Origin of the sequence: Paraburkholderia sp. (genome assembly GCF_036488795.1) — a bacterium.
Taxonomy (GTDB): Bacteria; Pseudomonadota; Gammaproteobacteria; order Burkholderiales; family Burkholderiaceae; genus Paraburkholderia.
In genome coordinates, this window is sequence record NZ_DASXHA010000013.1 from 57,074 (window position 1) to 103,126 (window position 46,053).

At 63.9% G+C, this 46,053-nt stretch carries 42 protein-coding genes (1 of these 42 running past the window's edge); 27 read left to right on the forward strand and 15 right to left on the reverse strand.

The annotated features are described in order from the left end of the window. From VGH41_RS01850 to cobM, 5 genes are all read left to right on the forward strand, one after another. On the forward strand, positions 1 to 975 hold the 3' portion of the coding sequence (locus VGH41_RS01850) for a cobalt-precorrin-5B (C(1))-methyltransferase (protein ID WP_331595633.1). 114 nt of this gene lie to the left of the window's left edge; the window shows 975 of its 1,089 coding nt (coding positions 115–1,089); the start codon falls outside the window, past its left edge; its stop codon occupies positions 973 to 975. 119 nt (positions 976 to 1,094) lie between these two features. After that, positions 1,095 to 1,331, forward strand: a complete 237-nt coding sequence (locus tag VGH41_RS01855) for a type II toxin-antitoxin system Phd/YefM family antitoxin (RefSeq protein WP_331595634.1) — start codon at positions 1,095 to 1,097, stop codon at positions 1,329 to 1,331. Then, positions 1,328 to 1,723 carry a type II toxin-antitoxin system VapC family toxin gene (locus VGH41_RS01860; RefSeq protein ID WP_331595635.1) on the forward strand — a complete coding sequence of 132 codons (396 nt, stop codon included), beginning with the start codon at positions 1,328 to 1,330 and terminating at the stop codon, positions 1,721 to 1,723. The genes VGH41_RS01855 and VGH41_RS01860 overlap by 4 nt, the downstream gene beginning before the upstream one ends. A 144-nt stretch (positions 1,724 to 1,867) precedes the next feature. After that, positions 1,868 to 2,590: a cobalt-precorrin-6A reductase gene (locus tag VGH41_RS01865; RefSeq protein ID WP_331595677.1), complete on the forward strand. Its 723-nt coding sequence runs from the start codon at positions 1,868 to 1,870 to the stop codon at positions 2,588 to 2,590. A gap of 61 nt (positions 2,591 to 2,651) precedes the next feature. After that, entirely contained in the window at positions 2,652 to 3,383 is a 732-nt protein-coding gene (gene cobM / locus VGH41_RS01870; protein WP_331595636.1) for a precorrin-4 C(11)-methyltransferase, read from the forward strand. Between the two features lie 124 nt (positions 3,384 to 3,507). Here cobM and VGH41_RS01875 read toward each other — a convergent pair whose 3' ends face one another. Both VGH41_RS01875 and VGH41_RS01880 read right to left on the reverse strand, forming a co-directional pair. Continuing rightward, positions 3,508 to 4,983 (reverse strand): sodium:solute symporter, encoded by a 1,476-nt coding sequence (locus VGH41_RS01875; RefSeq protein ID WP_331595637.1) that lies wholly within the window; start codon positions 4,981 to 4,983, stop codon positions 3,508 to 3,510. Further along, complete coding sequence (locus tag VGH41_RS01880; RefSeq protein WP_331595638.1) at positions 4,980 to 5,195, reverse strand: DUF3311 domain-containing protein; 216 nt, start codon at positions 5,193 to 5,195, stop codon at positions 4,980 to 4,982. The genes VGH41_RS01875 and VGH41_RS01880 overlap by 4 nt, the downstream gene beginning before the upstream one ends. A 372-nt stretch (positions 5,196 to 5,567) precedes the next feature. On the opposite strand from VGH41_RS01880, the gene VGH41_RS01885 reads away from it, so the two are divergent. Next, a complete protein-coding gene (locus tag VGH41_RS01885) occupies positions 5,568 to 6,239 on the forward strand; it encodes a MarC family protein (RefSeq protein ID WP_331595639.1) in 672 nt (223 codons plus the stop codon). Positions 6,240 to 6,379: 140 nt separating this feature from the next. Continuing rightward, entirely contained in the window at positions 6,380 to 7,213 is an 834-nt protein-coding gene (locus VGH41_RS01890; protein ID WP_331595640.1) for a class II glutamine amidotransferase, read from the forward strand. Between the two features lie 8 nt (positions 7,214 to 7,221). On the opposite strand, the gene VGH41_RS01895 is transcribed toward VGH41_RS01890, so the two are convergent. Further along, the gene (locus tag VGH41_RS01895) at positions 7,222 to 8,976 is read right to left on the reverse strand and encodes a cobaltochelatase CobT-related protein (protein ID WP_331595641.1); all 1,755 of its coding nucleotides are present in this window, start codon (positions 8,974 to 8,976) and stop codon (positions 7,222 to 7,224) included. Beyond that, complete coding sequence (locus VGH41_RS01900; protein ID WP_331595642.1) at positions 8,973 to 10,205, reverse strand: AAA family ATPase; 1,233 nt, start codon at positions 10,203 to 10,205, stop codon at positions 8,973 to 8,975. The genes VGH41_RS01895 and VGH41_RS01900 overlap by 4 nt, the downstream gene beginning before the upstream one ends. Positions 10,206 to 10,452: 247 nt before the next feature. Between VGH41_RS01900 and VGH41_RS01905 the strand changes: the two genes are divergently transcribed. The 10 genes from VGH41_RS01905 (at position 10,453) to VGH41_RS01950 (ending at position 21,449) form a co-directional block, all read left to right on the forward strand. Next, a complete protein-coding gene (locus VGH41_RS01905) occupies positions 10,453 to 11,553 on the forward strand; it encodes an NAD(P)/FAD-dependent oxidoreductase (protein ID WP_331595643.1) in 1,101 nt (366 codons plus the stop codon). A 278-nt stretch (positions 11,554 to 11,831) separates the two neighbouring features. Further along, positions 11,832 to 13,715: an allophanate hydrolase gene (atzF, locus tag VGH41_RS01910; protein ID WP_331595644.1), complete on the forward strand. Its 1,884-nt coding sequence runs from the start codon at positions 11,832 to 11,834 to the stop codon at positions 13,713 to 13,715. A gap of 28 nt (positions 13,716 to 13,743) precedes the next feature. Then, positions 13,744 to 14,841 carry a BMP family ABC transporter substrate-binding protein gene (locus VGH41_RS01915; protein WP_331595645.1) on the forward strand — a complete coding sequence of 366 codons (1,098 nt, stop codon included), beginning with the start codon at positions 13,744 to 13,746 and terminating at the stop codon, positions 14,839 to 14,841. A gap of 60 nt (positions 14,842 to 14,901) precedes the next feature. Continuing rightward, positions 14,902 to 16,020 carry an ABC transporter permease gene (locus VGH41_RS01920; protein WP_331595646.1) on the forward strand — a complete coding sequence of 373 codons (1,119 nt, stop codon included), beginning with the start codon at positions 14,902 to 14,904 and terminating at the stop codon, positions 16,018 to 16,020. Further along, positions 16,013 to 16,942, forward strand: a complete 930-nt coding sequence (locus VGH41_RS01925) for an ABC transporter permease (RefSeq protein WP_331595647.1) — start codon at positions 16,013 to 16,015, stop codon at positions 16,940 to 16,942. Before VGH41_RS01920 ends, VGH41_RS01925 begins: the two co-directional genes overlap by 8 nt. A gap of 67 nt (positions 16,943 to 17,009) precedes the next feature. After that, positions 17,010 to 17,702, forward strand: coding sequence for an isochorismatase family cysteine hydrolase (locus tag VGH41_RS01930; RefSeq protein WP_331595648.1), 693 nt, complete (start codon positions 17,010 to 17,012; stop codon positions 17,700 to 17,702). A 5-nt stretch (positions 17,703 to 17,707) separates the two neighbouring features. Continuing rightward, the gene (locus VGH41_RS01935; RefSeq protein ID WP_331595649.1) at positions 17,708 to 19,339 is read left to right on the forward strand and encodes an ABC transporter ATP-binding protein; all 1,632 of its coding nucleotides are present in this window, start codon (positions 17,708 to 17,710) and stop codon (positions 19,337 to 19,339) included. Between the two features lie 167 nt (positions 19,340 to 19,506). Continuing rightward, a complete protein-coding gene (locus VGH41_RS01940) occupies positions 19,507 to 20,196 on the forward strand; it encodes an isochorismatase family cysteine hydrolase (RefSeq protein ID WP_331595650.1) in 690 nt (229 codons plus the stop codon). A gap of 23 nt (positions 20,197 to 20,219) precedes the next feature. Then, entirely contained in the window at positions 20,220 to 20,618 is a 399-nt protein-coding gene (gene hpxZ / locus VGH41_RS01945) for an oxalurate catabolism protein HpxZ (RefSeq protein WP_331595651.1), read from the forward strand. Between the two features lie 39 nt (positions 20,619 to 20,657). Further along, on the forward strand, positions 20,658 to 21,449 hold the full coding sequence (locus VGH41_RS01950; protein ID WP_331595652.1) for a GntR family transcriptional regulator: 792 nt from the start codon (positions 20,658 to 20,660) through the stop codon (positions 21,447 to 21,449). Here VGH41_RS01950 and VGH41_RS01955 read toward each other — a convergent pair. The 3 genes from VGH41_RS01955 to VGH41_RS01965 form a co-directional block, all read right to left on the reverse strand. Further along, positions 21,394 to 22,596, reverse strand: a complete 1,203-nt coding sequence (locus VGH41_RS01955) for a lipocalin-like domain-containing protein (RefSeq protein WP_414696578.1) — start codon at positions 22,594 to 22,596, stop codon at positions 21,394 to 21,396. The two genes, VGH41_RS01950 and VGH41_RS01955, sit on opposite strands and share 56 nt — an antisense overlap. 86 nt (positions 22,597 to 22,682) lie before the next feature. Further along, positions 22,683 to 25,337, reverse strand: a complete 2,655-nt coding sequence (locus VGH41_RS01960) for an FtsX-like permease family protein (protein ID WP_331595654.1) — start codon at positions 25,335 to 25,337, stop codon at positions 22,683 to 22,685. Then, positions 25,330 to 26,046 (reverse strand): ABC transporter ATP-binding protein, encoded by a 717-nt coding sequence (locus VGH41_RS01965; RefSeq protein WP_331595655.1) that lies wholly within the window; start codon positions 26,044 to 26,046, stop codon positions 25,330 to 25,332. Before VGH41_RS01965 ends, VGH41_RS01960 begins: the two co-directional genes overlap by 8 nt. Before the next feature lie 416 nt (positions 26,047 to 26,462). On the opposite strand from VGH41_RS01965, the gene VGH41_RS01970 reads away from it, so the two are divergent. The 3 genes from VGH41_RS01970 to VGH41_RS01980 all read left to right on the forward strand — a co-directional run bounded on the left by VGH41_RS01970 (position 26,463) and on the right by VGH41_RS01980 (position 28,191). Further along, entirely contained in the window at positions 26,463 to 27,398 is a 936-nt protein-coding gene (locus tag VGH41_RS01970) for a carboxypeptidase-like regulatory domain-containing protein (protein ID WP_331595656.1), read from the forward strand. Positions 27,399 to 27,536: 138 nt separating this feature from the next. After that, entirely contained in the window at positions 27,537 to 27,755 is a 219-nt protein-coding gene (locus tag VGH41_RS01975; RefSeq protein ID WP_331595657.1) for a hypothetical protein, read from the forward strand. 139 nt (positions 27,756 to 27,894) lie between these two features. Further along, positions 27,895 to 28,191 (forward strand): hypothetical protein, encoded by a 297-nt coding sequence (locus tag VGH41_RS01980; RefSeq protein ID WP_331595658.1) that lies wholly within the window; start codon positions 27,895 to 27,897, stop codon positions 28,189 to 28,191. Positions 28,192 to 28,255: 64 nt separating this feature from the next. On the opposite strand, the gene glgA is transcribed toward VGH41_RS01980, so the two are convergent. The 3 genes from glgA to VGH41_RS01995 all read right to left on the reverse strand — a co-directional run bounded on the left by glgA (position 28,256) and on the right by VGH41_RS01995 (position 34,316). Further along, a complete protein-coding gene (gene glgA / locus VGH41_RS01985) occupies positions 28,256 to 29,851 on the reverse strand; it encodes a glycogen synthase GlgA (protein ID WP_331595659.1) in 1,596 nt (531 codons plus the stop codon). Between the two features lie 481 nt (positions 29,852 to 30,332). Continuing rightward, entirely contained in the window at positions 30,333 to 32,294 is a 1,962-nt protein-coding gene (locus VGH41_RS01990; RefSeq protein ID WP_331595660.1) for a putative bifunctional diguanylate cyclase/phosphodiesterase, read from the reverse strand. A 189-nt stretch (positions 32,295 to 32,483) separates the two neighbouring features. Next, positions 32,484 to 34,316, reverse strand: a complete 1,833-nt coding sequence (locus VGH41_RS01995) for an ABC transporter ATP-binding protein (protein ID WP_331595661.1) — start codon at positions 34,314 to 34,316, stop codon at positions 32,484 to 32,486. Between the two features lie 141 nt (positions 34,317 to 34,457). Between VGH41_RS01995 and VGH41_RS02000 the strand changes: the two genes are divergently transcribed. Then, positions 34,458 to 34,586, forward strand: a complete 129-nt coding sequence (locus VGH41_RS02000) for a hypothetical protein (RefSeq protein WP_331595662.1) — start codon at positions 34,458 to 34,460, stop codon at positions 34,584 to 34,586. 49 nt (positions 34,587 to 34,635) lie between these two features. Further along, positions 34,636 to 36,594, forward strand: coding sequence for a PAS domain S-box protein (locus tag VGH41_RS02005; protein ID WP_331595663.1), 1,959 nt, complete (start codon positions 34,636 to 34,638; stop codon positions 36,592 to 36,594). Positions 36,595 to 36,859: 265 nt separating this feature from the next. Here VGH41_RS02005 and hutC read toward each other — a convergent pair whose 3' ends face one another. Beyond that, positions 36,860 to 37,621, reverse strand: a complete 762-nt coding sequence (gene hutC / locus VGH41_RS02010) for a histidine utilization repressor (RefSeq protein WP_331595664.1) — start codon at positions 37,619 to 37,621, stop codon at positions 36,860 to 36,862. Between the two features lie 183 nt (positions 37,622 to 37,804). Here hutC and VGH41_RS02015 point away from each other — a divergent pair, with 183 nt between their 5' ends. Genes VGH41_RS02015 through VGH41_RS02030 form a run of 4 tightly spaced genes read left to right on the forward strand, consistent with a single transcriptional unit; the run spans position 37,805 to position 41,378 of the window. Beyond that, positions 37,805 to 38,668, forward strand: coding sequence for an ABC transporter substrate-binding protein (locus VGH41_RS02015; protein ID WP_331595665.1), 864 nt, complete (start codon positions 37,805 to 37,807; stop codon positions 38,666 to 38,668). A 15-nt stretch (positions 38,669 to 38,683) separates the two neighbouring features. Continuing rightward, positions 38,684 to 39,796 carry an amino acid ABC transporter permease gene (locus tag VGH41_RS02020; RefSeq protein ID WP_331595666.1) on the forward strand — a complete coding sequence of 371 codons (1,113 nt, stop codon included), beginning with the start codon at positions 38,684 to 38,686 and terminating at the stop codon, positions 39,794 to 39,796. Between the two features lie 13 nt (positions 39,797 to 39,809). Continuing rightward, the gene (locus VGH41_RS02025; protein ID WP_331595678.1) at positions 39,810 to 40,547 is read left to right on the forward strand and encodes an amino acid ABC transporter ATP-binding protein; all 738 of its coding nucleotides are present in this window, start codon (positions 39,810 to 39,812) and stop codon (positions 40,545 to 40,547) included. 24 nt (positions 40,548 to 40,571) lie between these two features. Then, complete coding sequence (locus tag VGH41_RS02030) at positions 40,572 to 41,378, forward strand: TauD/TfdA dioxygenase family protein (protein WP_331595667.1); 807 nt, start codon at positions 40,572 to 40,574, stop codon at positions 41,376 to 41,378. Between the two features lie 257 nt (positions 41,379 to 41,635). Here the strand turns inward: VGH41_RS02030 and VGH41_RS02035 are convergent, their stop codons facing one another. Next, the gene (locus VGH41_RS02035) at positions 41,636 to 41,773 is read right to left on the reverse strand and encodes a DUF3563 family protein (RefSeq protein ID WP_331595668.1); all 138 of its coding nucleotides are present in this window, start codon (positions 41,771 to 41,773) and stop codon (positions 41,636 to 41,638) included. A 114-nt stretch (positions 41,774 to 41,887) separates the two neighbouring features. On the opposite strand from VGH41_RS02035, the gene VGH41_RS02040 reads away from it, so the two are divergent. After that, a complete protein-coding gene (locus VGH41_RS02040) occupies positions 41,888 to 42,874 on the forward strand; it encodes a LysR family transcriptional regulator (protein WP_331595669.1) in 987 nt (328 codons plus the stop codon). Between the two features lie 197 nt (positions 42,875 to 43,071). On the opposite strand, the gene VGH41_RS02045 is transcribed toward VGH41_RS02040, so the two are convergent. From VGH41_RS02045 to VGH41_RS02055, 3 genes are all read right to left on the reverse strand, one after another. Next, the gene (locus tag VGH41_RS02045) at positions 43,072 to 44,001 is read right to left on the reverse strand and encodes a LysR substrate-binding domain-containing protein (RefSeq protein WP_331595670.1); all 930 of its coding nucleotides are present in this window, start codon (positions 43,999 to 44,001) and stop codon (positions 43,072 to 43,074) included. 228 nt (positions 44,002 to 44,229) lie between these two features. Then, positions 44,230 to 45,393 (reverse strand): TDT family transporter, encoded by a 1,164-nt coding sequence (locus tag VGH41_RS02050; protein ID WP_331595671.1) that lies wholly within the window; start codon positions 45,391 to 45,393, stop codon positions 44,230 to 44,232. A 161-nt stretch (positions 45,394 to 45,554) separates the two neighbouring features. Continuing rightward, positions 45,555 to 46,053: DUF934 domain-containing protein (locus VGH41_RS02055; RefSeq protein ID WP_331595672.1), on the reverse strand; the 499-nt coding region annotated here is incomplete at its 5' end.

Consider the following 46,053-nt stretch of genomic DNA (forward strand, 5'->3'; position numbering starts at 1 on the left):
AGCGAGGTGGCGGAGATCGTTTTGCCCAAGGGCCAGCATGTGCCGCTGCGGCTGGTGTTCTGCCGTCTCACGGACGATGGCGCGGAAGCCGGCACCATCAAGGATGCCGGCGACGACCCCGACGTCACGCACGGCGCCGTCGTGTTTGCCCGCGTGCGCCTGCGAGCAGAGCCAGGCGTGGCTTTCCATGCGGGGCCGGGCGTGGGCACGGTCACGCGGGTCGGGCTGACGCTCGCCGTCGGTGAACCGGCGATCAACCCGGTGCCGCGCCGCATGATGACCGGGCATCTCACGGAGCTCGCCGCCGAATATGGCTATGCGGGGGGCTTCGATGTGACGATCGGCGTCGAAGGCGGAGCGGAACTCGCGCTCAAGACGATGAATCCGCGCCTGGGAATTCTCGGCGGCCTGTCGATTCTCGGCACGACCGGCATCGTCCGGCCGTTTTCGTGCTCGGCATATATCGCCTCGATTCATCAGGGTATCGACGTGGCGCGCGCGAACGGCTACATGCATATCGCGGCATGTACCGGCAATGCCAGTGAAGACGCGATGCGCGCGCACTATGGCCTGCCGGAAATCGCGCTGATCGAGATGGGCGACTTCGTCGGCGCGGTGCTCAAGCATATGCGGCGCGCGCCGGTCGAGCGGCTCAGCGTGTGCGGCGGCTTCGGCAAGCTCAGCAAGCTCGCCGCCGGGCACCTGGATCTGCATAGCCGGAATTCGAGTATCGATTTGCCGCAACTGGCAACGTGGGCGCTCGCGCATGGTGCGGACCCCGAATTGGCCGATGCGATCCGCGCGGCCAATACCAGCCAGCAGGCGATGGCGCTCGCACGCGAGCAGGGTGTGCCGCTGGGCGATATCGTCTGCCGGCGCGCGCTGCAGGTGGCGCGCGATATCGTGCCGGCCGAGGTGACGGTGGAGATGTTTGCAATCGACCGCCAGGGGACGATTGTTGGGGCGGCGGCATAGAGACGCGAGGCGCGTCTTCCAGAACCTCCGTACGGCCGACTCGGCTTCGTCGAAAATGACCCCGGTGTCTAGTCATTTTTGTTGCAATTATGACCAGGGGCAGTGACTATGGAGGAATCATGGAAGGCAATCACGTATCGAAGTCTCAATTCAAGGCAAAGGCGCTCGAGTTTTTTCGTCAGATAGAAGCGTCGGGCGAAAGCGTGATCGTGACGGATCACGGCAAACCGGCACTTGAAGTCCGGCCTTACCGGAGCCCGGAACGCAATCCGCTCGACGTATTGCGCGGCTCGGTGGTGCGGTATGAAAATCCCACGGACCCGGTAGCAGAGGGCGACTGGGAGGCCTGGCAGTGATCGTTCTGGACACGCATGCGCTGGTTTGGTGGGTGTCAGGAGATCCGACACTGAGCAAAAAGGCAAAGTCCGCAATCGAACGTGAGCTGGACGGCGGAGACATCATCATTTCGGCAATTTCCGCGTGGGAGGTTGCCATGCTGGTCGAACGCGAGAAGCTTGTCCTGTCGATGGACGTCAGTAGCTGGCTCGATACCATTGCGGCCATCGATGCTGTGCGCTTCGTGCCCGTCGACGTGGAAATCGCAACGAAGTCAGTCGACCTTCCGGGCGAATTTCACAAGGACCCTGCTCACAGGATGATCGTGGCAACGGCACGCAAGTTCGCGGTAGCCCTCGTAACAAAGGACGAAAAAATTCGCGCCTACGCTCACGTAAAAACGATCTGGTAATCGCGAAAGCAAGGCGCCTTCGCCCAGTTCCCGCGGCCACCAACGACTGGATGGGTACCTCTTGGGTGTCCGTCAGTGTCCGGCAGTGGCCTGATTCCTGCACAGGCCGACGAAGATGGACACTCTGTAGCATTGACCGAACTCATGACCCGCATCCTTCTCCTCGGCGGCACCGGCGACGCCTTGCAAATCGCCCGTCAACTCGGCCCTGAACACGTCTACAGCCTGGCGGGCCTGGGCAAGGTGCCCACCGAGCTTTGCTGTGCGGTCCGGGTGGGCGGCTTCGGCGGGGCGGATGGCCTCGCGCGTTACCTCAAGGAAGCACACATCACTTTGCTGATCGACGCGACGCATCCGTACGCCGCGCAAATCAGCTCCCATGCATCGAGCGCCAGCCGCGCGGCCGGCATACCGTGCTGGGCCTTGCGCCGCCCGGCCTGGCAGGCTCAGCCCGACGACGACTGGCGCATGGTCGACAGCTGGGCCGAACTGAGCACAGTACTCAACCCATTCGCGCGACCGCTCTTTACGCTGGGCCGTGAACCCTTGGCGCATCTGGATGAGATCCCCGCGCATCAGTACTGGACCATTCGTTGTCTCGATGCCCACCCGGGCAACGCCCATGCGCGCATCATCGATGCGCGCGGCCCATTCACTCTCGACGGCGAGCGCGATCTGGTCGCGACGAGCCGGATCGACGTCATCGTCAGCAAAAACAGCGGCGGTGCCGCAACGGAAGCAAAGCTCGACGTGGCGCGCGAACACGGCCTGCCGGTGATCATGTTGCGGCGCCCCTCATTGCCACAGGTCGAACGCGAATTCGCCTGTTCCGCCGACCTGCTGGCCGCGCTACGCCAGTTGCCGTAATGACGCACACGCCGGACGCAAGGCGCGCGAGGCAAACCACCATCGAATCACGGAGTCTTGCATGACGGTGTTTTTTATTGGCGCGGGCCCGGGCGATCCGGAGCTCATCACAGTCAAAGGCCAGCGTCTCGTGCGCAGTTGCCCGGTCATCCTGTATGCCGGCTCGCTGGTCCCGGCGGCCGTGCTGGAAGGGCACGCCGCCACCCAGGTCGTGAATACCGCCGAGCTCGACCTGGACCAGATCGTCGCGTTGCTCAAAGCCGCGCATCAAAGCGGCCACGACGTGGCGCGTGTGCATTCCGGCGACCCATCCTTGTACGGCGCGATCGGCGAGCAGATCCGCCGGCTGCGCGAGCTGGAGATTCCCTATGAGATCGTCCCGGGCGTCACCGCGACGGCCGCCTGTGCCGCCACGCTCGGTTGCGAGCTCACGCTGCCGGATGTTTCGCAGACGCTGATACTGACGCGTTTCGCCACCCGCACCCGCATGCCGGAAGGCGAGCAATTGGGCGACCTCGCGCGGCATCGGGCGACCATGGCCATTCATCTGGGCGTGCGGCATCTGGCGCGCATCGTCGAAGAACTCAGGCCGCACTATGGCGATGACTGCCCCATCGCAGTGATCTACCGCGCCAGCTGGCCGGATGAAGAGAAAGTGACAGGGACGCTGGCGGATATCGCAAGCAAGGTGCAGGCGACGCACATCGAAAGAACCGCGCTGATTCTGGTGGGACGGGTGCTGTCGGCAGAAGGGTTCGCCGACTCCACGCTGTACGCGAAGGACAACCGCTAGTCACGCAAACTGCGGCCTGCGCTCACACGCACACACGCTCACACGCACACACGCACACACGCTCACACGCACACACGCACACACGCACACACGCATGAGCGCATGAGCGCGGGCCCGCTGCACGTCAATGCACCTGAGCGTGTGATTGCTTGCTCGAACGTGGCTGGGTCACCGCGCTCACCGCGACAAACACCAGAATGTTCAATGCCAGCGCCACAAAGCCGATGTTCACGTCCTTGGCGCTATCCGGCAGGAAGGGGAACAACTGGCCGACGCCGATATGCAGCAGGGTGGTCGCCGCCACCACCAGCACGCCCACCAGAATCCCGCAGAACGCGCCTTGCCGGGTGGCCCGGTTGTGCGGTGCGAGGCTGCATAGCATGGCCGGGAACAGTTGCGTAACAAAGCTGTAGCCCATCAACAGCAGCGCAACAATGGTCTCGCCGCCATGCAGCGTGAAGCCGACCGCCACCAGCGCGACCACCGGCACGAGCATGCGCGCGAGCTTCGTGACCGTCGCGTCGGCGGCATTGCGTTGCAGCATGCCGCGGTAGACATCGTTGGCAAGCAGCGTCGAGGCGGTGTTCAGAATCATCGAACCGGGCACTAATGCCGTCAGCACACCCGCCGCGCCAATCACGCCGACGAACCACGGATCGAAAGTCTGCAGCGACAGCCGGAACAGCGACAGGTCGATATCACCGCCTTTCAGACCCGGCACTTTGAGCACCGCAGCAAAACCGACGAAGAACACGAACAGCAGGATCAGCTGATAGAGCGGCAACACCATTGCGTTGCGGCGGAAAATGCGTTCGTCCTTCGCGGTGAATACCGAGCCGAACGTATGCGGCCACATGAAAAAGCCCAGTGCGGTGAGCAGTACGGTGGACTGGAACCAGCTCACGCTCGACCCTTTGGCTGGGAAGGTGAGAAAGCCGGGCTTGGCGGCGTCGATGGCATGAAACATCGAGCCAAGGCCGCCGTAGTAATGAAACGGCATGTAGATGCCGAGAAACAGCACGATCGCGAGGATCAGCGTGTCCTTGACCACTGAATTCCACGCCGAGCCGCGCACGCCCGACACGATCACATAGCACGTGACCACCGCCGCGCCGATCCACACCGCCGTGCTCGATGAAATCGCCCCATACGAAGTGGTGGCCACGATAATGCCGAGGCCCTTGAGTTGCAGCACGAGGTAGGGAATCAGCGCCGTTACGCCGACCAGCGCCACCAGCACACCCAACGCGGGGCTGTCGTATTTGCGCGCGAAGAAGTGCGGCTGCGAGACGAGGCGCTGCGCTTTTGCATAGCGCCAGACGGGTGGCAGGAGCCAGTAGGACAGGATGTACGCGAGCGTCGCATAGGCGAGGATGTAGTAGACCGGCGCGCCTTTGCCATACGCAAAGCCACTGCCGCCGAGAAACGTGAAGGTCGTATAGATTTCGCCTGCCATCAGCAGGAACACGAAGGCCGTGCCGAAGCTGCGGCCGCCCACGGTCCACTGCTCGAGACTCATATCGTGGCCGCGCCGCGCGCGCACGCCCAGGTACAACGCGAACAGCGTGACGGCGGCGATGATGACGAGAGCGCTGCTCATGATCGGGCCTCTTGCGCTTCGGCGTCGCTTTGACGGTTGGCGGGATCGAGCCGGTAGACGATGCCCATCACGAGCGCGGTGAGCACGACCCACAGCACGATCCAGGCAAGCACGAACGGCATCCCGAGGACGAGCGGCTCGACACGATTGACGAACGGCACGCCGAGCAGAATGCCGATGAACGGTAGTGCAGCAAGCAGGCGAAGGGGCATGGGCAATTCCTCAAACGGATTGGGTGCGTTTCGTAAAGCCAGTCTTCCGTGCCGACTTTATGCCTCGCGGGTTGGGTACGTAAAGTTGGTCAAAAAAAGCCGGGAAAAAAAAGTGCCTCAAAACACTGTTGGCCGATTGAAAGAGTGCGGTGAAAATGCCATGGCGAGCTATGATTAGACCTGCGAGCGCCGGCGCCTGCCGGGGTCCATTGACGTCCACTGAGGCCCGCTGGAATCCCGACAGGACGGCAATCGCAACAATCGACCGGACTGGATAGATGCGTGCAATGGTCCGGTCAGACAATAATCCAAGAAGGCTCGTTGCGTTCCTGCGGGAAACCATGAGCCGACCTTCGAGGCGGATCGCAAAACATGGTGGAAAGTCTGATCTCGGACATTCTGTTTGGCTTTACCGGATTGATCAGCATCATCAATCCATTGGGCATCGCCTTCGTGTTCCTGGACCGGACTGCATCGCTCACCACGGAAGAACGCACGGCACTGGCGCGCAAGATAGGCATCAATGTCTTGTGTGTGTTGCTCGTGGCATTCTTTTTCGGCACCCCGGTGCTGCATTTTTTCGGCATTTCGATGCAGGCGCTGCGCATCGGCGGTGGCCTCGCGGTCGCGGTGGGCGGCTGGAACATGCTCAATGCGCCTGATACACCCGTTGCAACGGACGCCCCCGTCAAACGCGTCGACGCCGACAATGCCATGTCGAAGGCTTTCTTTCCCTTTACCATTCCGCTGACCACCGGACCGGGTTCCATTGCCACGGCTATCGCGCTCAACGCGAATCGCACGCACAAGCTATCGGAGTTCGTGTTGTCGAGCATCGCGTCGGTGGCGATCTCGCTGATCGTCGCCGTCGTGGTGTACATCACGTATAGCCGTGCGGTGGTGTTTGCCCGTTACCTTGGCGTGGAAGGCACGAAAGTGGCCATGCGTATCTCGTCGTTCCTGCTGTTGTGCATCGGCGTACAAATCATGTTGACCGGTTTCTCCGAGTTTCTGATTCCGATTGCTCAGTTGCAACCGAAATAGTTGAGTGGGCTGCTGAGGCGTGCGCGGCGCCTGGGTGTCACTGGTTGCAAAACGTAGAACACACCGCAGCACACCCGCTCGCTGCAAGCGCACGCGCGGCGACGTATGCTATGCCGAACGCAAGCTAACAGGAGCCCCCCATGTGCCGCTGGCTAGCCTACACAGGAAACCCCGTCCAGCTCGAGACGGTGCTGTTTCGCGCCAAACACTCGTTGATCGATCAAAGTCTGCATTCGCGGATGGGGCACACCACTACCAATGGCGATGGTTTCGGCATCGGCTGGTATGGTCATCCCACCGACATTCCATTTCGCTACCGCTGCATGCAGCCCGCGTGGAGCGACCGTAATCTGCGCGAAGCGGCCCGCGCGATTCATTCGCCGCTGTTCGTCGCACACATTCGCGCCGCGACCGATACGCCCGCGCAGGAGACCAACTGTCACCCGTTTCGCTACGGACGCTGGCTCTTCATGCACAACGGCCTCGTGCGTAACTACCCCAGCGTGCGACGCGAATTGATGCTGGCGATCAGCCCCGAGCTGTTTCCCTCCATCGAAGGCTCAACGGATTCAGAGGTGCTGTTCTATCTGGCGCTGACCTTCGGGCTCGAACTCGCACCGGTCACCGCGCTCGAACGGATGGTCGGTTTTGTCGAGGCCACCGGACGCAAGTACGGCATCGAACAGCCGCTGAACATGACCGTCTGCGCAACCGACGGCGAGCAGATCGTCGCCGTGCGCTACTCCAGCGAACGCGCCTCGCGCTCGCTCTTTCACAGCACCTCGTTCCGGCATCTGCACGAGTTGTATCCGGACGACCCGCGCATAGTGGCGGCGGGCGACGACGCCTTCCTCGTGCTCTCGGAACCGCTCGTGGATCTGCCCGGCTGGTGGGAGGAGATACCGGAGAGCACGGTGGTGGTCGCGCGTGGCGGCAAGATCGACCAGTATCCGTTCGAGCCGCAGCTGGCCTGATGCGACGGCTAGCGTGTCAGCAGCATCGCGCTCAGCACGGAAAACACGGTGGCCGGCAATTCGGCCAGCCGGCTGACGACGACGTTGTGCGGATAAAACGCCTCCACCGCGTCGGTCAGCACGCCAATCCCCACCAGTTCGATGCCGCGTTTCTGGATCGCCGTCACGCGTTCGCGCAGATCGCTGCGCAGCACGCGCGGATTGCCGTCGCCGGTGGCCGGATAGCCGTCGGAGAAAACCATCAGGATGCGCCGCTCAGCCCGATGGTCCGCGAGCCGGGTCGCCGCCCAGGCGAGCGCTTCGCCATCCGGATTTTCGTGGCCGCAATCGATGCCGGTCAACCCGCTCAGATCCGCTGAGCCAAAGCGTTTGTAGACCTGCAGATCGAGCCGCTCAACCAGACGGTTATAGCGCCGCAGATCCACGCCCGCAGCGCGCTGGCGTTCGTAAAGCTGCTTCATCTGCGGCGCTTCGATCGAACTGTAGCCAAGCACCTCGCAGTCGAAAGCCAGTTGCGTGAGCGCATCGCACAAGGCCGCGGCGCACAGCCGCGCCAGTTCGATCTTGCGGCCGGCCATCGAGCCGCTGCGATCGATCAGCAGCGTCACTGCCACATCCCGCCCCCTGGTGGCGCGCGTGACCTTGAAGGGCGTGCGATAGCCCGGCGACGTGGCGAGCTTCGCGAGCGATGTGCGGTCAATCTCGCCACGCTCCTGGTCGCGCCGCCAGCGGGTGCGTTCGTCTGCGCTCAACGCGCGTTCGAGCCTCGCCTTGAGCTGCGCGGTTTCGGCGCGAGCCCGCGTGCGCAGCTCGCGCCAGGCGGCCGTATCGCCGAGACCGGTTTGATCGTTGATGACGTCGAATTCCGTGGCGAGCGGAAGCGACATCAACGGCAGTGTTACGGCCTCGGTTGTTCGCAGCGTGCTGTCCGTGCGCGCGGCAGAGGGCTGCGCATCGGCGAGCGCGTGGCCCATGCCGGCGCCGTTCAGCGCCTCGGCGCCGCCGCGTGCATCCAACGGTGGCGAGGCGTTCGCGGCAGGGTCCTGAGCGGCGCGCGTGCCGTCGCTTTCGAACGGCTCGAATGACCCTTGAGCCGTATCAGTATCGATGTCCTCGCCGGTCCCGACGGTGAACATCATGCTGTTGACGTCGCCGGCCGACAGTGCCCGCACACGCGCCAGAATCTCATGCGCGAGCGCGATGCTGGCGCTGGTCGAGCCACTGCGGCTCGCCCGTTCGAGCAGATCCTGCGCGGCGAGCAGGGCGGCGGACAACGACTGGCTCGTTTCACCGGCACTCGCCGGCTCATCCCATAGCGCACGCTCGACGCGCCAGATAAAACGCTCACGCCAGCGCAGACGACGCCATCGTTCCAGCGTCTTCGCTGCCGCATGCTCGCGCAGCTTGCCGATGAACCAGCGCGCCCCGGGGTACTCATCCAGCAACAGGGCACACACCCGGCGGTCTTCGATCACCTGCGCAAGATTCGTGACCACGCCGCGCGGCAATGCTTCGAGCTGAGGCAGTGACGAATGCCTGGCACGCGCCACCAGCAGATCGAGGTAGCCGACCAGTACGTCCGTCGAAAGGCGCTCGCCCAGTTCATAGTCGGGAATCACGATCCGGCCAGGCTCCACGCGCGGCCCCTCCGGGCTGAACACGACCGTCACGCCGTATTGCCCCGTGAGCACGCGCGCGATCTTGCCGAGCGCGGATTCGAACGCGAAACCTCGGGACTCGCGCGCCGCATGCATGAGCTTCATCCGGCGGGCGCGATGTGATGACGGATGATGCCGCGAATCAGCGTGGCGTCTTCCGGGCTGACCTTGGCATAGATGGCGGGGCCTGCCGCGCGTTCCGGGTCGCCGGTGCGCAGCATCAACTCGGCCCAATCCAGCAGGCGGCGCGTGGAAAACGCGCTCGTCAGGTCCTCGCGCGCGAACGCCGCGCGGCAATCGGCGGCAATCGCGGCGAGCGTCTCGGCGAGCGGTTGCGTCATATGCGGGGCGAGGGTGCGTATCAGAACGTCAGCCTCTTCAACAGGGCTCAGATAGTCGAGCAGATAGACGCGCCACCGGTCGAGAAACGCCTCGTTCATCAGATTCGCACCTTGGTACAGATGGCGGTACTGGCTCATCGCGCCCACCGCATTCGCGGTGGCGAACAGGCGAAACGCCGGATGCGGCGCGACGATCTCGTTGCCTTTTTCCTTGAGCGTGAGGCGGCCGTGCGGTTCGAGCACAGCGGTGAGCGCGGCCAGAATGGACGGCTCGGCAAAGTCGATTTCATCGACGATCAGCCACAGCCCTTCGCGCATTGCCGTGGGCAATACGCCGTCGACCCAGATCGTCTCGCCGCCCTTGACGGTCCAGAAACCGACGAAGTCGCCCACGGTCGTCTGTCCATTCATGTTCGAACGCACCACGCCATGCCCCGAGCGTGCCGCGACTTGCTCGATCAGACTGGTTTTGCCCGCCCCGGTGTGGCCGATCAGCATCACGCGCCTGTTTTCGACGATGTCTGCGACGATGTCGTCAAAGCGCCCGGAAAACAGATAAGCCGGATTGACGCGCGGCACGAGCGGACCGCCGGCGCCGCACGGCACGCTCAGCTGGCCGATCGACACCGTTTGCGCCGCCGTCCCGTGCGAGCCGTCGCGAGCTTCGCGCAGCCTGGCAGACGCCCGCGCAGCACGCTGCAACTCCGGCATAAAAGCGGTACGTTGCTGTGTGTCCCCTGCGGGCGCCGCATCGAACGTCTGCACAGCAAAGCCTTCGCGATGCCACTTCTTCAGCTTCGCACGCAGGTTTTCCGAATCGACCACCAGATCGATATCGACTGCCGCCTCGCCGTTCAGGCCTTCAACGCCGTGTTCGAGACGAAAAGTATTGGGCCGGTCCGCCACGCTGACGCGCCACCATTCGGCGCCCGTGTCCGTGCTGCGCAGATACAGGCCAAGGCGATCGTCTTTCGTTAGATCAGGTGCATTCATCGTAATGTGTCAGTCCGTTCAGCGAGGCGGGCAGGGAGCGAACGCGTATCTTATCCCGCGGCCGCAGAGGACGACGGCGACGACGCGCATGGCCGCCGGAGCAAAGGGCCATGTGCCCACACCGGTCGTGGTGTCATCGTTGCCGTGTTGTGGCCGAGTCTGTATGGTGGATGGACCATGCGCGCACAGATCGCGCACAGATCGCACCCAGGCTGCACCCAGACGCGCTCAACACCAGGGACACCGAATGACCTCCGAAGCGGCTTCATCTTCCCTTTCATCTGCGGCACAGGACGCTTCCTCTGCGGCCGGTTCTGCCAGTGCCGTGACGAAGACCGACGTGCTGATCGTCGGCGCGGGTCCGGTCGGGCTGTTTGCGGCGTTCGAAGCCGGCGTGATCGGCCTGTCGTGTCAGATCGTGGACGCGCTCGACAAGGTAGGCGGTCAATGCACGGAGCTGTATCCGGACAAGCCCATCTACGATATTCCGGCCATTCCGTCATGCACTGCGCGCGAACTGGTCGAACGTCTGCTCGTTCAATGCCATCCATTCGATGTGCCGATTCATCTCGGACAGCGCGTGGATACCGTCGAGCAACGCGACGACGGCCGCTGGACCATCCAGACGCGCGAAGGCATGAGCTTCGACGCGGCAGCAATCATGCTCGCCGCCGGCAACGGCGCGTTTGCGCCGCAGCGTCTCGCGTTACCCGAAGCGGTGCCGCTGGAAGGTCGTCACGTGCACTACAGTGTCCGCACGCTGGCCGATTTCGCGGACCAGACCGTGGTTGTCGCGGGCGGCGGCGATTCCGCGCTGGACTGGGCGCTCGCGTTGCGCAAGGTGGCGCGCAAGGTCACGCTCGTGCACCGGCGCAACGGTTTCAGCGCGGTGGATTCCAGCGTGGCCGAGATGCGGCGCGCGGTCGAGGCGGGCGAAATGGACTTCATGGTCGGCGCCATCGCGGGGCTGAACGCGCCGGACGGCGAGCTTCAATCGCTTGAAATCAGACAGATAGGGGGTTCGACGCAGCTCGATGCCGGGCACCTCGTCGTGCTGTACGGTCTGGTCGCGGACCTTGGACCGGTGGCGAACTGGGGCTTGAGTCTGCACGCCGGCAAGGTGGACGTCGACACGTCCAACTACGAAAGCTCGCGGCCGGGTATCTTCGCCGTCGGGGATATCGCCAACTATCCAAACAAACAGAAGCTGATTCTGTCCGGCTTCCACGAAGCTTCGCTCGCCTTACGCAAGGCCTACGCTTATGCGTACCCCGACAGGAAACGCGTGCACGTGCATTCCAGTTATGACGCGAAGCTCGCTGAGCGAGTGGCGGCGAGTGCGGAGTAGGCAAGAGCGGCTGCCTCGGCTGCTCCTGGCCCTTATCCGGTGACCACCAGGCACGCCCCGATCCACGACGGTTCATGAACGCCCCGTTGTGGGGAGCGCTGCACAAACATCGGCCGCCCGCCGATGGCACGAAATCTCCGCGCAAGTCCCGCTCGCGGCTTCTGCACATCCCGCGCACGCCCGCTGCATAAGCCTTTGCGGCATTCGCCGCTGCGCTGCCACATGCATGGCACACCTTCTGCTTAGTTGAGTTCAAACTTGTATTCAAGATTGAACTCATGACGCTCTCACGCAAAATTCAGGCAGTTTCTTCGATCAAGGCGCTGAGCGCACTTTATGCAGCCGGCCAGTTGACGCCAAAGCAGTGTATCGAAGCCACGCTGCAACGGATCGATGCCGTCGATCGCCCCGAAGTATGGATTTATCGCGTCGCAGCCGATGCGCTGTACGCGCGCGCCGCCGAGCTCGCGGCGCTGTGGGCCGACGCGGGCGCTGCGATCTTCGAGCGCATGCCGCTGTTCGGCGTGCCGTTTGCGGTGAAGGACAACATCGATGTGGCCGGCATCCCCACCACGGCCGGGTGCCCCGAGTTTGCCTACACGCCCGCTGAGTCGGCGTTCGCGGTGCAGCGTCTTCTGGATGCCGGCGCCATCCTGATCGGCAAGACCAATCTGGATCAGTTCGCGACGGGCCTCGTCGGCGTGCGTTCGCCCTATGGCGCCGTGCGCCAGGTCGAGTTTCCGGAGCGTGTCTCGGGTGGCTCGAGTTCCGGTTCGGCAGTGGCCGTCGCAGCGGGCTGCGTGGCGTTTTCGCTCGGCACGGATACGGCCGGGTCGGGCCGCGTTCCGGCGGGCTTCAATGAACTGGTGGGTCTAAAGCCGTCGATCGGGCTGGTTAGCAAGCGCGGCGTCGTGCCGGCCTGCCAGAGTCTCGACTGCGTGTCGATCTTCGCGCACACCGTCGACGATGCCTGGCACGTGCTGAGCCAGATGGCGAAGTTCGACGCGCAAGACAGCTACTCGCGCCATGTTCCTGCACTTGGCCTGCTGCCGAAGCCGGCGCGCATCGGCGTGCCTTTGCGCGCCGAGTTCTATGGCGACGCGCACGCGGCACAAGCCTTCCACGCTGCGCTCGATACGCTGTGCACGCGGCTCGCCCCAAGCCCGGCTCAGATCGATCTCACGCCTTTCACGCAAGTCTCGGCGCTGCTTTATGACGGTCCGTGGGTCGCCGAACGGCGCGCGGCGATCGGCGAATTCTTCGACGGGCATCGTGCCGCGATCGATCCGGTGGTGGCTGGCGTCGTCGCGAAAGCCGACCACTTCAGCGCCGTCGATGCCTTCGACGCGCAGTATCGCCTCGCCGCGCTTAGGCGCGAGGCGCTGAAGGTGTTCGACGAAATCGATGTGCTGATCGTCCCCACCACGCCGACGCATCCGACCATCGCCGCTGTGCAGGCGAATCCGGTGGAGCTCAATAGCCAGCTTGGCTACTACACGAACTTCGTCAACCTGCTGGATCTGTGTGCCCTCGCTGTGCCGTGCGTGCGGCGTGACGACGGCTTGCCGGCCGGCGTCACGTTGATCGCCCCCGCTGGTGCGGACCAGCGGCTTGCGGTGCTTGGCGCGCAGATTCAGGCGCTGTTTTTCGACGGGCTCAACGCGAGTGAGACCCCTCCCATCAAGCAAAAGCCGCTGCCCTCCGACGAACCGTCGATCACCCTCGCGGTAGTGGGCGCACATCTGCGCGGCGAGCCGTTGAACGGGCAACTGCTCGAAGCGGGAGCGCGTTTTCTCGAAGCCACTCACACCACGCCGGACTATCGCCTTTACGCGCTGGCCGGCACGACACCGCCCAAGCCCGCGCTCGTGCATACGCCGGGCAATGCGCAAGAAGCCGCGGTGCAGACACCGGTAGGACCGATCGCCATCGAACTCTGGCAAGTCCCGCTGCGCCTGTTCGGAGCCCTCGTTGCGCAAGTGCCGGCCCCGCTTGGCATCGGCACCGTGCGCGTCGCGGATGGGCGCAGCGTCAAAGGCTTCATCTGCGAGCCGGCAGCCGTCACGGCGGCAGCGGGCGCACGCGACATTACGCAGTTCGGCGGCTGGCTGGCCTACCTCGCCAGCCTCGCCGCGCCCACTGCCGTCACAGCCAACCCATAACCCTCAACCACACGAGACCGACTACGCCATGAGTAATCGTCGCCACTTTCTCAAGAATGCCAGCCTGCTGACGCTCGGTGCAGTGCTGCCGTTCGAATCGGTTTTCGCCGCGAGCAAACTGACTGTCGGCGTGATCTACGTCGGCGCGCGCGGCGACTATGGCTATAACCAGGCGCAGGCCGCCGCGGCCAACGTGATCAAGACGCTGCCCAACGTCAAGGTGGTCGAGGAAGAGAACGTGCCGGAGACCATCGCGGTGCAGAAGTCGATGGAGGCAATGATCGAGCAGGACGGCGCCACGCTGATCTTCGCCACCTCGTTCGGCTACTTCGATCCGCACGTGCTGAAGATGGCCGCCAAATATCCGAACGTGCGCTTCGCGCATTGCGGCGGTCTGTGGAAGCAGGGCAATCCGTCGAATATCACTAGCTATTTCGGCTACATCGACGAGTGCCAGTATCTCAATGGCGTGGTCGCCGGCCATATGTCGAAGAGCAAGAAGCTTGGCTTCGTCGCCGCCAAGCCGATCCCGCAGGTGCTGCGCAATATCAACGCGTTCACCTTGGGCGCGCAGTCGGTGGACCCGTCGATCACCACGCACGTGATCTTCACCGGCGACTGGTCGATGCCCGTCAAGGAAGCCGAATCGGCCAACAGTCTCGTCGACCAGGGTTGCGACGTGCTGACCTGTCACGTCGACGGCCCGAAGGTCGTAATCGAAACCGCCGAGAAACGCGGCGCGATGAGCTGCGGTTATCACGCGAGCCAGGCCGCGCTCGCGCCGAAGGGTTATCTGACCGGCGCCGAATGGGATTGGGCTACGCCGTACAAGGAACTCGTCGCGGGTGCCCAGGGCGGCAAGCCGCAACCGAACGTGCTGCGCGGCGGCCTGAAGGAAGGCTTCGTGAAAATGTCCGCATATGGCGCGAAGGTCACGCCGGACGCGAAGCAGAACGCCGACGCGATCAGGTCGAAGATGATGTCCGGCGAATTCGTGATCTTCAAAGGCCCGATCAAGGACAACAAGGGCGGGGTGGTGGTCGCCAGCGGCACGACGCACGTGCAGACCGACTACACGCTTGAAAGCATGAACTACCTGGTCTCGGGTGTGGTGGGCCAGATCTGATGATGTACACGTGGTCCAACCCGCCGTCCGACCCGTCCGACCATTTATCGAGGAGCGGCCATGCGTCCTAATGCGAGTTCTGCCCGGCTGATGCTCGGCGCGCTGCCCGCGTTGCCCACCCTATGCGCGCTTGCCGGCACGCTGTCGTTGTTCTGGTTGTTCCTGCTGGTGCAGGGCGCGCCTGCGCTGGATGCGATCGGGCTGATCTTTCAGGGCGCGTTCGGCTCGTCGTTCGCGTGGCAAAGCACTTTGCTGCGCGCCTCGCCACTGATGTTGACCGCGTTGTGCGTCGCATTGCCGGCGCAAGTCGGACTGATCGTGATTGGCGGCGAGGGTGCACTGGCGCTCGGCGGCCTGGCCGCGGCGGTGGTGCCGCAGTGTTTGCCGGCGGGCACCTCGTGGCTGATCGCCACGCCGTTGATGGCCGTTGCCGGCATGCTGGCGGGCGGCATCTGGATTGGCGCAATCGGCGCATTGCGGCAATGGCGCGGCGTCAACGAGACGATCAGCAGCCTGTTGATGTCGTACATCGCCATTGCGTTGTTCAAGCATCTGGTGGAAGGCCCCTTGCGCGATCCTGCGAGTCTCAACAAGCCTTCGACGCTGCCGGTGCCCGATGCCATGACGATTGGCTCGCTGCCGGGACTCGAAGTGCATTGGGGCTTGCTGTGGGGTGTGCTGGCATGTCTCGCCGCGTGGGTGTTCGTCAGGCACAGCACGAAAGGCTTTGCGATGCGCGTGGTGGGCGGCAGCAACCGGGCGGCGCGTCTGGTGGGACTGCCGGTTGGCATGCTGGCGCTCGCGGCGTGCTCGATGGGCGGCGCGGCCGCGGGTCTCGCGGGCATGTTCGAAGTGGCCGCCGTGCAGGGTAGCGCGAATGCGTCGCTGCTGGCGGGCTATGGTTACAGCGGCATTCTGGTCGCGTTCGCCGCACGGCAGAACCCGCTCGCCATCGTGTTGTGCGCGGTGCTGATTGGCGGCATCGAGGCGAGCGGCAGTCTGCTGCAGCGGCGGCTCGATTTGCCGGATGCCACCACGCTCGTGCTGCAAGGCTTGCTGTTCGCCAACCTGCTCGCGTGGGAAGCGCTGGGCGGACGCATCGTCGCGTGGCGCGTGAAGTTGCAGGCCCTCGCCGTCACTGAAGAAGCCCCCGTGCAACTGGAGAAAACGCATGCCTGATATGCACTCGCCCGTGGTGGTCCTGCTCCTGTCGCTGCTGGCCGGCGCGATTCGCGTGAGCACCCCGTATCTGTTCGTGAGCCTCGGCGAATGTCTGACGGAGAAAGGCGGCCGCGTCAATCTCGGGCTCGAAGGCATTCTCGTGTCCGGCGCGATGAGCGGCTATGCAGCCTCGTATCTGTCCGGCTCGCCGTGGATCGGCGTGCTGGCAGCCGGGATGGTGGGACTGCTGTTCGGCTGTCTGCACGGACTGGTGTGTTCACTGCCGCGCGTCTCCGATATCGCCTTCGGCATTGCGTTGATGCTGCTCGGCACGGGCCTCGCGTTTTATCTCGGCAAGCCGTTTATCCAGCCGCAGGCGCCCATGTTGCAATCCATCGACCTCGGCGCATGGGCCGCGTCGTCGCCGCAACTGCATAACGCGCTGCATATCAATCCGCTCTTCGTGATCGGCATCGTCCTGGCGTTTTTACTGCAGTGGGGATTGCGCAGCACGCGCTGGGGCATGACGCTGCGCCTCGTTGGCGATCACGCGGAAACCGCGCGTGCGATGGGTTATCCGCTGACGCGCATTCGCATTGCCGCAACCGCGGTAGGTGGCTTTTTTGCGGGCGTGGGCGGGGCATATCTTTCGCTCGTGTATCCGGGCAGCTGGAACGAAGGGCTATCGAGCGGCCAGGGGTTGATGGCCGTCGCGCTGGTCATCTTCGCGCGCTGGCAGCCGTTGCGTTGCCTGTATGCCGCCTTGCTGTTCGGCGCGGCAGGTGCACTGGGACCCGCGTTGCAGGGTATCGGCGTGACGAGCGGGTATTACCTCTACAACGCGGCACCCTACGTATTGACGCTCGTGATCATGATCATCAATTGCCGCCCCGATCGCACGCTGAGCGGCGCGCCCGGCGAACTGAGCCTGACCCGCTGATGCCTGGGCCGACGCTCATATCGACTTCAAGCGCCCACGCCATTGCCAACCTGAAGAGTTGCGAACCATGAACCGATTCATCGAAGCAAAGCCCTATCCATGGCCGTACGACGGTAACCTGCGGCCCGACAATACGGCGCTGGTCATCATCGACATGCAGACGGATTTCTGCGGCCACGGCGGCTATGTCGACAAGATGGGCTATGACCTGTCGCTCACCCGCGCGCCGATCGGGCCGATCAAAAACGTGCTCGCGCTGATGCGCGAACAGGGCTTCACGATCATCCACACACGGGAAGGGCATCGTCCGGACCTGTCCGATCTGCCTGCCAACAAACGCTGGCGCAGCCGCCGCGCCGGCACCGACGGCGTGGGCATCGGCGACGACGGACCGTGCGGCAGGATCCTCGTGCGCGGCGAACCGGGCTGGGAGATCATCGACGAACTCGCGCCGTTGCCGGGCGAGATCATCATCGACAAGCCCGGCAAGGGTTCGTTTTGCGCGACCGATCTCGAACTGGTTCTGCGCACGCGCGGCATCGTCAATCTGGTGCTGACCGGCATCACGACGGACGTATGCGTGCATACGACGATGCGCGAAGCGAACGACCGTGGCTTCGAATGCACGGTGCTGGCGGACTGCTGCGGCGCGACCGACAAGGGCAATCACGACGCCGCGCTGCACATGATCACCATGCAAGGCGGCGTGTTCGGCACGGTGTCGGATTCGAACGCGCTGCTCGCCACGCTCGGAGGCTGACCACCATGGCCACCCTCGCTCCCTACAACCAGCCGCATGCCGCGCAGCATGCCCTCGGCATCGAAGTGATGGGCGCCTCGAAGTCATTCGGGACTTTTCGCGCGCTCGACAAGGTCTCGATCAAGGTCGCGCCCGGCACCCTACACGCGCTGCTCGGCGAAAACGGTGCGGGCAAGAGCACCCTGGTCAAGGGCCTGGTGGGTTATGGCCTGCTCGACGAAGGACAGATTGCGGCGGACGGACGCGAAGCAAGGATCGCGTCGCCGCGCGATGCCCAGGCGCTCGGCATCGGCATGGTGTATCAGCATTTCACGCTGGCCACGGGGCTTTCCGTCGAAGAGAACCTGTTGCTCGCACGGGGCAGCTTGCCGTGGCGGATCGACTGGAGAAGCGAACGCGCGGCGCTGAGCGAGTTCATGCAGCGCATGCCGTTCAGCTTGCCTCTGGAAGCGCCTGTCGCGGGCCTCGCAGCGGGCGAAAAACAGAAGCTGGAAATTCTCAAGCAGTTGTATCTGCGCCAGCGCTTTCTGATTCTCGACGAACCCACCTCGGTGCTGACCCCGCAGGAAGCCGACGAAGTACTGGGTTTGATGCGCGATCTCACGTCTCGCGGCGAACTCACCGTGTTGATGATCACGCACAAATTCCGCGAAGTGATGGCCTATGCGGACGACGTCACCGTGTTGCGCAAAGGACGCCAGGTCGGCACGACGGCTGTGTCGCGGACCAATCGCGACCAGCTTGCAAGCTGGATGATGGGCACCTCGTCTGGCATGCATGCCGAAGCCTCCGCGCAGGCGGAACCGGTGCTTGCCGAGATCCGCGTCGAGCGTGCGCCCCGCAAGGCCCTGGATCCGCAAGCCGCGGTCCGGCTGGAACTGTGTGACGTTTCGGTCGAAGACGACCGCGGCCATAGGGCGGTGCGCCACGCGACGCTTGCGGTGCGCGCGGGAGAAATCCTCGGCCTTGCCGGTGTCTCGGGTAACGGTCAGAAGGAACTGGTCGAAGCACTGGTTGGACAACGGCGGCCGGTCGAAGGCGAAATGTTGATTGCGGGTGCACCGTATCACGCGACCCGCGCAGAGATGACCACGCGGCGGGTATTCGCCATTCCCGAAGAGCCGCTCAAGAATGCCTGCGTCGCCAATATGAGCGTGGCCGAAAATCTGGCGTTGCGCGACTTCGACCGCGCGCCGGTATGTAAAGGCGGCTGGCGGCTCGACCGGCGTGCGATGCGCGAGCGCGCGGCTCGCCGCATCCACGATTTCAACGTGCGCCCGCCGGTACCGGAACGGATGATCGGCACGCTGTCCGGCGGCAACGTGCAGCGCGCGGTGCTGGCGCGCGAACTGGGTCAACCGGTGGACGTGCTGATCGTCGCGAATCCGGTGTTTGGGCTGGATTTCGCCTCAGTGGCCGATATTCACGCACGTCTGATCGCGGCGCGCGATGCCGGCGCCGCAGTGCTGCTCGTCAGCGAAGACCTCGACGAGCTGCTCGAGCTGGCGGACCGCATCGCCGTGATGGCGGAAGGGCAACTGGTCTTTGAAACGCCCGCGGCTGACGCCGAACGCGCGGTGCTCGGGCGGCACATGGCGGGCCATACCGAAGAGCACGCCCATGAGGCACTCGCCTGAGGTGGGTTTGAGGCGGCGCAGCACCGTGCAAAACGGGGGTTGATGTACCGGCTACCCGCGTTCCGACGCGAACAAGTGGTCGGGCCATGCGGCACACCGCGCGACCTTCCGGTCCGGGTGTGCCGATATTGGCGAAGCATAAAATGCCGTAAAACAAGGGCAAATCCATGACGATCGAAGTGTCTGCCGAAGTTTCGGCCTTACCCACGCCATACGCGTTCGAAGTGTCGCGCACCGCATTGGTGATCATCGACATGCAGCGCGATTTCATCGAGCCCGGTGGCTTTGGCGAGTCGCTCGGCAATGACGTGTCGCTGCTCGCGGGCATCGTGCCGACTGTCGCCGAACTGCTGGCGCTGGCACGCAAGGCTGGCTGCCTGGTGGTCCATACGCGCGAGTCGCACGCGCCGGACCTTGCCGATTGCCCGCCCGCCAAGCGGCTGCGCGGCGCGCCGCAGATGCGCATTGGCGAGCCGGGGCCGATGGGCCGCATCCTCGTACGCGGCGAACCGGGCAATGCGATCATCGATGCGCTTGCACCGATCGACGGCGAGCTGGTGATCGACAAACCCGGCAAGGGCGCGTTCTATGCGACGAGGCTTGGGGAAGATCTGAGCCTGCGTGGCATTACGCATCTGCTATTTGCCGGTGTGACGACTGAAGTTTGCGTGCAGACTTCGATGCGCGAAGCCAACGACCGTGGCTATGAATGCCTGCTGATCGAAGACGCTACGGCCAGCTATTTTCCGGCATTCAAACAGGCGAGCCTCGAAATGATCCGCTCGCAAGGCGGCATTGTCGGCTGGACTGCGTCGTTCGCAGCACTCAGAGATGCGCTGGAACGCGCATCCAGATAAGCATCACTAAAGGAATCGTGAGGATGGAAGTCAACCAGTCTGAGATCGTTGCCGAGGTGTCGGCGGCCTTTGTCGAATACGAACGCGCGCTGGTCGAGCACGACCTCGAAGCAATGAACGCGCTGTTCTGGCACGCACCGCAAACCGTGCGCTACGGCATTGCCGAGGTGCAACACGGCGGCGAGGCCATCCGCGCATGGCGCGCGTCGTGTGAACCGGTGCCGCGCTCGCGCCGTCTGCATCGTACGGTGGTGACGACCTTCGGTGCGGATTACGCCACCGTCAGCACCGAATTCACCAGCGACGCGACCACGCTGCTCGGCCGGCAAATGCAAACGTGGGCGCGCATCGGGCCGGCGTCCGAAGCCCATCACGGCTGGAAAATCGTCGCCGCGCATGTCAGTCTCATCCAGACGCCCTGAGGGCCGATAATACGCGCACCGCAACGGAGATCTGGCGATATGACCGAAAACGAAACGAGCGACGTGAAGCTGGGCAGCACGACGCTTGCGGACAGCTTGGCGGGTGGGTCGAACGGCCCGGGCGGTCCCGCCGGCCCGATCGGCTCCAATGGACCGAATCCGCTCGCCGAGCAGGTATACCAGCAACTGAAGAGCGACATCTTCAGTTTCCGGCTGTTTCCCGGCGACCGCTTTTCCGAAAGCGATATTGCCCAGCACTACGGCGTTTCGCGCACGCCGATGCGTGACGGACTGTTTCGTCTGCAACGCGAAGGCTATATGGAAGTCGGCTTCCGGCGCGGCTGGAAAGTCTCGCCGATCAACTTCGAGCAACTGGACCAGCTCTACGATCTGCGCATCGTGCTGGAACTGGCTGCGCTGGAACGGCTGACCTCAGGCAATGCGCCGCATGAGGCGATTGCTCCGCTCAAGGCCGTCTGGTGCGTCGAACCGGCACTTCGTGAAAGCGACGCGGTGACCATGTTCGGCATGGATGAGAACTTCCACCGCCAACTGGTGGCCGCCACCGGCAACGGCGAAATGCTTCGGGTGCACAACGAGGTGACGGAGCGGATTCGCATCGTCCGGCGGCTCGATTTTCTCAAGCCGCATCGGACCAGCGCGACCTATGACGAACATTCGACCATGCTGCATCTGATCGAACGCAACCGCTTGCCGGAGGCCACCATTCTGCTGCGCGCGCACATCACGCAAAGCAAGCTGGAGGTGCGCAAGATCACCTTGTCGATGCTGGCCGCGGCGCGCGATCAGAAATTGCCGTTTGTGTCGTAGCGGGTGGGTTGGCGGATTTTTCTTGTGCCGCGTCGGCGCCTTGCAGGCCCATCGGCTTTTGGTAACCGGTGAGTTCCAGGTAGCCGCGCCCGACGGCTTCGCCTTGCCGCGTCAGCGTGACGGCGCCTTCCCAATAGGCCGAGCCGGTGGCATCGCGAGTGTCCAGTTCCTGATCGTCGAGCAACGGGTTGAGTTGCCACGCGAGCGAGCCGGTCTTCACGGTCTGCGCGACCGGATAGAGCGTGCCGGTGCGCGGCGAGCGCCATGAGCGAAGCGGCACGAAGTCGACCTGGCCCGGATCGAACGACGTCACGCGGCCGTCGGGTTCGCGCAGCGCCGCGTGAGCCCATACCATGCCGCCTCGACGTCCGCGCACCTTGAAGGCCATCAACGCAGAGCCGTCGTTCAGATTGGCGCCGAGCCAGTCCCAACCCGCCGCATCGGGACTCAGCAAGGTGCTCGACCATTCGTGATCCAGCCACGCACTGCCTGTCACGGAGGTTGGCTTGCCCGGATCATCTTTCCCGCGAGCGGGCCGCATGACCGTGCCGCTGACGTGCAATTGCGGCTCGCTGTAGTAGTAGCTCGCCTCGCTCGCGAGCGGTCCTTTCTGCGAGTAGCCGCTCTGTCCTTCGAGAAGCGGCGGCTGGGTCGGGCTCAGCGTGAGGTTCAGCGCAAATGCGCCCGCGCGGGCTTCAACGGTGTAGTGTCCGTCGGCGGCCCGCACCATGTGCCACGTATCCAGTTTGACGTCGGTGTTGCCGGCTTTGGCGTAGGCCAGATCGAAGCCCTGGCGCGCGATCCTCTGGTCGTGGACCAGCTTGCCGAACGCCGGATCGCTCAGCGCCGCATGCGCGATGATGAGCTGGGTCGGCGCGAACCCGCTCGGGTCGGCACGGTCATGCGCGGTGGCCGACCGAAAGAATGTGATCTGAAAACCCAGCGGCTTGCCGTCCGGCGTATCGAGCCAGCCGGTTGCATACCACCACTCCGTTTGAAAGGCGGGATGTGCGCCCGTGTCCACCGGGAAGACGGGTGGATGACCGGGCGTGACGCTTGCGAAGACGGGCGGGGCCGCGCTGGCCGACGTGGTGCCCAGCAGTGCCAACGCACATCCACACAAGGCTCGCGTGAGCGCCGCCCGGATATGCGTCAACCGCGGGCGTGCTCCACGGTACAAGGATCTTGCCGCAGCGGCCCATGCCCGTGACGTGCCCAAGCGCCAGTCCCGCATCACCAGTCCTCCTTGACCGCGCGCACGGCATCCACCGAGACCGCCTGGCGTCCCGCGATTACCGCGGTCGCACAGGACGCGATCAACATCACGAAAGCCACCACGCCAAGGATGAGCCATGGCATATGCAGCGACATGGTCCAGTGAAACGACTGCGGATTGACCACGAACACGAGGATCAGACTGATCGCGAAACCCAGGACAAAACCCATGCCGATGCCCAACGCGGTCAGCATGCCGCCTTCCTTGGCCAGAACCGCGAGGATCTGCACGCGCGTCACGCCCACATGCCGCAGCATGCCGAACTCGCGCGCACGGGCGAGCGTCTGCGCCGAGAAAGTTGCGGCCACACCGAACAGGCCGATCACGATTGCCACCGCTTCGAGCAGGTAAGTCACGGCGAAGCTGCGATCGAAGATGGTCAGCGAACGCGCCCGGATCTCTCCGGGCAACGCGAATTCGAGTGCAGCGCCGAACGGCAGTTTTCGCATCGCCGTCATCACCGTTTCGACGCTGCTGCCTGGGACGACGCTGATGGCGGCCTCGGTGGCGCCGGTGTCATGGGTCAAGCGTCGATAGTCCGCCAGACGGATTTGAATGGCGCCGGTCTGGCGCACGTAGTCACGCCACACGCCGGCCACGACGAATGCCTGTTCGTGCGCGCCGACCGGCAACTCGATGTGTTGTCCGGGCCGGTAAGCATAGCGATCGACCATCGCTTCCGAGACCCAGACGGGCGTCTGGCCGTCGAATGCGGAGACCGGCAAGGCAGGACCTGTCATCTGCAAGGTGGCGCCGGGATCGGCTGCATCGATTTCGCGTGCGAGCAGCGCAACCGCCGGGCGCGCCGGATCCAGCGTCAGTTGCGATACGCGGCTGAAGGCAGCGTGGGCGACGCCCGCCGCCGCGGCGATCTGCTGCTGCTCAGCGGGATTCAGCACGCCGGTGTCGCCGTTCGGCGCGACGCGCACATAAAGATCGGCGGAGAGCAGATGTTCGAGCCATTGGTCGACGGAGACGCGGAAGCTCGCCACCATGATCGCCATCGCGACGATCAGCGCAAAGCTCGACAGCACGCCGCTCATCGCCACCGAGGCCTGGCCGGGCGCGTTCGCGAGTCGGGCGAGAGCGAGGGCACTGGTCGTGCTGGCCGGGCTCTGCGCCCGGCCGCCGCTTAGGGCGCCGCTTATGGCGCCACTTAGGGAGCCGGCAACCCTGCCAAGCCGCCGCGCGTGCCAACGGCCAATGGCCGTGAAGAGCATCGCCGTGCAGCGGGGCATCAACGCAATCCCGCCGATCAACAGCAACGCCACCGCGAGGTAGCCCGGAATCGGCGCATCGAAGAGCGGCGGTACTTGAGTCAGAACTGCCGCAACCACGAGGCAGCCCATGGCGGGCCAAGGCGTGGCGAGCTTCGCCAGCGCGCCTTCTTCGCTGCCCGCCTTGAGCGCCGCGGCCGGGCGCGCGCGGGCGGCTTCGAGCGCCGGCGCGAGGCTGCCGAGTATCGACACGGCAATCCCCAGCAGCAGAAAGATGGCCGTCGCCCAGGGCTCGAAGGCGACTTGCGGCTGCACGCCGGGGAAATAGCCGCCGCCCAGGTCGCTGCCGAAAAAGCGTAGTGCGGCACTGGCGAGCGCGTAGCCCAGCGCAAGCCCTGCAAGCGAACCGAGCACGCCCAGCAATGCGCCCTCGGCCAGAATCTGCCGCAACAGCTGGCCGCGCGTGAAGCCGAGCACGCGCAGCATTGCCAGCTGCGCGCGGCGCCGCACAACACTCAGGGCCTGGGTCGAAAACACCAGGAACGCGCCGGTGAAGAGCGCGACCAGCGCCAGCACGTTCATGTTGATCCGATAGGCGCGCGACAGCCGATCGGTCCTGCTGTCGACGTCCTGCGCTTCGGATACCACCAGTTGCTGGCCAAGCCGGGTCTGCAGATCACGCTTGAAGCGTTCACGGTCGATGCCCCGCGCCAGCTCGAGATCGACGCGCGAGAGTTTGCCGAGACGTCCGAAACGCCATTGCGCGGCCGCGATATCCATCACGGCAATGCGTTGGCCGGGGCGGGTTCGCACAAGACCGCCGGCCACCCGCAGCGACACCTTCGAGGTGCCGCTCAACAGCGCAATGCGTTGACCCGGCGCTGTGTTGAGCCATTGCTGGGCGGCCGGCGAGAGAAAGATCGTGTCGTCGGCGAGGGTATCTTCAGGATGGTCCGGCGCGGGAACGCCTATCAGATCCGGCGCGATGTGGCTCGCCTTGAAGACGTCGATGCCGAGCACCTTCAGCGGCGCGGTTTTGCCGGGCACGGTCGCGTCCAGTTCCAGCACGGGACTGGCGAGCGCGACGCCCGCCTCGGTGGCAAGGCGCGGATACCATGCGTCGTCGAAGTTCGGCTGGGCGCCGCGCACCTGCAGGTCCGCCACGCCGGACAGGCTGCGTGCCGCGGCGGAGAATTCGTTGAACGCGGCGCTGTTGATCAGTTGCACTGCGTAACCGAGCGCCACGCCGAGCGCGATCGTGACGATGGCCACCAGGGCGCGGCCGCGCTGGCTGCGCCACTCGGCGTCGAGCAGCCAACGGGCGAGGCGGGCGCTGCCGCCTGCATGCGAAGTGGCCACGGCGGAGGCAGCGGAAGAGGGCGGCGCGTTACTCATTGTGCGAAGGCACGCCACCTGCGGCGGCGTGCTGCGCGGCATGCAGGCCGCCGTCGCTGAGAATCAGGATGCGGTCCGCCACCGACGCCGCCGCTTCCGAGTGCGTCACCATCATGGTCGCCGCGCCGCTCGCCTTGGCCTCCGCGCGAAACAGCGATAGCACCTCGTGAGCGGTATCCGGATCGAGATTGCCGGTCGGCTCGTCGGCGAGAATCAGGCGTGGCTTGTGCACCAGCGCGCGGGCGATCGCCACCCGCTGCAATTCACCACCGGACAGTTGCCGCGGAAAGTCGTCGCCACGGCCGCCGAGCCCGACCGCCGCCAGCATCTCGACGGCGTGCGCGAGCGGCAGGTTATTCAGCAGCAGCGGCAGCGCGACGTTCTGCGCGAGCGTCAGATGCGGCAGGACGTGAAACGCCTGAAATACGAAGCCGAGTTTTTGCCGGCGCAGACGCGTGGCCGCATCGTCGTCAAGGCCCGACACCGCGGCGCCGTCGATCAGCACGGCGCCGCTGTCGGCGGTATCGAGCCCGGCTATCAGGTTCAGCAAGGTGGATTTGCCCACCCCCGAATCGCCCATGATCGCGACGAACTCGCCGGCGCCGAGCACAAAATCAAGCTGAGCGAGCACGACTCGCCCGCTGCCGTAAGCCTTGCTCAGGCCGCGGCATTCAAGTGCCGGAGCCGGGTATTCGTCGCGCACTCGCATGGAGGTGATCAATTCGCGCCAGCTCGCGCAAGGAGGAGAGGAAAGGCGCGCCGTCGTGTGCCTTGCAGGGTGAGGAAACCGTGTTGGAGCAGAACAGCAGGCGCGCACGCACAAGCCATCTTAACCGGGGCCGCTGGTTTGCGTTCCCGAAGTCCACAAGCTCAACCGGCCTTCGAGCCTGCGACCCGCAATCCGCTCGAACATGTCGGAGATCGACTAGTCGCAACGCGCGCCAGGCACGAGCGGACCCAAGCGGGTTTGTTACACTGCATGCGGGTTCTGTCTGCCGCATTTCTATCCCGCCCCTCCCAGATCCAGCCTGCCACCGTCACCAGCAGGAAGTTAAGCGAGGCGCTCCCAGACGCTCCGCAAAGGACCCAGACGCAGCGCTCCCGAGATCGCCCCGGAGGTTTCACATGTCCACTACATTTGCCGGTTTGTCGAGGACCATCCGGATTGGGCTCGTGTGCGCGATGTCCGTCGTGGCCTGCGGCGCGCAGGCGCAGCGGCCCGCCGAAGCTGTCCCGTCGCAATTGCTTAGCGACGACGAGCGGCTCGATTTCTGTTCACAAATGCGTCGGGCAGCCACGCCCGAAGATCGCAAGACCGTCACCGCGCGTCTGCGCGATACGCTGGCGCCTCGCGCCAAAGGGCAGGGCGTGGCGCTGCCGGGGTGGCTACTGGAAGGACGCCCGGCCAACGACAGCGCCAACATTCCTGGACTCGACTGCCAGGCGGGCCAGCCGGGCGCTGCGCGGCCGCGCGTGCAGCCCGCCGCGCCTGCCGTTCCCGCAGCGCCCGCCAAAGAGACCTCGGAGCGCAAGCCGCCGCCGGCGCCGCCTGCGGCGCGCGACGCCGCTGCCGCGCGCCAGCCGGTAAAACGTGACGACATTCCGCCGCTGCCGCCGTCACTGGCGTCAACCGCGCCCGTGCCCGCGCCGCCCGCTGCCGCCGTGAGCGCCGAGGAGGCGCCGGCACGTAGCACCGCCACCGGCGACATACCCGTCGGCCATGACAGGGGAGTGGCGTATGTCACCGGCGGGGTCGGACAGGACGAAGCGGCCGCTTTTCGCGGACTCGCGCCCGGTTACAACATGCGGGCAACCTTTACCACCGGCTCCGGCGAGTATCTGTCGGGCGTCGCCGTGCAGGTCTTGAGAGCGGATGGATCGGTCGCCTTCAGCGCGACTTCGGATGGCCCGTATCTCTATGCGCGGCTGCCGCAGGGCCGCTATCGGGTGGTCGCCACGCTCGACGGCGTGCCGCGCAGCCGCGAGCTATACGTTCCGGCACGCGGCGGGGTCAAATTCTCACTGGTGTGGCCCAATATCCACGCGGGTGCTCCCAATTAGACAACGCCTCTGACCCGCAGATTTTTTTGGCAGAACTGAGACGCATGGTCAAGCCGTTCGGTCCAGTCCGCGCACACTTGGGAAAAATACAAAAAACCATGAGGTGCGCCGGCAGAGACTGGCATTCGGGGGAATACCATGAATCATCATCAGCTTGAGAAAGACATCGAACACCTTGAACACGTCATGCAGCGCATTGGCGTGCCGGATCGATCGTTGCCGCTGAGTTACTGGCGCGAACGCGTCAATTCGGTGACGGGCGCGGTCTGCGCGCCGTCGCTGATCAAGCGGGTCAAACGCCTCGACGACGCGTTGCGGGCACTCGAAGCAAGAGAGCAGACGGCCGCGAGCGCCTAGTCTTCCCTGCCTCGCCGGCTTCGTCCCGTCCATGCGAACGGGACAGGCGCAGCGCAAATGACCACCGGCGCAGGCGCTCCTATGGGATCATGTCCACAGGCACTGTTTCTGCTGTGGATCAGAATCTAGGGAGAGCGCCATGACTCGCGAAGAATTCGAAACCAGGCTCGCAATGATCCTGCAGGATGTCGCGTTGGGAACCACCGCCGATCTCACCGACCGGGCCGTGGCGTACTGGAACGGTCAGCGGCTCGTCTACGCGTATCTGCGAACCGACGACAGCGGCCATATCGACGCGGAATTCGACCTCGCGAGCCACTGGATGGAGTGGCGAGAGTGGCTCAACGAATGGATGGCCGAGCCGAACTTCAGCGTGCGCCCCGAATTGCAGGAAGGCATCAGGTTGGCGCAGCACGGCGGCGCCGCGGCGATTTGAGCGCTGCGCACAGACCACGGTCTCGCGACCGGCTGGCAAGCTCAGGATCGGGTTGCTCCTGCGGCTACTGCGCCGCTGCCTGCGACGCTTCAGCGCTCGCCGTGCGCGGAGCAGGGTGCCGTGCCGGCAGTGCCGGCCTTGGGTCCGGCAGTGGTCGGGCAAGCGCGGGGCTCGCAGGAAGAGCCGGCCGCGCTTCGCTGAGCGCGCCATATAGTTCGAGGTATTGTCTGACCGCCGGCCCCCAGCTCGAGTCGCGCGTCATTGCATTGCGCTGCAGGGTGCGCCAGAGCGAAGGATTCTTGAACGCCTCGACGGCGCGGCCCACCGCGGCCGTCACGGCCTCGACGGTCTCGCCTTCGAACAGGAAACCGGTGGCCGCACCCGACTTGCCGAGTTCGAACGCGTAATCGGAAATGGTGTCGGCGAGGCCGCCCACGCGCGAGGCGACCGGAATCGTCCCAAAACGCATCGCATACAGTTGCGTGAGTCCGCATGGCTCGAAGCGGCTCGCATGCAGCAACATGTCCGCGCCGGCGTGCAGCATGTGCGCGAGCGTCTCATCGTAGCCGATGCAGGTGCCTACGCGCCCCGGCCAGCGCGCCGCCAGCTCGCGCATGCGGGCTTCGAGCGGCGCATCGCCCTCACCGAGGATCGCGAACTGCAGCCGCGCATGGCGCGAGAGCATCGCGGGAATCGCCTGCGCCACCACCTCCGCGAGTTTTTGCGCGGTCAGTCTGCTGCCGATCGCCACCAGCGGCACGAACGGCTCACGCGCGAGGCCAAAGGCCTGCTGCAAGGCGCGCTTGCACGCGTACTTGCCGGCCACGTTGCTGACCGAATAGTGGGCGGCAATCAGCGGATCGGTGGCGGGGTTCCACATCTGCATGTCGATGCCGTTCGTGATGCCCGAGAGCTTGTCAGCCTCGGCGTTCAGCACGCCTTCCATCCGGTGTCCGAAGCGGGTAGTCAGGATTTCGCGCGCGTAACGTTCGCTGACCGTCGTGACCCGTTCGGCGTGGACGATACCGGCCTTGATCATGCTGAGCGAGCCGTAAAACTCGATGCTGCGCTCGTCGCTCAGCGCCGGCACGAGCAGGTCGGGCGGCACGCCGATCCAGCTTCCGGCCGCGAGCGGATAGTTACCCTGAAATGCGAGGTTGTGGATCGTAAACACACTGTGCGCCTGCACGCCGCCCAGCTTCATGAAAAGCGGAGTCAGTCCGGCATGCCAGTCGTGTGCATGGACGATGTCCGGCCGCCCGATGCCACGTACGCCGCGCGCAATCCTTGCGGCCGCTGCGGCGAGCGAGGCATAACGCACCAGATTGTCCAGATAGTCGCGGCCGTGCTGGTCACGGTAGATGCCGTCGCGCTGGTAGAGATGATCCATCTGCAACAGCAGCACGGAGAGTCCGGAGTCCGGCATGCGCGCCCGGATGATCACACCGTCGCCGCCCGGCAACCCCGCCAGCCTCGCGACGCGGGTCGCGCCGAGCACCCTGGCAAGCGCCCCCGGATACGCCGGCATCAGGATCGACGCGGCAACGCCGGCATCGCACAAGGCTGCGCCATAGGCGCTGACCATGTCCGCAAGACCGCCGGTTTTCGCTAGCGGTGCCGCCTCGGAGGCGACCAGTAAAACGTTGAGCGGCGTCGGCATGTTCGAATGAAATGGAGGCGTTAGCTTGGGAGTGCCGTAAGCGTTGCGTTCAAACCGTCTGCCTTCAGCAAGCGCTATGCCTGCGTCCGGATGATCCCGCACCACCTGGATTCCAGGCGTTTCAAGAGGCGTGTTGCGATGGTCGGTGCTGCGGTGTAGAGGTTTCGCGACCCTGAGCAACGGCGTGCGTGCCTTGACTGGTAAGGCGCGCAGCGGTGCATCGTGCTATGTGCGACTGGGGGCATGCAAAGGCGCTGTACGAATCGCGCCTGAACTCAGCCATTACGCGCGATGCAGATGACGCTTTGATGGCAAAGCGCGGGCACCGGGTCTGCATGGTCCTGGCAGTTTTTACGTGTGGAGATTCGCCAATGCGGTGCTGCGTGCACTGCTTTTATCGCGCGTCTGATTGTCGATTTCTGCTTTGCGGCTCGACGTGCTGCGGGGTGACCAGGGGATCAGCGCTCGCGTCGGAGCGGGTTCAGGTCTGCACGCCGAGATCAACCGCATTCAGCTGGAACGACGGCATCGCGTCCGCCGCCATGGGGCGCCCAAACAGGTAGCCTTGCATCACGCGCCCGCCCAGCGCGGTCACGATTTTGCGCTGGGATTCGGTCTCGACCCCTTCGACAATGCACGCGAGGCCCAGATTCCTGCACAGGTCCATCACCGACTTGATGATCTTGGCGGAGGCGAGATCCGTGTCGACCTCGGCCACAAAGCTGCGATCGATCTTGATCGTGTCGAACGGCAGCCGATGCACATAGCTCAGACTCGAATAGCCGGTGCCGAAATCGTCGAGCGAGACGTGACAGCCGACTTGCTTGATCAGCGACAGCGAGGCGCGCGCCTGCTTGAAATCGCGCGTCACGGCGGTCTCGGTGATTTCAAAATGCACGCGCTCAGGTGCATGGCGGCTTTGCTGCACGATGTCCAGCAAGCGCCTCGCGCGCGGCACCGATGAGATATCGAGGGCGGACAGATTGAACGACAGATAGACCGGCGCGGGCCAGTTCGATGCCTCGGCCAGCGCCTTGCGCAACAGCACTTCTGTGACAACACCGATCAGCTCCGTGCGCTCGGCGATGCGAATGAACTCTTCCGGCCGCACCTGTCCCAGCTTCGGACTACGCCATCGTCCCAGCGCTTCGAAGCCGACCACGCAACGCGCGCTGGCGTCGTAGATGGGCTGAAACTCCAGATACAGCTCGGATTCGAGGCTTGCCGCCTTGAGTTCCTGGGCGACCAGACTTGCGCGCCGTACGCGGTTTTCGTGCTCGACAGAGAACACGATCGCACTGCCGCGACGGCTTTCCTTACCTACGTAGAGCGCGGCGTCCGCGCGCTCGAACATCTCCGCGACGCTGACGCTGGCCGGCGGCAGCCCGGCCCAACCGATCGTGCCCGACAATTCCGCCGTGTTATGGCCGATGTGATACGGGCGGCTCAGCTTCTCGCAAAGCCGCTGGCCTAACCGGTCCAATTCGTCTTCCGTCAGGCGGCGTTGAATGATGATGCCGAACTCGTCACCGCCCAGCCGCGCAAAGAAAATGGCCGGTTCCGCTAGTTCCAGAAGCCGCGCGCCGACTTCCCGCAGCACCAGATCGCCGCTCGCATGACCGTAGATGTCATTGACCTGCTTGAAGCCGTCGAGATCGATCAGTCCCATGTGAAACCCGGCGCTTTCCTGCGAGGCCTGCTCGGCCAGCGCGTTCAGCGAGGAAAAGAAACTGCGCCGGTTCGGCAGGCCGGTCAGGGCGTCGATATTGGCCAGTCTGAAGTTATCGTCGCTCAGCTTCTGCGTGATCGCCTGACTCGCCAGCAGTTCGCGCTTCGAATGGACGAGACTCGCAAAATTCTGGTAATACAGGTGCACGATCAGCGCGAGCGCAAGGCCGACAAACAGCATATCGAGCGCCATCGCAACGAAAACCGGTCGTCCCGCGACGGTCAGAAAAATGGTGAATGCGCCGGTCACGATGGACAGCAGCATCAACGCGGCCGCACGCAGATGCATCAGGCAGAACACGCAGCCCACCAGGGTCGTGGCCATGTAAAACGCGACCTGTGCCTGCTCGACTACGGTGCCGTAGTGGAACATCATCAACGACCATGAGCTGAAACCGGCTCCCAGCAAAGCCGCCAGCCGCACCGTTTGACGCAGTCGCGGCACCGCCTGTTCGTGGGTCAGCGTATCGCGGCGCACTTGCCACCAGCGCGCGCAGCGCCACAGACACACGGCACACAGGAGCGCGGGCATATCGATGACGAGCCACGGCGGCGCGCAGCGGAAGTGCGTCGCGACCACCGCCATCGTATTGCCGATCAGGATGAAGTAGAGAAGGGGAATATGCCGGCCGAATGCCTGCATCTGCGAACGTACGAGCTCAGGGTCGTCTTCGTCGACCTTGAACGCCCCCTTTATATGAGCTACCGGAACCATCAGTGCCCCTAAGCTGGATTTAGTTGTAACACCCTATATCGGCATTTCTCTGAACATCTTCAGCGATTCAGCAAGGTTGTCAGCAAATCGTCGGCAGCATGCACGGCCATGCCCTGCGCAAACGTTTCCGCATGGTTGTGCACGCATCCAGTCGGTCAATCCGGGCAGGTGAGGGCGGCTTCGGGTCAATCAGGCGAGTTCGGGCGGCGGCGTAGCGCGTTTGCGCTGGCGGACCAGCAGGTCGCGATAGATGCCGGGCTTGCCGGCCAGTTCGCTGGGCGAGCCGTCCTGCACCACGCGGCCGTGATTGATCACCACGATCCGGTCGAAGCTTTGCAGGGTCGACAGGCGGTGTGCAATCGCGACCACCGTGCGGTTTTTCATCAGACGTTCGAGCGCGGTCTGGATGGCGGCTTCAGAGGCGGAATCGAGCGCGGAGGTCGCCTCGTCCAGTAACAGAATGGGCGAGTCACGCAGGATCGCGCGGGCAATCGCAATGCGCTGCCGCTGGCCGCCGGAAAGCTTGGTGCCGCGGTCGCCGGCGATGGTGTTCAACCCGTCGGGCAGGGCCGCGAGCAGGTCGAGACAATTGGCGTCTTCGCAGGCGCGCAGCACGTCGGCCTCGCTCGCTTTCGGCACACCGTAGCGGATGTTGTCGAACAACGAGCGGTGAAACAGGGAAACGTCCTGAGGAACGATCGACATGGCGGCCTGCAGGCTTTCGAGCGACACCCGCGCGATGTCCTGTCCCGAGATGCTCACGGTTCCCGCTGCCGGCTCGTAAAAGTGCTGCAGCAAGGCGAGGATGGTCGATTTGCCGGCGCCCGATGTCCCGACCAGGCCGACGCGCTCGCCCGCCTTGATGTGCAGGTTCAGGTTGTTCAGAACCGGGCGGCGGCCGGGATACGCGAAGGTGACGTCGGTGAAGTCGATGGCGGCGTCCTCTACGCGCAACGGCACGGCGTCGAGGCGCTCCGGCATGGCGTGCGGGATCAGCAGGGTAGCCGACGCTTCGCCGAGGCGGGCCACGTGCTGCGTGAGATCGACGAACGCTACCGCCAGATCGCGCGTGCCATGCAGAATCGCAAAGCCGAGCGAGCTGATCAGCACGACATCGCCGGTCGTTGCGCGGTCCACGCTCCACAGCCACACGGTCCAGCCGAGCATGCCCGCGGAGAAGAGGGCGGTGGCGAGCGCGTGCAGTATGCGCAGTTTTTCCAGGTAGAGCAGGCTGCGCGTGCGCGCACTGCCTTCGGTCGCGAGATGTTCGTCAAAGCGCCGCCGTTCCGAGCCGATTGCGCAAAAGGCCCGCACCAGACCCATATTGCCGATGATGTCGACCAGTTCGCCGTCCACGGATGCCGCACGCGCCGCAAACGCCTGGTGCCGCGCGGTGCCCCTGCTGGCCAGCACGAAGAGGCCCAGCGCGAGGATGGCGGAAATGGCGGTCAGCACGAGACTCATTGGCACGCTGACGGCCGCGACCATCGCGATGGCGCCGATCACGGTCAGGCACGGCGGCAGCGCGGTCCACGCGACGGTATTCTCGACCACGTACACCGCGTTGGCCGTGGCCGATACGCGGCTCGACAGCACGCCAGGCTGCTTGTCCGCGAAAAACACGGGCGGGTGCGCAGTCAGGTAGCCGAACATTTCCCGCCGGATGTCGCCCGTCACGGCGACGAACACGCGCGCGGCAATCCAGCCGCCGATGCGCCAGAACAGGTTGTCCGCGAGGATCAGCACGACGAGCAGCAGGAAGGCGCGCTCGACCGTGGCGGGATGTGCGCGCCCGGCGGGCAGGGCGTCGATCAGATTCTTGATGCCGTACTGCGACGCCAGCGCACAACCGACGGCCGCAAAGACGCTGAGCAGCACAATGGCATGCGCGACCTTGCGCCGCGCAATGTAGCGCCAGAGCAGCCGCAGCGGCTTGCCTGCATAGCGGGACATTTCGCGCGAGCGCGCAAGGCGGCGCGCCTGGCGCACGTGACGTCGGTTGACCTCGTCTGCAACTTGCATCGCCTTGTGCTCCGTCGCGGTTGCCGGCAAGCGAAGCTGGGGGCGCCCAAGTCCGCGTTGCGGTGCCGCAATCCGCGTGCCACGCCCCGCGCGGCGACCGCTGCGGTCGAGGAATGCCACGCCACGGCCGAAGTTACCGGCATGGGTTACATCAACGGCAAAAATGTCGCGGCCGCTTGCGACAACTCGCAATCAGGAGCAGCCGCGCGGCGCTTCACCCGCTTACGTAGCGTGCGCAAAGAAAGCGTCGGGATTCAGAGCATTCTCTGATTGAACGGCTTTATATATGATTGGTACATTCCCTCCGGCCCTGCAATCAATGAACATCGCAAACGGCTTGCCCACCGAGGCATCCGACACTCCCGAGCAACCCGCTCCCCGCTCGCCCGTACTGGGGACGGACGAGCAGTACCACGCGCTCGTCGATGCGATCGAAGATTGCGCCATCTTTCTGCTTGACCTCGAGGGCTGCGTGACGAGCTGGAACACCGGCGCCCGCAGGCTGAAAGGCTATGCTGCCCATGAGATCATCGGCCAGCATTTCTCGCGCTTTTATCTGCCCGAGGCGCTCGCGCGGGGCTGGCCCGACTACGAACTTCAGCAGACCAAAGCGACTGGCCGCTTCGAGGATGAAGGCTGGCGAGTGCGTAAGGACGGCACGACGTTCTGGGCCAACGTCGTCATCACGGCGGTCCACGATCAGGCCGGAAGGCATATCGGCTACGCAAAATACACGCGCGATCTCACCGCAAAGCGCGAGGAGGAAGAAAAGCTGCGGCAAAGCGAAGAGCGCTTTCGTCTGCTGGTGGAAGGGGTCAGCGACTACGCGATTTTCATGCTGGATCCGCAGGGACATGTCGCGAGCTGGAACAACGGTGCCTTGCTGATCAAGGGCTATCGGGCCACCGAAATCCTCGGCAAGCACTTTTCGATTTTCTACCGGCCGGAAGAACTCGCCGCCGACTTGCCCGCGATCGAGCTGGAGACGGCCACGCGTGCCGGACGCCTCGAAAACGAAGGCTGGCGGGTGCGTAAGGACGGTTCGGTGTTCTGGGCCAACGTCGTGATCACGGCGATTTACGACGGCCAGCGTGTCCTGCGTGGTTTCGCCAAGGTGACGCGCGATATGAGCGAGCGCAAGCGGCTCGAGCAGCTGGAGACGTCAAGCAAACGCATCAGCGAATTCCTCGCCACGCTTGCGCACGAGTTGCGCAATCCGCTCGCGCCGGTACGCAATGCGATCGGCGTGATGCAGCTGGAGGAGGGGCTCAGCGCGCGGGCACAGAGTTGCCGGGACATGATCGACAGACAGACTGCACACCTTGGACGTCTGGTCGACGATCTGCTCGATATGGGCCGGATCACGACCGGCAAGATTGAACTCAGGCTGGTGCGCTCGGAGATAGGCGACATTCTTGCGCGCAGCGTCGAGCTGGTGCGTCCGATGCTCGACGAACGCCAGCAAAGCGTGAAGGTGCTGATGGTTGAGGCGCCATTGAGCGTGAAAGGCGACCTGACGAGGCTCGTGCAGGTGTTCCAGAATCTGTTGAATAACGCGTCAAAGTTTTCTCCGCGCGGCAGCGAAATCGTCATCGACGTAAAGCGGGATCTGAACGCCTTGCTACTGCACGTGACGGATCCGGGGCGCGGCATTTCAGCGAACGGGCTGAACGCCATCTTCGATCTGTTCGTGCAGGAGGATCATCATCTGAATCCGAGCGAAGCGGGCCTGGGAATCGGCCTCACGTTATGCCGGTCGATTGTCGAAATGCACGGCGGCACGATTACGGCCGCCAGTGGCGGGATGGGGCTAGGCAGCACGTTCACCGTCCGTCTTCCGTATAACGCCGCGGATGACAGTGCCGACGGCGCTCCGGCTGCGAGGCGTGTCGATGCGTCTGACGGTGCGGAACGTCTGCGGATTGTGGTGATTGACGACAACCGCGACTCGGCCGACAGCCTCGCGATGCTGCTCGAACTCAAAGATCAACACGTGCGGGTGGCGTACGACGGCAAGGAGGGGGTCGAGGCAGTGCGCGGATTTAGGCCGCATCTGGTGCTGCTCGATCTGGCGTTGCCGGATATGGATGGCTTTGCCGTGCTACGGACACTGCGCTCGCAATGGTGGTCCAACGACGTGTTCGTGGCGGCGATGACCGGGTTTGGGCAGCAGAGCGACAAAGAGCGGTCCGCTGCGGCCGGCTTCGATGCGCATCTGGTGAAGCCGGTGAGTCTGGAGTTGCTGGATGGGTTGCTGGCGGAGGCTGGGCGGAGGTAGTTTGCGAGCTGTCTGCGTTTGTCAGCCGGTGATCGTTTTGTTGATTTGACATAAGATAAATTAGCGAACTTTTTTCTATTAGAGCTTTTTAGAAATGTCCGGTTCTGGCTCATTAGAAATGTCCGGTTTCCTGCTCCGGGCTGGCTGCTGTGGCGCATGCTGCGGCTTCACAGCCAGCCCGGAGCCTGACCATGAACGGACGTGGATTGATCATGATGAGCATGCACGAGCTTCGAAAGCCGCCCGAAAATGACAGATGACGCTATCAATGATCCAGACGTGGTTGACCTGGCGAAGCGGATGAACGCGGCGATACGCTGGTCGGCGTGAAGCGGGCCACGAGGCGTTGCAGATCGCCCGGGAACCATAGGCGCACGCTCGTGATCAGTGCGCCCATTCGCCATGTCTGCCGGTCCACTACGAGGCAGGCTTGTCCCGGCTCGATGCCAAGCAGTGCCGCTACGTCGTCAGGCGCGTTGCGCGCCGTTATCTGATGCTCCGCCACGTGCCATGGAATATGCCGAAGCAGCCATCCACCGGGTGGTTCGACCGCAAAGTCGACCTGTTGCGCATCCGGTACCGCGTCGAGCACGATCAGCCTGTCTTCGAACGCCACAGGTCGCGCGTCCGCATGGTGAAGACACGACACCGCGAGCACGGTTGCGTGCGGCCCCAGCTTCATCGCTTCCCGGTCGTGTTTCGACGCGCGGCGCTTTCGCTTCGTCAGCAACTCGTAGCGATACAGCTGGCCGCGTGCGACGATTTCCGCCTCGATATCCGGAATCGCCATCACTGCAGACTGCGCGATGGGCCGCATCACGAAGCTGCCGACACGGCGCCGACGCTCGATCAGGCCCGCCTCCGTCAGCGCGGATAACGCCTTGTTGACTGTCATGCGCGCGCAATCGTATTCGACCATCAATTCGTGTTCGAACGGGATGCGGTGGCCGGGCTTCCACTCCCCGGACAGGATGCGCTGCTCGATATCCGCGCGAATGCGCTGGTGTAGGGATTCCTCGCTCTTCATTCTGGATCGCTCCGCTACAACTGCATCCGGTGCCGTGGGCCCCGTTCGCACAGTCCGCATCATCGTCATAATCGCACGATTGCGCATAATGTCTATACATAAGTACTACTCCCAATGGTTTCTGGGTTTCGCGCTTCCTATGCTGAAGAACGCGGTAATGAGAACGCGCCGAAGGAGAACAATATGCATACGGATTCCCGCAAGCGCACGGCCTCGATGCTTTTCACCCTGGCCGTCATCGCGGCGCTCGGTTGCGTCGCGACGCAATCCAGCGCGCAGACTTATGGAAGCTGCACCGTCACCGGCAAGAAAGGTTCTATGCCACTTAAGCCTGCGATCCCGGGCCAGTTGACGGTTGAAGTGTCGCTACCCGCGCCCGGTTGGTGGAACGGTGACACGCCGGAGTCGATGAAGGACGGCTACGAGTACTGCATGGCCGCGAATATCGCCTGGCGCGCAGGGCTCGACAAGGTCGCGGTGCGCAACGTGTCGTGGGATGCGCTGATTGCAGGCCAGACCAAGGACTATGACCTCGCACTGTCCGAAGCGTCGATCACGCCAGAGCGCGCGAAGGTCGTCGATTTTTCGACGCCCTACTTTGATTCCGACATCGGTGCGCTGGTCAAATCGTCGAACAGCGTCACCGCCGGCAATATTCGTACGATGCGTATCGGCGTACACCAGGGCACGACGGGCGCCGACTTCGCGAGCAATGTGCTGAAGCCATCGCAACCCGTCAAGGTGTTCCCCGACACGTCGGGCATGTTCACCGCACTCGCCGCAAACCAGATCGACGTCGTGCTGACCGACACCGCGTACTCGCTCGGTCAGGCCGCCAATTCGCACGGCACGATGAAAGTAGTCGGCCAGTACACGACCGGTGAGAAATACGGCGCGATTTATCCGAAGGGATCGGCAAACTCGGCGGATCTGAACCGCATCATCAAGTCAATGGCCGATGACGGCACACTGAAAATGCTGACGCAGAAGTACCTCGCGGCGGCATGGGGCCAGGATCCGACCCAAATCCCCTACTTCAAGCCATAAGGCCGCGTCGCTCGCATGCAACAACCGCTTGAACTGCAGGCCGCAGACAAAGACCGTTACTGGCACTTTCGCGCTCCGCCCAAAGACACCACGCGGGGCGCATTGGTCGTCACCGTGTTCGCGTTGCTGGTCGTGGCCTGCTTCTGGCGTACGCTCTCCGATCTGCGCGTGGCCCTGGCATCGCTCAGCGTGACGGGCAAGGGATCGGACGCGCTGCTGGTACTGCTCGGCGTCGGTGGGCTGTATCCGCTGGTTCCGGCGCTACGCAGCCTGCGTGCCGCGCAGCGCGCACGCCGCGCTGTCGCCAGCGGCGAACTGGCCGCGGCGCGCACCGCGGCGTCCGCTTCGCGCAGCGACATGTGGACCTCGGCCGGACTCGCAGTCTCGCTGCTGGTCATGCTCGGTTTCATCCAGTTCCTGATCGCGAACGATCTCGCTGTCAGCCGCACGTTCTTCCAGCTGCCGCTGATGGTCGAAACGATGCCGCTCGTCGTCAAGGCGTTCTGGACCAACATCCATATTTTCATGGTGGCTGAAGTGCTGGTGCTGATCGTCGGTCTGGCCGCCGCGATCGCACGGATGACGCCGGGACCCGCAGGCCGTCCGATCCGTGTGCTGGCCGTCACGTACATCGACATATTCCGCGGCTTGCCCGCGATCATCACGATCTACCTGGTAGGCTTCGGCATCTCGCTGACCGGCCTACCGGTTCTGAAAGACCTGTCGCCCGAGTCGTTCGCGATCATCGCGCTGACGCTGACGTCGAGTTCGTATGTCGCGGAGATTTACCGCGCCGGCATCGAAAGCATTCACTGGAGCCAGACCGCGGCGTCACGCTCGCTTGGGCTCTCCTATGCGCAAACGCTGCGCTTCATCGTGATCCCGCAAGCCGTGCGCCGGATGATCCCGCCATTGCTGAACCAGTTCATCAGCTTGCAGAAGGACACCGCGCTCGTGAACATCATCGGTTCGATGGACTCGTTCAACCAGGCGAAGATCATCGCGAGCAATCATTTCAACCTGTCGGCGGTGTCGACGGTGGCCATCATTTTCATCGTAATCACGATCCCGCAGACGCGCCTCGTCGACCGGCTGATCGAAAAACGCCGCCTCGCCGGCAGCATGTGAGACACCTATGCGGCTGATCGAGATCGCCGATATCCGCAAGCGCTACGGGGAGCATACCGTGCTCGACGGGCTGCGACTCGACGTGGACGAACATGAGGTGGTGTGCCTGATCGGGCCGTCCGGCTGCGGCAAGTCCACGCTGCTGCGCTGTATCAATGGCCTCGAGCAGATCGATGGCGGCGAGATCCGTATTCACGGCGATCGGATGACTGGCGCGGGCGTCGACGTCGACGCGCTGCGCCGCGATATCGGCATCGTGTTCCAAAGCTTCAATCTTTTTCCGCATATGACGGTGCTCGCCAACGTGACGCTCGCGCCGATCCGCGTGCTCGGCATGGATCGTCAGGAAGCGGAAGCGAATGCACTGAAGCTGCTCAAGCGGATCGGCCTCGAGCATAAGGCGAACGCCTACCCGGACCGGCTATCCGGCGGCCAGCAGCAGCGCGTCGCTATCGTGCGTGCGTTAGCGATGGGGCCAATGCTGTTGTTGCTGGACGAGATCACGTCGGCGCTCGATCCCGAACTGGTGTCCGAGGTATTGCGCATGGTGCGAGACCTCGCCGCCGAAGGTATGACGATGCTGCTCGCCACGCACGAAATGGTGTTCGCGCGCGAAGTCGCGAGCAAAGTATGCTTCCTCTACGAAGGCCGTGTTCATGAGGAAGGGCCGCCGCAACAGATCTTCGACGAGCCGCGCAACGAACGCACCCGTGTGTTCCTGCAGCGGATCATCGAAGCCGGCCGGCTGTAGTGGCCGCTGCACTGGAGACAGAAGATGAGAATCGAACCGATGACTGGCGCGCTGGGCGCCGAAATTCTCGACATCGACCTGTCGGTGCCGCTGGCACCGGATGCGTTCGTCGCGGTGCGCTGCGCGCTATTCGACTATCAGGTGATCGTGTTTCGCGATCAGCGGCTTACGCTCGATCAGCATAAGAATTTCGCGCGGCAATTTGGTCCACTGCATATTCATCCGTACATCCTCGCGAAGCCGCTCGACGGGCATCCCGAAGTGCTGCGCGTCGTCAAGGAGAAGGACGACCACCGTGTGTTCGGTGAGAAGTGGCATTCGGACGTGACCTTCCTGACGCGGCCCGTGCTCGGTTCGGTCCTCTACGCGATCGACACGCCCAGGCGAGGTGGCGACACGCTGTTCGCGAACATGTACGCAGCCCATGACGCGCTCTCCGCTGCGATGAGGACAATGCTCGACGGCCTCACCGCAATTCACGAGACACCGGTTCCAGAAGTAGACCCGGCGACCGGCCGACCGTTCGAGCCACTTCGACTCGTCAACAGAAGCGGTGAGCATCCGGTGCTGTTCGTCCATCCGGAAACCGGCCGCAAGCTGCTCTACGTGAATTCGACCTACACCACGCATTTCAAGGGCATGACGGTCGAAGAGAGCCGTCCCCTGCTCGAGTACCTGTTCCAGCACGCTACGCAGGCGGCGTTCACGTGCCGCGTCCGCTGGGCGCCGGGCACGGTGACCTTCTGGGACAACCGCAGCACCCAGCATCTGCCGATCAACGACTACCACGGCGAACGGCGCGAAATGCATCGGGTGACGGTCGAGACCTGAGCGGCATTGCGAGCCGATTCGATGCGTGGGACGGCGGCAATCAGGAGGTGCGGCAGGCGTGCCTCAACTGCAGCAGCGAACCTGCTTGGCAACCGGAACCAATGAGTGCTTTCCACCCGTTGCGGACGGCTGCCGCCTCAGCGTGCGACCGGCAGCTTGCGGATTACGGCGGGCGCGGAAATCGTCGGTGACCGCAAGGGTTGCTGCAGCGTACGCTTCGGTCCTTTGGTCCTGTGGTCGCGGCGGCATGACCTCCATCAGCAGCGGCTTTCCAGCGAGCGCATGCGCCGTTCGAGCTCGGCAAGGTCTCGCGCGCCCGCCAGATACTCGTCATTGAGGCGTTGTTCGGCGCGCTCGAACCAGAGGCCAATTCGTGTGAGAAGGAAGGCAAACATAATATGCTCCAAGAAATTGCTTACCAGTGACGCAGTTGGCCAGACGCGGCGCTGCGCATGTGTCTCGCGGCTGTTCTCTGGCGCTGTTAGACGATTCAATCGTAGGCGGCAAATATGCTTACGTATACTTATCGTTTCTTATCAAATACATTAGTGATTCTGTTGAATCAACCCGCTTTCTTTCAGGAGGCACGTACTTTGGAAGTCGGTCGACTGCGGGCGCTCCTGGAGCTGGCGCGAGGCGGCACGATGGCCGCCGCCGCTGAGGCTCTGTTCCTGACGCCTTCGGCGGTGTCACAGCAGATCGCACAACTGGAAGAAGAGGCCGGCGTCAAGCTTACGGAACGTATCGGCCGTGGGGTCAGGCTTACTCCGGCAGGCCACGCGCTGGTGGCGCACGCCGAGCGGCTAATGGTCGTGATTGACGAGGCTCGCTCGGAAATGGCAGAGCTTCGGCGTGAGATAGCCGGCGAGCTGCGCGTCGCCGCGTTTCCGTCGATTGCGTCGGTGGTACTCCCTGACACGGTCAAGGCGCTGCGGCACGCGTTTCCGCGCATGGAGATCGCCATCGAAGAACTGGAGGCGATTGACGGGGTGGCGGCCCTGCGGTCCTGGAGAACGGACATCGCCTTGATTGACGATCTCTCGATTGTCGCGGGCGATAACCGGGAACACGTCACGGTTGTGCCGCTGGCCGAGGATGTGTGGTACGTGACGGTCTCGACCGAGCACCCGCTGAGCAAAAAGCCATCGCTTAGCCTGGTCGATCTCAGAGACGAAACGTGGGCAATGGAATCCAGGAGGGGACCCTTCGGCAGCTTCGTTGCCGATTTATGCCGCCGCGCCGGATTTGAGCCGCTGACCAACGCCAAATGCCGCGGATCAGAGATGGTCGAAGCGATGGTCGCCTCCGGTTGCTCGGTGTCGCTCGCACCCGGACTCAGGATGCTACGCTCGCCGCGCGGCGTGGCATGGATAAAGCTGAGGCCCGAGGTTCGCCGCAAAATCTACGTCGCTTATCGTCGCGGCGAGCGCAACCATCCCATGGTCAAGGTGTTCGTCGATGAAGTCGTCCGGACGGCATCGAGACTCCTGAGCTAGCTGAAGCGCGATGATCGCGCCGCCAGAGGGCCGTTACTCGAATGGAGCCGACGTTCGAAGGTCCGTCTTGACGCTGGACCCAACAACCGGGATTGGCCGGGCCGCGTCGCACAACCGAGCGGATTGCGCGCCCCCGGCGCCCGTCCAATGCATAGGGCAAAAGCCCGCCCCGATTTGTTGTTCCTCGCCGTGCAGTCCTATCGGCGAACCGGATGGCCAGTGAGGCTATCCCGGCATTCCCGTCCTGCCTCGGTCGTCGCCGCGACAAGATCAAACAGCGCCACGCTGCTGGGTGAAAGCGAGCGGCCCTTGAGCCACACCATGTGCAGCGGCCGCTCAATCCGCAGATCCGCCACTTCGATGACGGTCAGTTCCCCGCGGCGCAACTCATCCTTCACGCTCAGCGCGGATACGTACGCAAGCGCATGCTGTGCCAGCAACATGCGTTTGATCGCTTCGGTGTCGCTCACCGACATGAGCGGCTGGATGTTCAGACCAATCCGGGCGTAGGCTTCTTCCACGATTGCGCGCGTGCCGGAGCCAGGCTCGCGCATGATGACGATCTGATCGACCAGATCCTGCGCGCGCAACCGACGACCGGCATCCGGATGGCCTGCAGCGGCAATGACGGCTATCTCGTCGGCACCGATAGGTCGCGCATCCAGGATCGTGTCATCGAAGGGGCCTTCCACAAACCCGAGCGTGAAAGTATGGTCGCGCAAGCCAGCCTCTACCCTTGCGGTATTGGTCACTGTCAGATCGATTGCGACACGCGGAAAGTTCGCATTGAACCGCGCGATCATGTCGGGCACAAAATACACCCCGAGCGTGCCACTTGCACCGATCTTCATATAGCCGGCGGAAAGACCGGCCAATTCCTTCAACTGCCCCTCGGCAGCGTCCGCTAGCGTGAAAATGCGCTCTGCGTAATCGAACAGCACCACGCCAGCCTCCGTGAGCGCCACTCCACGCGGCAGGCGGTCGAACAGCACCATGCCAAGGCGGTCCTCCAGATCGCGGATCTCCCGTGTCACGGCGGGCTGACTGACGTGGAGTCGCAGCGCCCCGGCACTCACGCTACCGGCACGGGCTACTTCATAGAACGCAAGGAGATGGGTGAAATTCATCGCTATCGAATCCACGGCGGTGCGATCGCGCGGTTGCCTGCGTAGCTCATGATTTTGCGGTGCAGTGCAGCTACCATGCTGATGTCTTCGGCCTGCCACATCTTCCCACACTCCGTTCTGCCCTGCTCCATTGACGACCGGCACCCTGACGCCCGGCTTTGCCTGATCTTCCGTGTGGGCGTCGGCGTAAAGGCGAACACCGACGCGCGGCATTTATTCCCAAAGCGGTTACGCGGCTTTCGGCTGCTGCAGACAAGGCGCATGAAACAGATGTCCTCGCAACATCCCATTGACCGTGCGCGTCACGACGACCAGCCAGAAGCCGAGCAGCGCGAGCGCCAGCACGGTACCGAATACGGCAAACGGGGCAAATGCCGTCAGCCGATACAACGTGAGGGTAGCCGAGGCATAAACGCCAATCGGAAAGGTAAAGCCCCACCATCCGAGATTGAAGGTCATGCCTTCGCGTTGATAGCGCACGGTCAGCACCGTCGCGATCAGCAGCCACCAGATGCCCACGCCCCATAACAGCACTCCGACGACCAGCCCGAAATCACGGGCCGCGATTGCGGCCTGCGCGAGCGGCGTACCGGCGAACAGCGTGGGCGCGGCCTGGCCAAGTACCAGCATCCCAAGGCTGCCGGTGCCGATCGGCCCGAGCGTGAGCCAGGACGACGCTGCCATGTCGCGATGCGGTAGTTTGTGCAGGGCCAGGCGTAGAAACACAATCGTCAGAATAGAGAACGCCAGCGGCACCGAGATGGCCCACAGGATGTAGCCGGTTGCGACCATCAGTTGAGCCGCGGCTACCGGCAGGTGCGGCGCAAGCACGCCGGCGCTCGACGCCGTCACTTCCGGCGCAACCAGCGGCAACAGCCAGATTGCGGTGACCTGTTCGAGTGAATGTTGCTGCTTCGTGAACATGCGGTAAGGCACGAGACAGGCAACCAGCAATGCCAGCCCGGCGTCCAGCCACCAGAGCAAATGCGCGGCCTCGAGTGCGGTCGGACCAAACAGCCTTGGGCCGAAGATCGCCAGTCCGTTGACGATCGGGACCAGTCCCATCGGAATGGTGCCCAGAAACATCGACTGGACCGGGTGATCGAGAAGCGGCGCTATCGTCTGTGGAAAGCGGATGAAACGAGCCGCGAAGAGCCCGGCGAAACAGCAGAACAGGGTGCTGTCGACGGCCCATATGGTCATTGCGATCTGCCGGCGCGCGGGGATTTCAACGGGTACCGCCAGCAGGATCAGGAAGAGAATCCCGGTACCCATCGTCATCGCAAACCAGTTCGGCGTGAACTGGCGAATCATTTCGCTGTGGCCGCTCCCGAGGAAAGAATCGCCATGGCGGGACAGCGCGGACTTTTTGTTCCGGGTGAGGCTGATCATTTGAAACGCTCCTGTGCTCCAGTCTGTTGGACCGGGTGGCCGCGACTGATGTAGCAAGTCTAGGAGCGCACATCCCATATGAAAAATACAAGGTTGGCATCTGATCCATGCCTGTTTGATATGTCGCTTTGTCGGGCATCTGCCGGGTCGCGTCGTGCTTGCTAGTGCGAGCTACGCCCGGCTGCGGCCTGCTGCACAGTTTCGACGACGCAGGCAGTCGTTCGGCGGCGAAACAGCGGCACCGGATTATCCACGGCGCCCTGATACTGCACGGTGAATTCGTCGAACGCCTTCAGCGCGTCGTGAAGGTCCTTGTCGGCACGTACCGCGTAGGCGTCGAAACCGCAGCGGAACATGAACGTCAGCTGATCGCGCAGCACGTCGCCGATCGCGCGAAGCTCGCCCTTGTAGCCATAGCGTTCGCGCAGCAGACGCCCGATGCTGTAGCCCCGGCCGTCGCGAAACACCGGGAAATCCACCGCAATCAGCGCGACCCTGTCGAAGTCGGCCACGATGTCTGCCGGTTCGCTATCCGCCGCGAGCCACACGCCGATGTCCGCGGCGCTGCGCGACGCCGTCAACGCTTCACGCCCGGCCTGCCACAACGCCAGCGGCACAATGATCCGGCCGGCCGGCAGTGCATCCACGGCGGGCAACGTG

Coding starts and splice junctions, on each gene's coding strand:
- VGH41_RS02005 (WP_331595663.1), top strand. CDS start 34,636: ATGAACATCGCAAACGGCTTGCCCACCGAGGCATCCGACACTCCCGAG.
- cobM (WP_331595636.1), top strand. CDS start 2,652: ATGACGGTGTTTTTTATTGGCGCGGGCCCGGGCGATCCGGAGCTCATC.
- VGH41_RS01935 (WP_331595649.1), top strand. CDS start 17,708: ATGGCCACCCTCGCTCCCTACAACCAGCCGCATGCCGCGCAGCATGCC.
- VGH41_RS01960 (WP_331595654.1), bottom strand. CDS start 25,337: ATGAGTAACGCGCCGCCCTCTTCCGCTGCCTCCGCCGTGGCCACTTCG.
- VGH41_RS01895 (WP_331595641.1), bottom strand. CDS start 8,976: ATGAAGCTCATGCATGCGGCGCGCGAGTCCCGAGGTTTCGCGTTCGAA.
- VGH41_RS01990 (WP_331595660.1), bottom strand. CDS start 32,294: ATGGTTCCGGTAGCTCATATAAAGGGGGCGTTCAAGGTCGACGAAGAC.
- VGH41_RS01885 (WP_331595639.1), top strand. CDS start 5,568: ATGGTGGAAAGTCTGATCTCGGACATTCTGTTTGGCTTTACCGGATTG.
- VGH41_RS01975 (WP_331595657.1), top strand. CDS start 27,537: ATGAATCATCATCAGCTTGAGAAAGACATCGAACACCTTGAACACGTC.
- VGH41_RS01880 (WP_331595638.1), bottom strand. CDS start 5,195: ATGCCCCTTCGCCTGCTTGCTGCACTACCGTTCATCGGCATTCTGCTC.
- VGH41_RS01855 (WP_331595634.1), top strand. CDS start 1,095: ATGGAAGGCAATCACGTATCGAAGTCTCAATTCAAGGCAAAGGCGCTC.
- hutC (WP_331595664.1), bottom strand. CDS start 37,621: ATGAAGAGCGAGGAATCCCTACACCAGCGCATTCGCGCGGATATCGAG.
- VGH41_RS02015 (WP_331595665.1), top strand. CDS start 37,805: ATGCATACGGATTCCCGCAAGCGCACGGCCTCGATGCTTTTCACCCTG.
- VGH41_RS02030 (WP_331595667.1), top strand. CDS start 40,572: ATGAGAATCGAACCGATGACTGGCGCGCTGGGCGCCGAAATTCTCGAC.
- VGH41_RS01865 (WP_331595677.1), top strand. CDS start 1,868: ATGACCCGCATCCTTCTCCTCGGCGGCACCGGCGACGCCTTGCAAATC.
- VGH41_RS01950 (WP_331595652.1), top strand. CDS start 20,658: ATGACCGAAAACGAAACGAGCGACGTGAAGCTGGGCAGCACGACGCTT.
- VGH41_RS01940 (WP_331595650.1), top strand. CDS start 19,507: ATGACGATCGAAGTGTCTGCCGAAGTTTCGGCCTTACCCACGCCATAC.
- VGH41_RS02045 (WP_331595670.1), bottom strand. CDS start 44,001: ATGAATTTCACCCATCTCCTTGCGTTCTATGAAGTAGCCCGTGCCGGT.
- VGH41_RS02050 (WP_331595671.1), bottom strand. CDS start 45,393: ATGATCAGCCTCACCCGGAACAAAAAGTCCGCGCTGTCCCGCCATGGC.
- hpxZ (WP_331595651.1), top strand. CDS start 20,220: ATGGAAGTCAACCAGTCTGAGATCGTTGCCGAGGTGTCGGCGGCCTTT.
- VGH41_RS01965 (WP_331595655.1), bottom strand. CDS start 26,046: ATGCGAGTGCGCGACGAATACCCGGCTCCGGCACTTGAATGCCGCGGC.
- VGH41_RS01905 (WP_331595643.1), top strand. CDS start 10,453: ATGACCTCCGAAGCGGCTTCATCTTCCCTTTCATCTGCGGCACAGGAC.
- VGH41_RS02040 (WP_331595669.1), top strand. CDS start 41,888: ATGCTTACGTATACTTATCGTTTCTTATCAAATACATTAGTGATTCTG.
- VGH41_RS01920 (WP_331595646.1), top strand. CDS start 14,902: ATGCGTCCTAATGCGAGTTCTGCCCGGCTGATGCTCGGCGCGCTGCCC.
- VGH41_RS01930 (WP_331595648.1), top strand. CDS start 17,010: ATGAACCGATTCATCGAAGCAAAGCCCTATCCATGGCCGTACGACGGT.
- VGH41_RS02000 (WP_331595662.1), top strand. CDS start 34,458: ATGGGTTACATCAACGGCAAAAATGTCGCGGCCGCTTGCGACAACTCG.
- atzF (WP_331595644.1), top strand. CDS start 11,832: ATGACGCTCTCACGCAAAATTCAGGCAGTTTCTTCGATCAAGGCGCTG.
- VGH41_RS01915 (WP_331595645.1), top strand. CDS start 13,744: ATGAGTAATCGTCGCCACTTTCTCAAGAATGCCAGCCTGCTGACGCTC.
- VGH41_RS01995 (WP_331595661.1), bottom strand. CDS start 34,316: ATGCAAGTTGCAGACGAGGTCAACCGACGTCACGTGCGCCAGGCGCGC.
- VGH41_RS01970 (WP_331595656.1), top strand. CDS start 26,463: ATGTCCACTACATTTGCCGGTTTGTCGAGGACCATCCGGATTGGGCTC.
- VGH41_RS02020 (WP_331595666.1), top strand. CDS start 38,684: ATGCAACAACCGCTTGAACTGCAGGCCGCAGACAAAGACCGTTACTGG.
- VGH41_RS01875 (WP_331595637.1), bottom strand. CDS start 4,983: ATGAGCAGCGCTCTCGTCATCATCGCCGCCGTCACGCTGTTCGCGTTG.
- VGH41_RS01890 (WP_331595640.1), top strand. CDS start 6,380: ATGTGCCGCTGGCTAGCCTACACAGGAAACCCCGTCCAGCTCGAGACG.
- VGH41_RS01925 (WP_331595647.1), top strand. CDS start 16,013: ATGCCTGATATGCACTCGCCCGTGGTGGTCCTGCTCCTGTCGCTGCTG.
- VGH41_RS01980 (WP_331595658.1), top strand. CDS start 27,895: ATGACTCGCGAAGAATTCGAAACCAGGCTCGCAATGATCCTGCAGGAT.
- glgA (WP_331595659.1), bottom strand. CDS start 29,851: ATGCCGACGCCGCTCAACGTTTTACTGGTCGCCTCCGAGGCGGCACCG.
- VGH41_RS01900 (WP_331595642.1), bottom strand. CDS start 10,205: ATGAATGCACCTGATCTAACGAAAGACGATCGCCTTGGCCTGTATCTG.
- VGH41_RS02035 (WP_331595668.1), bottom strand. CDS start 41,773: ATGTTTGCCTTCCTTCTCACACGAATTGGCCTCTGGTTCGAGCGCGCC.